We start from the raw sequence: 46,102 nt of genomic DNA on the forward strand, positions 1-46,102 counted from the left end.
TCGCTTTAGCATTTACTATGATGTGGCTACCAATGTGGGCTGATTGATATATGTACTACAAAGATCAACAGCCCCTAATAGATTGAACCAAAATAGGAACTCCGCTATGGTTTGTTTATCAATAAAAACAAATTTAAAAACGAGTTAATCTACAGGCTCGTTAGGTGTTTCTCAAGTTTGGAGTTCAAATGGGATTTAAGTTTTGGATTGTTAGAGCATTAAAAGTATTTCTTGGAGTAGCAGCCTTACTTTTTATAGTTGAGTTGCTTAAACAGCATTCAGTTCAAGAAGCATTAATTTTTGCTTGTACTTGGTCTTCAATCACAACAACAGTGTTTATATGTTCAAGATTATATCAATCACGTAAAGGTGTAGAGTGTGCTTTGTGTAATGATATTCCAGACAAAAGTGATAAAAACACCTAACAAAACGCCCTGAGGTGGGCGACTATTAAAATTTGTCTATTAATTGCAAATTTTAATAGTGGCGCTTTAAAGCCGCTAAATAAGTCGATTCATCGTAGGGTGTATTCGTTTTCCAACACCTAAATAAAATCTAACAAGGAACGTATATGAATTTATCTGAGAACAAAACTGTAATTGAGTTTGAAATATCAGAAACAGGCCACCAAATTGTTGAAGCTAAAATTAACGGTAAATTGTTACGTTTTATTTTAGATACTGGCGCTGGGACATCTGTTTTAGACAGGGCATGCCTAAGTGAGTTAGGCATTGAAGAAATACTCAATGTTGAGAATGCAGCAGGCTTGGGCACTTCGGATCACGCTATGGGGGATATAGAAGTTCATTCAATTGAGTTTGGAAATGCCTTGTTTGAAAGTCCTGACTTTGTGTCACTTAATCTTGACCATGTTCAGGTAGCGGGTGCTGAAAAGGGAGTACATGGCTTGTTAGGTTCTCCCTTTTTTACTCAATACCAAGCAGTTATCGATTTTTCAAAAAAGAGGTTAGAGCTTTTAATAAAAAATAATTAAGTATCTAACCTAAACTTTGTGCTTTAAATTTTAACTAACGCACCATGTTTATGGATTTTACCATGGCATGGTGCGACAGTTGTTATTGTTTACAATTTGTATTTCAATGCTAAATAAACTAGACACCCATTCTAAATTTTATGAAAAACACTAATAGATTGAACCAAAATAGGAACTCAGCTATGGTTTGTTTATCAATAAAAACAAATAGAAACGAGTTAATCTACAGGCTCGTAAGGTAATTAAATGAATACTGCCATCGATGAAGTCACAAATAATTACCAAGACTGGAGCTTAGACAAATTATCGTATGTTGATGGGTTACTTACACTGAACCTTAAAACTTATATAAAAGGCGATGACCCCGTAAGGTTTATGGTTGTGTTTACAAATACCGTTTTATTTGAAACTTATGATGAAAGTACCCATTTTCATGACTATCATCAAAACCGTGATTCGGGCGTAATCGGCGTGTATTCTGATTCAAGCTTATTGGAGTATGCGCAAACTAAAACGAATACTTTCAGTTTAAACAACAATAAGCTGTTTCATTATTCAGTAATGACTACAAATGAAATCATTCATGTTTTAACAAATATTGAGCCTCAGGTGATAAACGTAACCTAACAAAACGCGCTGGGGTGGGCGACTAGTAAAATTTGGCTATTAATTTGTTGGAAGCTGAAAATAGTAAGTAAGATTTTAAAAACTTTATAACAAGGAATGTATATGAATTTATCTGAGAACAAAACTGTAATTGAGTTTGAAATATCAGAAACAGGCCACCAAATTGTTGAAGCTAAAATTAACGGTAAATTGTTACGTTTTATTTTAGATACTGGCGCTGGGACATCTGTTTTAGACAGGGGATGCCTAAGTGAGTTAGGCATTGAAGAAAAACTCAATATTGAGAATGCGGCAGGCTTAGGCACTTCAGATCACGCTATGGGAGATATAGAAGTTGATTCAATTGAGTTTGGAAATGCCTTGTTTGAAAGTCCTGACTTTGTGTCACTTAATCTTGACCATGTTCAGGTAGCGGGTGGTGAAAAGGGAGTACATGGCTTGTTAGGCTCTCCCTTTTTTACTCAATACCAAGCAGTTATCGATTTTTCAAAAAACAGGCTAGAGCTTTTTAATAAAAAAATTAAATAACTACCTAAACTTTGTTCTTTAGTAGGTTTTAACTAGCACATCATGCCATGTTTATGGGTTTAACCATGGCATGGTGCGACAGCTGTTATTGTTTACAATTTGTATTTTAAAGCTACTTTTCTAGTTCTTTTTTAATAACTCTTTTCTTATAATTTCAGCTCCAGCGCTCAAGGCATTTAACTTGCCGTTAGCTATATGGTGAGGTAGTGGAGCCATGCCGCAGTTTGTACACGGGTAGAGTTTGTCGGCATCTACAAATTTCAGTGCTTTACGTAGCGTATTAGCTACTTCTTCTGGCGTTTCGATAGTGTGATTTGCTACATCAATTGCGCCTACCATTACTTTTTTACCGCGAATGAGTTCTAGTAAATCCATTGGTACATGGGAGTTATGGCACTCTAGTGAGATAATATCGATATTAGATTGCTGAAGCTTAGGGAATGCTTCTTCGTACTGTCGCCATTCAGATCCTAGTGTTTTTTTCCAATCTGTATTGGCTTTAATGCCGTAGCCATAGCAAATATGCACGGCGGTTTCGCATTTAAGCCCTTCAATTGCGCGCTCTAAACAGGCAATTCCCCAGTCGTTCACTTCATCAAAAAATACGTTAAACGCGGGCTCATCAAATTGGATGATATCAACGCCTGCGGCTTCTAATTCTTTTGCTTCTTGATTGAGAATTATGGCAAATTCCCACGCTAGTTTTTCGCGGCTTTTATAATGATCGTCGTAAAGCGTGTCTATCATTGTCATTGGGCCTGGCAATGCCCATTTAATAGGTTGTTTGGTTTGCTTGCGTAAAAATTTAGCGTCTTCAACAAACACAGACTTTTGACGGCTAACAGGGCCAACAACTGTAGGTACGCTTGCGTCGTATCGGTCACGAATTTTTACTGTTTTACGTTTTTCAAAGTCAACACCATTTAGGTGCTCTATAAATGTAGTTACAAAATGCTGCCTTGTTTGCTCACCATCGCTAACAATATCAATACCTGCTTGTTGTTGGTCGAATAATGACAAGCGTAGGGCGTCGTGTTTTCCTTGGGTTAATTCATCACCTTGTAATTTCCAAGGTGACCAAAGTGTTTCTGGCTCTGCAATCCATAAAGGCTTAGGTAAACTGCCAGCGGTAGATGTAGGTAGTAATTTTTTCATAATAAATAATGCCGTATATTTTAGTTAATTATTAAACGTAGCGTTAAGCGTGTTATTACTGGTTGTTACTATTAGTTGTTATGACAGATAGCGAGTAGAGAATTGCTCAAGAACTGTTTGGTACGGCTTGATAAAATGCTCTTGTGCAAACTTGCCTTGCTCATTTGCTAACTTGCCGCGCTCTTCTCGGTCATACACAATTTGCGTTAGTGAGTGATCCAAGTTTTTTAAGTTTGGTTTATATGATTTACCCGCTGTTGCGTTGGCATTATAAATCTCTGGTCTGTAGATTTTTTGAAACGTTTCCATCGTACTAATGGTGCTTATAAGCTCAAGATTGCTGTAATCATTAAGTAAATCACCAAAGAAAAACAATGCTAAAGGCGCTGCACTATTTGGCGGCATAAAGTAACGTACCTGCAAGCCCATTTTTTTGAAGTATTGCTCAGTCAAAGACGATTCATTTGGTTCGTATTCAACGCCAAGTACCGGGTGTTGGTTTTCGGTGCGGTTGTAGGTTTTGTTATCTGACACACTTAGGCATATAACCGGTGGCTTTTTAAAGTTTTGTTTGTATGTATCCGAATTTACAAATGACTGAAATAGTTTGCCATGTAAAACCCCAAAGTCATCTGGAATGCTAAATTGAGACTTGCCTTTATTGTGCTCTTGTAGGAGTACGCTAAAGTCGTAGTCGCGCACATACGATGAAAAGTTGTTTCCTACAATGCCTTCAATGCGTTTATTTGTTTTATGATCAACAATATTTGTTTTTAATATTTCGATAGAGGGGAAGCTTTCGCCGCCGTCTTCAATACCTATTTCAACAGAGATAATTTCAAGCTCAACAGCATAACGCTCACCTTTGGTGTTATCCCAGTGGGCTAGGGCGTTAAAACGGTTGTTAATCATGTTTAAGGCGTTACGCAAGTTTGCTTTGCGGTATTCACCTCTGGCTAAATTAGCAAAGTTGGTTGTGATACGTGTATTAGTTGATGGATGATAATTTTCGTCGAGTGAAACGCTCTTAATATTAAATGTAAAATCTTTTTTCATCGTGTTTATATCCAATTTTATAATTTAAACCTGATTGATGCTTTGCGCTTTATTAGCCTTGCAACTTACTTAGCTGGTTTAGGTATTCAGCGGCTTTAAGTTGTTAAATAGTGTTTAGCGCTAGGGATGAGTAATTTATACGTTGATTGGGATATGAAGAAAAACGGTTTAATTTCACATAAAACATGAGTCATATTCATTAATCATTATTGTTAAATTAGATTACGTAGCAATTGACGGAAAAAAGGCACAAATCGGTAAAAATAAAGGATGGATGCTTAGCCGTTTAGACTTCTATTGTTTTGGTGTGCACTTTATTCATGTTGAACATGAGGAATATTCAAAGGTTTTTTTTATAGCTATAACAGTACATTAGCCAAATTTTTAGTATGTTTCGTCGTTGTTTATACTAAAATTCATCACTGGATAAGTTTTAATTAGCTATAAAGGCAGATACTTCAGCTCATCTAACCTAAATGATAAACCGACTTTTTTGAGTACGTATATAAATGCTTGTAAATTAATAAAAGCGTTATTAGCCATATTAGTAGCAATGGCAGTGCGTTAACTAAGTTATACTCGTTTTTCATCACCTCACCTATTGAGTATTCGTGGATATCAAAGGCACTTGTATTGCATCAACTATTGATGAGCATGGCCCTGTTTATGTATATCAAACAAAAAAGAATCTAATTCTCAGCTTTGACGGAAAAATTTATCAAAGCTGTATTAAATTAAATAATATTAACGGGTTAAGCTTAGCTTATACGCAAGCTATGATGGCTGCGCTTTTTTTTATTCCGCACTTAAAAACCGCGATGATAATGGGACTTGGGGCGGGCTCTATAGCAAAAAGTCTTTATCATGCGTTTCCCGCACTGACTATACATACCGTTGAATACCGAAAAGCCGTTGCTGATATGGCTATAAAATATTTTGAACTGCCTGTTTCAGAACGTTTGTTTATTCACATTGATGATGCGGCAAACTACATGAAAAACACGCAGATAAAAACGGACGTTATTTTTTCTGATTTATATAGCTCAGAAGGGATGGAATCAGATCAGGTGCAATCATCCTACTTACGTGATTGTAAAAATGCGCTCACTTTTGATGGTGTTTTAGTACTTAATATTTGCCATACCAAAGTTGGGCAGAGGGAAGCGTTTGATCAACTACTTGAGAAAGAATTTGCAGGAAGGATTCTTAGTTTTATTATTGAAGGCGGTAATAAAATTGTGTTCGCTTTTAACAATAAAATGCCTGCACTTAGTGAAGATGAATTACTTGCTAAAGCTCACGCGTTACAAAAATTAATAAACGTACCAATGACGCGCTATGCCGGGCTTTTATTTAATTAAAATGGTTAGTTTGATTTACTGGTAAATGACGCGTTTGAATCCATCCATCTATCTGTTGTTCATTTAAACTTGGTTAAACTAATCATACTCTGAATAAAAATAATAAAGTACGTAACCGTACGGAAACACTCATACATGGATTACTGTAAAAATATAATCGCTAAATTTATAAGCGCGATGCAAAAGCGGCCTGGATTATTGGCTGTGCTGGCGTTTTTGTCGGGCGTTGCCAGCTTTGTACTTGTAGATAGAAAAGAGTCTTTTTCGCAAATTATTGCGATATTTTTACTTATTAGTTGGTTGTGGCTAATTATTGATAATTGGCTACGAGACAAAGTAGAAGAAAAATTTGGTGTGGCTGTATCTCCTAATGTAATGCGTTTTGCTCTACAAATGGTGCAACAAGAAAGTCTATTTTTTGCTTTGCCGTTTTTTTTAGCGGTTACGCAGTGGGACCATCCTCAAGCATTTTTTACCTCTCTCATTGTGTTATGTGCGGTTATATCGGTAATCGACCCTTTTTATTATAAGAAGCTTGCTAAAAACCGTACGTTATTTAGTGTGTTTCATAACTTTGCTTTATTCGTTGTTTTACTTGTTACCTTACCTATTTTGTTAAACCTTACAACGAGCCAAAGTTTAGCTGCGGCTCTTGTAACGGCTGTAGTGGTTACTCTTCCGAGTTTAAACAATTTAATGCCTAATGCGCGCTGGTGGCGTTTTCCTATTCTTGTATTGATTTTATGTGCTTTGAGCACTGCTGTGTGGCAATTAAGGAGCTATGTGCCTCCTGCTGCGCTGCGATTAACCGATATTACGTTAGCTCATGAAGTTGATTTACAGCATAAAAAGCCAGTTGGGAGTATTAAACAGTTAGACTCTTATACACTGCATCATCAAGGTTTATACAGTTGGACCGCTGTTAAAGCACCAAGAGGCTTAAATGAAAAAATATTTCATGTGTGGCTTCATAATAAAAAGGAAGTTGATCGGATCACGTTAAATATAAACGGCGGGAGAGAGCTAGGTTACAGAGCATGGACCCACAAGGTAAATTTTCCTAGCGACTCTGTTGGTAAGTGGCAGGTAAAAGTAGTCACCGAATCAGGTCAGTTAATAGGTTTAACGAAATTTACTGTTACACCTTAATTAACTAAGCCGGCTGTATTTTAAACACATAGCTGATATAGTTTTTCTATTCCAAACTAATGGACATAGTTAATGAGTATTGCATTTGAGATTTTTATTTGGCTAATAGTTGATACTGGCTTGAGCTTTTTATTTTACTCGACCGGTTGGCTACTATTAAAAGTGGTTACGTTTGGGCTGTATAAAAGCGAGTTTAAAGACTTTGCATCTTATAAAGCGAGTAAAGCTAGAAGAGTCGACTTGACCTTCTTAGTAGGTTTTGGTTTTTATGTTGCACTCATTGCCGTTATGGCTTATTTAAGTCATTAAATTTGCTAATAAATTAGGTTAAGAATAAGCAGGCTATTGAGTTGTTGCTGCTTATGTTTGTCCCGTTACCGCACTTTTTTACACTTTCTACTTATAGCTTTCCTGTTTTTGCAATAGGGAACACCTCACCGTGAGTACTATAACTATCATTTTAGCTATTAAATTAAGTACCTGCTAGAGCATTGCTCGGTGCATATATAGCTTTGGCTTGTTGGTTAAAACTAGAGCTAATTGCAACTTGTAGTTTATGGGTAATACTTAGTAAATACTTCAAATCTAATAAATAAAACAATATATATGCATCTATTTATTGCGCTAACACGTTTTATAACAATACTATGCGCCACTTTTTACCATTTATGATGGTTTTGGACTTAATAAATGACTCACTATTTAAAATATGTATTTGTTATTACGACTCTAGCGGGGGTAAATACAGCTTACGCACAAGCAAAAACACAAGAACACTATCAAGAGCTTGAAGTGGGCGTAGGCGGAAATATTAAGCATACCCATACTGACGTAAATTATAAAAATAAAGAGTTTGATTTACATATTCACCCATTATGGGAGAGCCGATATGTTACCGAAGGTCGAGATAACCTTGCCGGTAATGGTATTGCATCAATTGCTACTGAGGTTAACTATAAAAACTTTGCGGTGATCCCTTGGGCGGCCAAAGGTATTAGTAGTGATTATTCAGAGCTTAATTTAAATGCTATTTATACCGCTCACTTATCTGAGCGGATAGAGATGTATGTAGGCTATAACTATATTAAAGCTCGCGAATATGGCATTGATGCTCACGATAATGAGCTAAGCCTCGACGTTGCGTATTTTTATTCGGACGATATTCAGTTATTAAGTAGTGTTTATCATTCATTTGATGCCAGCGGTACATTTTTGGAGATGGCAGTAAAAAAAGATTTTTATATTAACGATTTACTATCAGTAGATATTCAATCGGGCGTGGGGGTTAACGCGGGGTATGTTAGTGATGGGCACAACGGAGTAAACAACGTTAAGTTTACTGCAAACTTGTCGTATCAGCTTTTTAATCAGTTAGCCCTATACACATATACAAGCTATAGCATTGCAGTTAATAAAGATGAAAAACGCTTTGCAGGTGACGAGACACTTCGAAATATATTTTGGGGTGGTGTAGGGCTAAGTTATCAATACTAATCGTAACGGTTTAAATTAATTAGGTGCAGTAAATTTACTGCACCTAATACCAATTCGCAATAATACTTAATCATTTTGCGGGGCTAAACGTGTCGCTACCTGAGTTAAAAAAATTCTCATTTACGACTGCATGGATGCATAAGGTAGAGCAATGCAGGAGCAATTGCCGAGAACAACCAAATAGCGTTTTTTTGCCTAGCTATCAACACGTTTTTCTACCCTCAAAATAGATCATTTAATTAAGCGAATTGGTATGATACAAAACCCACAACTCTTAACTCTTAAAACTACTTATACTGCTTATTTTGATGTTCGTGGCTATCATTGCTGTTATTCGTTTTACTTTCTTTGTTATCAACTTTTTGAATGGGTTGATTACGAACACACATTAAGTCATCAGCCATATATTGGCAGCTTCCTATATATAAGTCGTTATGCCCACCCTGATACTGACACGATTGTGACTTTTGCTTTTCAAAGCATGCTTTCACTGCTATTTGATTAAGTGGCTGAGAATGTGCTGTCGCATAAACACTTAAAAGTAATAATGAAGGAGCAAGTAAAACAAACAGTGACTTATAGTTAATAGTCATAATTTTCTCAATGCTTTGGTGGTGGTTTATTGCCTGGCGGCGGGCCACCAGCTGCTCTTACTGACTCACCATGAAGGCAGCCAATAAACAAATTTTCGCTCGGGCTGGCAGCATGATAATGATAGCCTCTGGTTTCATCTGTTATACCACGGCATTCGTCGAGTGACTCTTCATTGCCTTGTGCATCTTTCATTGCGTAAATACCGTAACCGTCAACGGCATAACCTATTAAAGGGGCGTGTCCGTCAGTACTTGGAGCTGAATTGGTACATCCGGTTGTTGAATGATAGTGATAACCTTGGTGCAGGTTAATATGCCCACCGCAGTCGTCAAATGCTGCAATTGTATAACTGCCCAAAATAGCATTTATAGGTGCAGGGCCTGAAAGTTCAGTACCATCAAGCGCTAAGCCCACGGTATGTAAACGGCTGGATTTTTTACTCACTATTGGTGTAGTCGGAATTAAATACGTAAGCGAAAAATTATCTTCTAAATAGGATAGCTCGCATTCAATACAATTTTGTTTGTATTGTTCTTCTACATCTGGGCGTGCAGCACCTGAGCAAGATTCTTTTGTTGCTGTATAACGAACTTTATTTGTTTTTGCGTCATACAATACCCATCTTTCATCGCCGTAGTATTCATCTAACTTAAGAATAAAGTCGCCAGTTAAGTCGACTAGCTCTCCTTTACCTTGTTTATCAAACCAAGTACCTGATACATCAGCTCCGTCTGTTGTGCTGCGAGGGCAAAATGGGCCAGGGTCTCTGCCTGCTGGTGCACCTGATGTAGTAAACTCATAACAGGTTGTTTTAGTACCTTGCTGGGTTTCACAATCAACAATTTTAGGCTCTGTAATAAAAGCCTCTTGTTTGAACATAGATAGCTTTATTGATTGATTTGCTTTTTGCGCCTCACTAAGTGATCTACTGACTTGCTCGGTATTTTTGTTAGTAGATGAGTCGTTGCAACCACTTAGAGTTAAAGCTGTTGCGGTAACAATGATTGCACATGCGCTAAAATTTTTTAAGCCCATTACTTGTATCCTTTTCGGTATAGGTTTTGGCGTACTTATACTGTGGCATATTACTGGTCAAATGTGTAAAAAGTATGCAAGCGAGTGAATTTAACACACGATAAAATATGTTTAACGGCGCGGTTGTTGCTAAATTTCAGTTTTAAATTTAATTATTATGCTTTGAATCAATAAACAATGCGTATGTGTAATACACAATAACTAAAAAATGTTAGTGTTTAGCTATCGTTTAAAAAAGTTGAGAATTACATATGAAGTTTTTAGTATTTTTAGGCACAGTACGCGATAGCACTCCACCAAAACCAGCTCGCTTAGGCTTAAGGGTTTCTAGGGCTTGTATAGAATGCTTAACAGATCATTTTGGTGATCATGAGTTTGAGCTAATTGATGCGTTGGATTTTCCTAGCAAAAACGTATTTAAACCGCACTTTGCATATGCTAAAAGTAATGCACCTACAGAGCTCACTCTATTAGCTGATAAAATTAAAGCCGCAGATGGATATATAATGATTAGTCCTGAGTACAATCACAGCATGAGTCCAGCCCTCGCTGACTTACTTAATCATTTTGGTAGTTCACTATTTTCGTATAAACCAAGTGCAATAGTTACTTACTCAGCAGGACAGTGGGGTGGTGTAAGAGCGGCCATTAGTATGCGCACGTTTTTATCTGAACTTGGCTGTTTGCCGGTATCGGCTATGATCCACGTACCAAAAGCGCAAGATGTGTTTAGTGAGGATGGCAAACCTGTTGCAGGAGAGAGTCAATCATCGTGGTTTAATTATTTCTCACGCACGTTTGGCCAACTAATATGGTGGGCGCAGGCTGCTAAAGAGCATACCGAGGTGGTTGACCCACAAAGTTTGCTAAAAAGCTTTAAAACAGATCCTTCTCAGCGCAATGCGCCTTAATATCCGCTAATTAATTGTTTGGATTGATTATAGAAACACAGCTGCATATAGTGGTATCATTAACGCTACATATTTTTAATAATGCATAATACCAATTCGCAATAATAGTTAATCAATTTAAGGGATTAAATCGCTAACTGCATTAAAAGTTTCTGATATAGAACAACTCAATAACGAAATTTTTGCTGTGTTCTCCACACGATTTTATTGTCTCAAAATAGATCACTGAATTATGCGAATTGGTGTAAGAAACAAGGAAATTGTGTCTTGAAATATCTAGCCTTACTAAGTGTGCTAACGCTTAGTGCATGTAGTTCTGTTCCCCACAAAATTGAAATGAGCCAAAGTACGGCTGCAAATATGAACCTTATCGCTTTAACTGAGCAAAGTGCACCTAAGGGTGTTGCTGGCACTTACCAGTTTCATATTAAAGCGGCGGGAGCTCAGGGTAGTTGGTTGTATTTAAATACAGAAACTGATTATCGCGACAGGCGTTCTATTACGATATCAATACAGCCTAATGTGGTAGCCGAGCTTCAAAGTAAATACGGACAACCAGCAGACACCTTTTTTATTAATAAAACAATAGAAGTAACAGGCGAAGCTAAACGAGTAACTATCGATTTTATGAGCCGTGGTAGAGTCACAAATAAATATTATTATCAAACGCACATAGATGTGTCATCACTTAAGCAACTTCGTGTTATAGAAAGTTAGCAAAAAGCAATGCACTGTATTTATATACAGTGCATTGTGAAAGCTTACTTTGAGCTTTAACGTTTACACTTAAATTTACTGTTCTGGCGCTACTTTAGCGCTGTTTTATTCCACGATTTCAAAACTCTTATTTAACCTATTGTAATCTCATTACATAAAACTAATAATTAGGGCGTGTTGATCTTTGGTGGGTGAATTTGCAGCAGTATGTTTGGTTTTTAGGCAAGGCGGAGCCTATGTAGTGTGGTTATTCCCCATGAATAGGCGATAACGCAGCATAAATACCAAACATGCGCTGCCCTTTGGGTTCTTTCTAGGGACGATTAACTCTTTGTTGCTCGGTTTTTACTTAGCCCACTAGGTTACAAACCTCGCGCCGCGATTTAATCTTCCTTGGATTGAACAAATTTCAATCCACAAAGATCAACACGCCCTAGTTAGTTTTATAAATTTGAGTACCTGTATTGAAAGCCAAAGAAATCCGCAATTTTTATATCAACGAAGAGCAATCTGTTTATTTGCTTTCGCACCGTGATGCTAAAAAACACCGACAGTGGCTTAATATTTGTATTAAGCAGCTAACACTGCTGGGCTACAAAAACGTTGAAATGATTGGCTCGGGTGCTTTTGGTTTTGTGTTTGCAGGTGATGACGATAACGGCTTACCTTGGGTATTTAAGTTTTCGCGTATTACACTTGCCCAAAGTGTACGTGACCGCCTAGAAGACGAAGCGTATATGCTTTCGCAAATTAATAACCCCTTAGTGCCTACCTTTTATGCATTTGAGCGAATTAAAAAACAAGGGATTTTAATGATGGCTCGCGCCATTGGAGAGGACCTTGAAAAAGTATCGCTTAAAACAGGGCGCTTTAGTGCCGCGCAAATAATGGCGCTAGCTGTTAGGTTACGTAATGTATTAATTGATTTACGCAGCCACAAAAATGGCGTTAGCCCACAACCTATAGTGCATGGCGATATAAAACCTTCAAACCTTGTTTGGGATGCAAACACTGATGCGCTGTCGTTAGTGGATTGGGGCAGCTCTGTGTATGCACAGCTCGATAGTGATGGTAACCCTGTTGCGAGTAACTTTATGGATTTAATGTCGGGTGATTTAAGCACAACTAATGCGCGTATGGGCGATGTGTACTTTATTGGTGAAGCACAAATGTCGGGAGAGCAATCATCCCCACGATTTGATGAACAAGGTGTAGCCGCTACGTTGTATGCGCTAGCGTCGGCGCAGTCGTGCCGCTTTGGTGCGCAAGCCATCCCTGCAAGCAGCTTAGGGCTCCCCAAAGAGCTGGCTAAGGTGATTGATGGCATGCTGTCAAAAAGTAAGGCCATACGTGATGGTGCTGGTGATTACTTTATGCGTAACATTACAACTATGGCCAAAATGTATTTACCTGAGCTTGATAAAAAACAAAGAAAAGCAGATATCCCTTTTTGGTATGGCAATGACGAGCAGCCCGACACGGTGGTATATAGTTCACGAAAACAGTTTTTACGACAAGCCGATCATAACCAGCAATTACTAGATATAAACGACGCGCAACTTGACCGCTATTATAAAGAGTTTTTGTTTGATACAGGCGATACCGAAAAAGCATTTTTAGCATCAATAAGCCGATTAGCTAAGTACCCTGTAGTAGGTGGGCTTAGTTTTCATTGGAAGGATGAGTCGATGTTTGTTGAATCGTCTTTAATTATGCATGACGAATCATTGGGTGATGCCTTTAGTGATGCTATAAATAACACGGTAATGCTAGCCCAAGCGATTAATCAAAAAGGGTTATTTAAGTGTTGTTTGTTTGATGCCCGTAAAACCATTCAACTAGAGCGAGATGGCACCGGTGCATTTAAGTTTGATAGCCTACCAGAGCTTGAATACGAAGTTGTAAGCATGAAAGCAAACGACATAACCCGCCCGCATTCATACTTTGAAGACGGTAAAGACCCTGATGAGCAACTACAGCTACCTAAAAAAGTTATTAAGTGCGTATTTGAGCTTAACCAAATTCATCATACTGGGTGTATTATTTTTGAAGCACTGCCTGACAGAATGAAGATTCACCATTACTACCGCTTACTCGATTCGAGTAAAGAGGTTGAGTTTAAACGCCTTCTTAATAAACTAATGCAATACGCGGTAAATATTACGGACGTTGGTGTTGCGGGCTTTATGAAGTTGCCATATAAAAACACTCGTGAGTTTAGTTTATGTGAGCAGCAACAAGAGCATTACTTTCCTAAAAATCCCAAGCTTGTATCTTTATAGAAAGAACCCTTCACTAAAGAGTGTTAAATAAGAAGACAAAGATAAAAAGAGCACAAATTGGTTTAACTTGTACTCTTTGCCACTTAATTATTTAGGTAAGTATTACTAATTATTAAACACCTTACTAAAGGGCGACGTTGGTGATAGCTCAAATTGATGAGTTAGCTTTTGCGTTTTATTAGTCGCTGTAATTTGATAATGCTGCTTGTGCTCATTGTTACTAAATAGCTTAACGTTAAAGTTAACTTTGGTTAGTTTACTTGGCAAAGAGTAGCGCCCAGTAATGGTTACTTGATCTATATTGTCGCTTTTATGTTTATGTGACGCTTCTGGGTTTAGCAAAAGTCCGTCAATAGTAAATTTATACTGATGATCCGCTAAATAAACGTTCTTTTTAACTCGCTTAGTTATTAGTTTTTTATGAGCGTTAAACTCAATTATTGACACTTTGCCATCCTTGTTTTCATCAATCCCTTTAAAAGCCGACATAGGGATTGAAAGTACAATAAACACGTTATTATCAACAAAATTCAGCGTACCGTGCTCTGCAACCATTAAATGCGCGTTTGCTAAGGTTGGTGTGCTCAATAAACCTAACGTAACCATACTTAATAGACATTTTTTTATGTAAGGCATAGCTTACTCCTAACTAAACTTCGCCTTTAACACAGCGTTGAAAAAACGGGTAAGTGTCTGTTGCGTAGTAGTGATATATCCCATCAGGAAACTCAGGTGTTACGCCAACGCGGCCATTACATTCATCTAAATCACCAGAGCCTGCTACGTATTCCCAATCTTGTGCAAATGTACCTAATGGGTATATATCGGTAGAAGGGCGGTTTGCGCTTACAGATGTTATGTGTTGGTAGCTACCGGTCATTACGGTTAGCGCTGAAGTTGCATCATTTGAGTCTGAATAGCCGTAACGTGCATAAATAGGAAAGCCGTCTGCTGCCCAGCCTATTAGAGTCATAGTGGAGCTATTACCACCTCGCATTGCTACAAAGCCTTCAGGCATACCATGATAGTGATATGTGCCATCGGGTTGTACGTGTGCATTGTTGTCGTCTGTTCCAAAACTAAACGTGTCTTGGCTTAAAGCTTCTATATTCCAATTACCGCTGTTGTCGCCTAAATCACAATCGGTGCCTGAATCATCGCAACTTCCGCCTGTGCCGGCGTCTATTTTAATGCCGTTAAGTACAACACCTATCATTCCGCGAGGGCCACCAAGCATGGTTGCTTGTGTTGTTTCTACAGGCTCAAGTGTGTAGCTTTCATTTACTGATTGTTCAGAAATAGTATTTGGGTTATCGGCATTAGGGAATGTACCTACTTCGTGATCAGGTATGCCATTAGCGACTAAGTCGCGTGTAGTTCCTGTGCATGACCAATCTGCGGCGCTGGTGGCTTGTACTGATTCTGACTCGTTATATTCACTGTAGCTATATTCACAAAGCACGCCTTGGGTTGAGCTACTCGTACCTGTACCGTTATCTGAGGTGGTTGGTAATGAATCTGTAGTTGTTGAGGTATCAACTATGCCTTCTCCACCTCCGCAAGCAACTAACGATGAAACAACTAGAGCCAAGGTGCTTAGCTTTATAGCATTTACCCTATTTGAGTTTTTAATATTAAGTGCGTGTAGTTTCATTGCTGCTTACCTGATCAATTAAGTTACTTAAACAGTAATCAGCAATTGTGCAAATAGTGTGTAAACAATGATGACAAATTAGCAATGATGTAAATAGGCGAAGTATTAAAGCTAAGTTGAGATTTAACTTTATTGGATTGTGTTTTATTTTAAAATTTCAAAAAGTTAAACTAATGCAAAAATAGCTAATATAAAAGGTTACCTTAATGGCTAAAACAAAACCTGTAGTGACGTTACAAAGTCACGGTATTTACTCTAAGTGGGACAGCGAAAGTAAAGCATTGCCACAAATAGAGCAATTTACAACAAATGTAATAGCTGAGGTAGATGTTGAGTTTGGCTTAATCGTAAATATTAAAAAGGGTAAAGGCGAAAAGCTTCACTATTGTATATACCATCCAGATATTCCAGACAGTGACGGTGATGTAATGGCCCCCTTTGAAGGTGATGTATACGTTAAAAACAGTGATTGGAACTTTTATTTAGGCGACACGCTTTGGTTGCCAATAGAGAATAAATTGGGTGATTGGCGTATGACGATTGAGCTAAATGGGAAAATTATTGCTGATAAAACTTTTAAGGTGGCATTAGAGGTAGAGCGTACTGAAACAGATTTTTGGAAAAACCGAGGGTATTGATTTCTATTTGTTAGCTATATGGTGTGGATGTAATAAAAAATTAATAAAAGAGAGTTGTAGAGCCATTTAAAATAGCTCTACAAAATTAAATTAGCGTGTTTAGTTACCCCAAGGGTTACTAGAATTAGAGCGTTGTTTACGATCGCGAGCACGTTGCTTTGATGCTTTTTTTTCCATAATACGTTTTGCATCACTAAAACTTAACTCACATGGCTCACCAGGTTTATGATCAGCTGGGATCACACGATCACGTGGCGGTAATTCGTATTGCACATCATCAGGTCTAGGTAAGTTTTTTAGGCGATAAAGGTAAAAGTTATCTACTTTTTCTTGTGCCCATTGTGTTTTACGTAAAAATTTAACCGCTGACTTTATATCAGGATTGTTTTTAAAGCAGTTAAGTTGTAAATAAGCGTGTAGGAGCTCCCACCCGTATTGTTCAACCAGCTCTTCAACCACTTGTTCTAATTTAACGCCTTGCAGTGGATTATTACTGAAAAGTTCTTGGTTGCTCATAGGTGTTGCCTCGTTATTAAAATACAAATTGCATTATAAATTTAATAACGAGGCTTTAACAGAGTAAATAGCTTAACTTTGACAATTAACTACAACACGACCGCGAATTTTGCCTTGCATTAGTCGCTCTGCGTTATCAATTACGTGTTCTAGTGATATTTCTGTCGAAATTTTATCTAGGTAATCAGCGCTAACTAATTTTGCTAAACGATCCCACGCTTCAATTCTGTCGGCTTTAGGGCGCATTACGCTATCAATGCCTATTAGTGATACACCACGTAATATAAATGGGGCAACTGAGGCAGGTAAATCCATGCCTTGGGCAAGTCCGCAGGCGGTTACTACACCCCCATACTTTAGTGATGCACAAATATTGGCAAGTGTATGGCTACCTACTGAATCTATTGCCGCTGCAAAACGCTCTTTTTGTAAAGGCTTACCAGGATTTGAAAGCTCGTTTCTGTCAATTACCTGTTTAGCACCTAACTCTTTTAAATATTTACTTTGATCTAATCGACCCGTAGCTGCTGTTACGTTGTAGCCAAGCTGGTTTAATAAATAAATAGCAAAGCTGCCTACGCCACCATTGGCACCTGTTACCAGTATTTCGCCAGATTCAGGGGTTATACCTTGTTTTTCAAGAGCTATAACACTTAGCATAGCTGTATAACCAGCGGTACCTATTTGCATCGCTTGTTTTGGTGAAATACCAGTAGGTAAGGGGATTAGCCAATCGCTATTAAGTGCCGCTTTTTGAGCAAGCCCGCCCCAATGTTTTTCGCCTACACCAAAGCCGTTTAATATTACGTTATCGCCATTTTTAAATTTATCGCTGGTGGAATTTGTAACCGTACCCACTAAATCGATACCTGGCACCATAGGAAAACTGCGTACAACGGGGCCTTTACCAGTAATTGCTAAACCATCTTTATAGTTAAGTGTACTGTATAGCACGTCGATTGAGACGTTTTCGTTTGGTAAATCACTATTTTCGATAGTCGATAACGAGGCGCTGTAGTTATTATCTTCTTTATTAATAACAATGGCTTTAATTGGGTTACTCATAGGATATCCTTTTAGACCGATCGTCTTTTAATTGGTAAATAAAAACGCATTAGGTTAGTAATGCGCGTAAAAACATTTCTGTATACAAAGTAAGTGGGGTATTTGATTTTGTGAGCTTGGCGCGCATAACCGCACCTTCCCAGCCAATCCAAAAGTACTCACTCATCAATTTTGTATTTACATGGCTTGCAATAGTGCCTTGTTGCTTAGCTTGGTTTAAGCAAACCTCTACATGGTTTTGCCAAGCGGTGTAGCTTTGCATTAATCTGGTTTTAAACTCATCACTTAAATGATTAAGCTCTTGATTTAAGTTACCTACTAAACAGCCACGTTTGTAATCGTATTTTTTCATCCCTTTAATTGCGCTTTGGGTAAAATTAACGATTCGCTCAAGTGGGGGAACATCTTCTTGCTGTAGGTAGTGGGTAAGCTTTGCAATAAAGTAACTGTCGTATGCATCAACTAGGGCAATGCCGTAGGCTTCTTTACTTTTAAAGTAATGATAAAAAGAGCCTTTAGGTACAGCCGCTTTTTTTAAAATAGTATCGAGCCCCGTGGCGCTAAAGCCAAACTCAGTTAATGTTTCTAGGCCCGTGCGAATAAGTAACGCTTTGGTATCGGCGTTCTCTCTGGCTATTTTAGGTGGGCGACCACGGCGTATTGGTGTTGATGTATTTTTGTTCATGTACGTATATTAGACCGATCGACTTTAAATAATCAAGTATAATATTAAATTGTTTAAAAAGAATGCAAATCGGGTGAATAAAAATAACTGAAATAAAAGTGTAACGATTACATTTTTGTTTGGAACTTAGTCAATATTAGTCGGTCACAAATAAAGCACATAAGTGCTTTTTAGCGATTATTGAGTCGCATTTTATTTAGCATAAAACCGGTCAAATTAAATGTTGTATGACCACTTACTTTTTTAAATGTTAATTCATTTTCGCATCAGCAGCTTAGTTAAAGTCAAACAATTTAATTGCTTTTACGATTTGAATTTTACATTTTTATTAACTATTCATTAAATGTAGATTTCACTAATGCTACACAATATACAAATAAAAAGGTGAGGATATTACCGATGAAGAGACAGAAAAGAGATCGTTTAGAAAGAGCTCATTCTCAAGGTTTTAAAGCAGGTTTAGCAGGTCGCTCAAAAGAGCTATGCCCTTATCAACAAGTAGATCCCAAATCAGAGTGGTTAGGAGGTTGGCGTGAAGCGATTGAAAACCGCAACATGTACAAAACATAAAATCAATAATCGAATTTAAGCAAAAAGGCCTCCACGTTGGAGGCCTTTTTGTACGCATTTAAAAATTAAAACGCGCTAGTGTCTTGGAACAAGCCCACTTTTAAATCTTTTGCTTCGTAAATTACTCGGCCATCTACTTCTACAGTGCCATCTGCAACGCCCATGAACAATTTACGTTTAATTACGCGTTTCATTACAAGGCGGTAAGTTACTTTTTTATTAGTTGGTAAAATTTGGCCAGTAAATTTAACTTCACCCACACCTAGCGCACGGCCAAGACCAGGGCCACCAGACCAACCTAAGTAAAAACCAACTAGTTGCCACATAGCATCTAAGCCTAAACAACCTGGCATTACTGGGTCGCCTTTAAAATGACAATCGAAAAACCAAAGGCTAGGGTCAATATCAAGCTCAGCAACAATTTCGCCTTTCCCATGAATACCGCCATCAGCAGTAATAGAGGTAATGCGATCCATCATTAACATGTTGTCACTTGGTAAACGGCAGTTACCTTCACCAAACATTTCACCTTGACCACACAGGATCAACTCTTCTTTTGTATAGCTATTTTTAGGTTCCATAACACTTATCTTCGCTTAGAAATTGCCAAGTACTTTAGCGTACACTTGTACGCTAAACAACTCGGAGCAGTTAAAAAATCAAAATATTGCATATTAAATCATCAATCAATCAACGCGATTGGTTTTTGCACTATAAAACCGCGCAATTACAATCAGAAATCATTATAATTAACGCTGTCTTATAACCAGTCTAAAGGAAGTTTATGATCCTTTTTGTTAACTCACTAACTGTGATTGATTTTTCTTACTTATGTAACAAACGCGGCGCCGTTGGCGAGAGCTGGATTGTTGATTTAACTTTGCACGGTAAACTTAACGAAGAGTCTATGGTTTTAGACTTTGGTTTAGTTAAAAAGCAAATTAAAGGCATTATAGATGAGTGTATTGATCACCGTTTAGCAATTCCTACAGGGCTTAATGGCACTGTATCTGAATTTGACGAGCATAAAACACTCGACTGTACATTTGGTGAAAATAATCACTTAGCTATGAGCGCTCCTCATCAAGCTTATTGCATGATTAACGCAGACGAAGTAACGGTTGAATCGGTTACCGAATTTTTAATTGCGACTATTTTACCGAAGCTACCAGATAACATTGAAAAAATTGAGCTGTCTCTTAAGCCTGAACACAGCCAAAGTTTTTACTATCATTACAGCCATGGCCTTAAAAAGCATGACGGTAATTGCCAGCGTATTATTCATGGGCATCGTTCTCAAATTGGTATTAGCCTAGATGGTATCTCTATGCCGCGCTTGCAAAAAGAATGGTCTCAAAAGTGGGAAGATATTTACTTAGCCACCAGTGAAGATCAAATTAATGCAGCTGATTTAAAACACATACCAGCCAAAGCGGGTGACGTATGTTTTGCTTATACATCGGCACAAGGCTATTTTGAAATGGCTATTAGCGAGTCTCGTTGCGACATTTTGCCAGTAGATACTACTGTAGAATGTATTGCTGAACATGTAGCTGGCCAAATTAAAGCCCAATACCCAGAAAAAGCAGTGAAAGTAACGGCTTATGAAGGTGTTGGAAAAGGATCGATTAGTTATGTTTAAAACACTTTTAGCAACAGCGCTTGTTGCCTCTGCTAGCTTTAGTGCTATGGCGCTTGAGTTAAAAGGACATTTAACACAAGGCGGTTTAGTTACTGGAAAGCTAGAAAACGCTAAATCAGTAAGCTTAGATGGCAAAAGCTTAAAACTTTCACCAAAGGGTGACTTTGTATTTGGTTTTGGTCGTGACGCTGAAACTACTCATACTTTAAAATGGGTAGATAACAATGGTAAATCGCATTCACAGCCAATAGCTATCACTAAGCGCGAATATAAAATTGATAAAATTACCGGCGTAGCTAAAAAATATGTCTCTCCGCCAAAAGAAGTTAGTGCGCGTATAAGCCGCGAAGCAGTTGCTGTGCGAAAAGCCAGAGAAGTAGACTCTGATTTATTGTACTTTTTAGACCCGGTTTTAAAGCCTGCAGAAGGGCGCATATCGGGTGTTTACGGTAGTCAGCGCTATTTTAATGGCGAGCCACGTCGTCCGCACTTTGGCTTAGACATTGCCAATAAAACAGGCTCTCCTGTTTACGCGCCTATTAGTGGTACCGTGGTATTTGCTGAACCTGATTTATACTACTCAGGCGGTACATTAATTATTGATCATGGCCATGGTATTACCTCAACTTACATTCACTTAAGTAAGCTTGATGTAAAAGTGGGTGATAAAATTGAGCAAGGTAACAAAGTGGCTGAAATTGGTGCAACAGGGCGTGTAACGGGTCCTCACCTAGATTGGCGTTTTAACTGGAAAGGCGAACGCCTTGATCCTGCATTACTAATGCAAGATACATTAGCAAACAAAAAGTAGAGATTATGACTGACGTAAATCGCGATGCAATAATTGCTCAGCGTATTGAAGACTCAACCACATCGGTAACTAAAACCGTGTTTCCAGGGCGTACTAATCATCACAATACTTTATTTGGTGGTGATGCACTGGCGTGGATGGATGAAGTGGCATTTATAGCAGCGACTCGTTTTTGCCGTAAGCCTTTGGTAACTATATCTTCTGATAGAGTTGACTTTAAAGAAGCCATACCAGCAGGTACTTTTGCAGAGTTAATAGCTAAAGTAGTGCATGTAGGTAACACCAGCTTAAAAGTTGACGTAGATATATTATTAGAAACCATGCACAAAGACGATAAGCATTCAGCCATTAGTGGCAGCTTTACGTTTGTTGCAGTTGATGATAACCACAGACCGACTCCGGTAGTATGCGATAAAATGATTTATGGTTTTGATTAACTTAAAGCTTTGAATATGCGCTAAAGTAAATTTATATAAGCACCTTAATTGGTGCTTATATAAACCCATTTAAAGAACACATCATACAAAATGTCCATTAAATAAAACCTCAACAACAGAGTTAGTATTAACTAAAAGAAAGTAATCAAACTGAGGGGAATTGGTAGGGGGTGAGAGTTGTTGGATTTGGATACTAAAAAGGTATGCTTTTAACATACCTTTTTGGTTATATTTAGATTTTAATTACATTTATTAAACTTACATAAATACTTTTTAAAGTACCATTGCTGCAATCCAGCCAAATATAAGCAGTGGAATGTTAAAGTGAATAAACGTTGGAATAACAGAGTCTCTAATGTGGTCGTGCTGGCCGTCGGCATTTAAACCCGATGTTGGGCCAAGCGTTGAATCTGAAGCAGGAGAGCCTGCATCACCTAAAGCGCCCGCAGTACCAACAAGTGCAGCGGTAGCCATAACAGAAAACCCAAGGTCTAAACATAAAGGAACAAACAAAGTTGCAATAATAGGCACTGTTGAAAACGAACTGCCAATTCCCATTGTAATTAATAACCCGACTAACAAAATAACACCGGCGGCAAGGGGTTTATTACCATCAAAAAGGGCGGCTGCGCTGTGTACTAAGCTTGCTACATCTCCAGTGGCTTGCATAACCGATGCAAAACCTTGTGCCGATATCATAATAAAGCCAATCATGGCCATCATCGCAACGCCTTTGCTAAATACGTCGCCGTTTTCTTCCCACTTAACTACACCAAAAACACTAAATATCATTACACCTACTAAGCCACCTAAAATCATTGAGCCACTTAGGTTTTGTGCAACAAGTGAGGCAAGTACTGCAAAAAGTCCTACAATCATTACTTTTTTAGGGTTTTCTACCTCAGCCGATTTACTCACAGTTGTTAATGGGAGCTCGGTGTATTCGCGGCGTTTTTTGTAGGTAATAAATACCGCGATAAGTAATCCAATAAACATACCTAATGCAGGAATTATCATCGCCATAGGAACTTGGGTATTTACAATGTCTAGGCCGTTATCAACTAGGTTTTTGTGCAAAATAGAATATAAGTAAATACCCCCAAAACCATAAGGAAGCACCATGTAAGACGTTGCTAATCCAAATGTTAAAATACACGCTATAGCACGCCTGTCTAATCTTAGCTGATTAAAAACAACGAGTAACGGCGGGATTAAAATAGGAATAAACGCTATGTGTACAGGGACTAAGTTTTGCGAAGAAATTGCACAACCCAAAATAATTAATAAAATGAAGTAACTTAAAAATGTTTCATTACCGCTGCCTTTTGCATTTACTTTAGCAAGTAGCTTATCAGCGAGAATGCGTGTTAAACCCGACTTAGAAATAGCAACGGCAAACGCGCCGAGCATAGCATAACTTAGTGCAATTTCAGCTCCAGCTGAAAGGCCAGAATTAAACGCATCAACACTTTCTTTTATGCCCAAGCCTGCAGTAAGACCTGCAACTAACGCGCTTATGATCATGGCAACAATGACGTTAACGCGAGCCAGAGATAGCCCGAGCATTAAAATAACGCCTATAACAACAGCATTCATAGTATTCTCTATTTGGAAATTTTAATTAATTTTATCAGATCTTTAGCCTGAGTTTTACGCTCTTTCGTAAAAGGTTTTTTACCATAGCGTACTTGGTTAAATAACTGCCTAAAAGTGTTTATAGATTGTGCAGAACGAGGAAGTTGATCAGCAAAAAAGTCTAACTGCTGACTCGGTGTTAAATTATCGGGTATATTTATTTTTTGTTTTTTAGCCCATGCTTTTACTTCATAAAACTCTTTAACCATAGGCGCTAATTTAGCTGGGCGTTTTGGTAAGTTTAAATAAATAAAATAACCTATAAAACAAAAACCAGCTGTTAGTAAAACCATTAATGGTACAAGCCAAATATTTTTACTACCAAAAATTGATTTTAAAAAATCATTTTGTTTTTCTTCGTCAAAACCAAGTACCCAGCTAGACCATTGATAATCGAGGTTTTCAAGTTCCAACCTTAACCAATTAATAGCGGGGAAACTACTTAAACTCACTAAACCAAAATCAAGGTTACTTTTAAATTCGTCATTCAGCTCTTCGTTTTGCGAAAGTGAGCCATTTAAACGCTCTGGTGCAACAACGGCGGTTGCATCAAAAATAACCCAACCTTCGTTTTGTAAATATACTTCTACCCAAGCATGTGCGTCGTACTGGCGAACAGTGAGCGTATTATTATCTTGATTTAATTCACCACCTAAATAGCCACTTACTAGTCGAGCGGGTATACCTGCGGTTCTAAACATGTACGCAGCGGCACTGGCATAGTGGCCACAAAAGCCACGTTGGTTATCAAATAAAAATTGATCTATGGTGTTATCACCGCTCATAGGAGTGGGTGTTAACGTGTAAGTAAATCCCGTACCTGCAAAGTATTGTAATAAGCGGTTATAAAAATCGCGGTCAGAGTGTGTATTTTGCTTTAAGTTTTTAGCAAGTAATGATGTTTTTACATTCTTTTTATAAGCGAGGTATTTGTAGCGTTTTTCTTCAAATTCGCCAAGCGGTAAAGTTGTGAAGTTAAAGCTATTTACATCGTATTGTAAGCTTTTAGCTTGGCGACTTTTTTTACGCAATAAACCTAGCGAATTACCTTCAACATTTGGTGAGTTACTACTGGAATACGCTAAACCATAGAGCCATTTTTGTGTAGCAGGCTCTGTAATAACTGAGTAGCTTGCAATAAGTTGCTCATCATTTTCGCTCTGCGTATTTGTTTTTACATTATTATATTTTAAAAAGTCAGACGTAAGCCACGCATTACCATTAAATTCATCATGAACTATTGCTCGCCAATAATAAGGCGCTACAGGTTTTTCTTCGTTAAATTTAGCTCTAAATACAAGCTCGTCAGAGTTTGACAGCTTTGCAATACCGAATGGATCGACCTGTTCAGAAAGCCCTGTTTTAGCAAGCTTAGGCCCAGGAAGCTGCCAAAAGGCGGGCATTTTTGGTAAAAAAAGCAGTAAAAATATAGCTAAAGGAAGCGCTAAAAGTAGCAATTTACCACTTTGCTTAGAGGCTATTTTTAAATTATGTTTGGACTCGAGTAGGCCAAGTACTGCAAAGTTTAATATGTATAAACTACTAACAGTTAAAGTCGTTAAAATGCTTTGGTTAAATAAATACACAGATGAGAGTGAAAAAAACGTAAGCGTTGTAATTACATGATAGTGTTTTTTGGTTTTAGCCTGTAGCAGCTTAAATAAACTAGCAAGTAGCAGCATGGCCACAAATAAAATAACCGTATCCGACATGCCTACTGTGTAGAGCATTAAACCTAGTGACACACCTGCGAGTATATTTGCCAGCCAAGCATTTGGCTTTGGTTTATTACTTAGCGTTATGTAAAAGTTCCATGCACAAATAAGTGTAAGTACACCAACAAAAACAAGCGGTAAATGTGATACAAAAAATACAATCAAACATGCATATATAAAAGACAGCGAATAATTTATTACTTTTTCGTTTTTAAGTATGTCCATTACACATCACCATTAAATGAGCATAATAATTCTAAGCATTGCTGCTTATGATGCTGTCCGGTATTTGTATTTATTGTTTTATTCGGTAGCTTTAACATAAAAGGGGTGTTTTTCTCGGTTGCTTCACACACTAAAAAGCATAACTGGCTTAAGCGCTGTTCTGTATCTCCATTCATTAACGTAAAATCGAAGAGCGCATTTGCTATTTTAAAGTCTACAAACTCTTTTACTAACAACTGGTGAGTTTTTGCGTAATGCTTCCACGACACTCTTTGCAAGCCCATCTCAGGTAAGTGTGGGATAAGAGACTCAAACTCTTCGCTACCAGATTGTGTAGAAATACCTTTATCGGCTTGCTCATCAAGCATAGAAACATGCGCATCACTGTGTACTTGTTCAAGCGACGGGTATACAAATATATCTTCTTGTAATTGAATGTAGCTCCAAACAGTTATCAAACCAAAGGGATAGTTACTCGTTATTTTAATACGTTGCACTGAGTACTTACCGCGTGAGCTGTAGGGTAAGTTGAGTGTAAGTACCTGAGGTTTACTATCAACTTGGCCGGTATGTTTGTGAGTTTGCTCACTATCTTGATATGTTAAATTAATAGATTGGGTAACAGAAGGGCTTTGTAATTCAAATATAATACTCGGTTTTTGAGGAGCGTAGCTGTTAAATGCATCTTTAAATTTAACTGTTAAGCCTTTAGCGTTACTGTAGCCCATTAATACAGCAATAATCATTACCACAAACATAAGATAAGACATTATTAAAATTAAATTATTTTGATAATTAATGCCCATTACAAAGTTTAAAATAGCAACAATTACAAAGTACCAACCGAGGGATGATGGCAATACATAAATTGTTCTGTGTTCAAGTGTAATTGAGTTTTTTAAATGTTTATTTTTTAATAACTTATTAAATACACTTTGCTTAAATGACTTAAATAAAGAAGGGCGCTTAGCTGTTTTTTTTGGCATAAAAATTTATACCGGAACTAAAACGTTTTTTAAAATATCATTTACTTGCGCTTCACCTGACTCGTTATGCAAACCTAATCGATGCTGACACACACTTGCAAATACAGCTTGAACATCTTCTGGCATTACAAAATCACGACCATCAATAAAGGCCCACGACCTAGCCGCTTTAGCCAGAGCCATACTAGCACGAGGTGATAACGATGATGCAAAAGCGTTGCTTGTGCGTGTGTAATTAACAAGCTCTATAATGTAGTCAATAACCGGGCTACTTAAAGTAATTTGGCTTATCTGGGTTTGAATTGCAGCTAACTCTTGTTGGTTAATACGCTTAGGTAATTGGCTGTAATCTCGTTTTTGCATATTCAAAATTAAGCGTTTTTCGGCTTCTTTAGGTGGAAAACCTAAGCTAATACGCATTAAAAAACGGTCTAATTGCGACTCAGGTAACGGATAGGTACCTGATTGGTAAAGCGGGTTTTGTGTTGCAATCACAAAAAATGGATTTGGCAGCGTATATTTTTTTCCATCAACTGTTACTTGTTGCTCTTCCATTGCTTCAAGCAACGCACTTTGTGTTTTGGGCCCTGCGCGGTTTATTTCATCAGCTAAAACAACTTGGCTAAAAATAGGGCCTTTATGAAACGTAAAACTGTGCTCGGTAGAATTAAACACGTTAGTACCTAGAATATCAGCAGGCAGAAGATCACTGGTAAATTGTATACGCTGATACGATAAACCTAACACAGCTGACAATGCATGAGAAAGAGTGGTTTTTCCCATGCCAGGCAAATCTTCAATGAGTAAATGCCCTTCGCTAAATAAGCATGTAAGTGCCAGTTTTATTTGTTGTTGTTTACCAAATATAACACTCGAAAGATCTTCTATAATCGCAGTAACAGTACTATGCATGCTAACCTTTCTATCATTCTATTATTTCAAGACGCTTCATTACAGTGTCTACTTTTTTTGTATTGAAAGGTTTTGCAATAAAACCTTTAGCGCCCATTTCCCACGTGTTTTGTACGTTTTCGAGACTATTGTGGCCCGAACACATAACAACATGAGTGTGCGGGTAAGCACTATTAATGTATTCCAATATCTCTGCACCGTTAGAGTCTGGTAAATCTACATCTACAAATATAACGCCTGGCGGTTTATTGTCCATAATAGGTTTGGCAGAGCTAAAATCAGCACTTTCTAATATATCTTCAAACCCTAAGTCCGTTAAAATTTGGTTTAGATAATCACGAATTTCCTTAACGTCATCAATAATGAGGATGGGCTCTAGCGGGCGAACAAATTCCATATGTAGGTTACTTCTATTTTGAATACATCTAAGTGCTTTAATACTAAGCTAACCCCATCATAAGCTCAAGAACGTTACTTAAAAAACACTAATAAATAAACTGTTTATTGGTTGCCCAACAGCCTATTTTTAAAGGATTACCTGCTTTTATGTCTTCTACTAACTTATATTTTTATTAATTGTATTGAACAATAATGACGTATTCATAAGAAATCCCTTAATCCAATACAACATTCCATCAAAATTTGATGTAACAAATTTGCTACTTAACTTATTGATTCAAAAATATTTACATACAAATTCGATTTTTTGTAAACGTTTTGTAATAAAAAATCGTTGACCTTCTAAATCCATTCTGTGATTATGCTCATTAGATGAGCTTATGCTCACAAGTGCAATTTCATTAACCATTTAATGTTTTGCTCAGCCAGCCTCATCTATACACACTGAATTAATACCAATTTCATTAAATGAAAATGCAATTTAATAAAGTTGGCATCACACACCACACTAAATAAAGAGCTTATTATGTTGAATAATAAAAAGACTAAATTTGCAATTTCTCTCATAGCGGCAGCTATGGCTACATCGGCTCCAGCACAGGCTGATATTTCTGAATATTTAGATCGCGTTGACGTAGACTTTTTACTAATGCAGAACTTTCAGTCAATTCAGGCTAAAGACGGCGCATTTCGTCCAGAAGATGAAGAACAAGAATCAGGATTTGGGCGTATTAGAGCAAATCTAATGCTTAAATTTCATATTAACGAGTTCATTACTGCCGATATAGATATTGCAGAAGAGCCTAATGACTTTGGTGGCGAAGATCGTGACTTTTCATTTCACAACGATTTTGCAGGTGTTGAATTTGACTTACTAGGCCTTTATGGCACACCAAAAGAAAACGCAAATTTAACACTGCGTTTAGGTAACATTGGTGGGTCGCCTTTTCAATTTAAAGGCTTTCAAGACGGCGCAGATAACCAAAGTAATGCACTTATTGGTAATGGTATTACCGATTACGCAACCGCAGAAAACGGTGCACAGCTAAGTTACAGCGAAACTTTCGATAGTGGTGTAGTACGTGCTTATAATGTTACAGGTCACATTACGACCTCAAGTTTCGGTGAAGCATTTCAAGAAGACAGAGGTTACAACTACCGACTTCAAGGTACTCTAGAATTTGAAGGTGGCTTTAAAGCAGGTTTAAACTTATTAAAAGCCAATCAAGGCGACCAGTTACGTTTTGAAAATGGCGTAGCAAGTCTTGATGGTGTAACCACAACAAACTATCGCTTTGGCGATGGTGAAAACTATAATTTCTCAGCGTCACCTTCGAACGAGCGTGACACTCACGTTGGTGCAATGCCAGGGCTTGAGCAATCAATCATCCAGCTTAACTTAGCTTATCAACCATCTGACGAAACTAGCTTAATTTTTATGGTTGGTAAATCATCTGATGACTACACATTCGCAGATGCCGCTGGTAATGCAGTTGCCGGTATTACCTACTTTGGTACAAACGGTATAGCAGATGAAAATGGCACTACTTTTGATTCAAACAGTGTAATAGAAGGCGACTCATCGGTTGAGTACTTCGTGTTTGAAGCACAACAATATATTATTCCTAAAAAGCTATATGTAGCGGCTCGTTATGCAGAAGCCGAAAACACTTCCGACTTAATTGAACAAACAGACAACACAGTAGAGCGTATTCAAGTAGCCGCAGGTTACTGGTTTAACGATAAAACGCTTTTAAAAGTTGAGTATGTTAACCAAGAAGAAGGGGTTAATTCGGGCGGCCAAATCGGTAAAGGATTTGACGGCTTCACTTCTGAAATATCTGTTAAATTTTAAATCATTATCCAACTAGTCTAACTATTTATACAAAGGACCTAAAAAGGCACTTTGCGGGCAGTTTTATGCGTTAAAACTGCCATAAATAGAATTGGTAATAGATTGAAATTTAATAGCACTTGTTAAAACATAACGTGTATGGGGAATACCCGATGAAAAATCAATTAATTATGCTCGCGTGTGGCTTTATAAGCATGGGCGCTGCGGCAAAAGAAACAATTACAATAGCGACTGTTAACAATGGTGACATGATCACCATGAAAGAATTAAGCAGTGACTTTACCAGCCAAAACCCTGATATAGATCTAAAATGGGTCACTCTAGAGGAAAACATCCTTCGCCAACGTGTCACTACCGATGTTGCAACAAAGGGCGGCCAATACGATGTTATGACCATAGGTACTTATGAAGTACCAATTTGGGGCAAGCAAAATTGGCTAAAAGAGCTGGATAATTTAGGTGAAAACTACGATTTAGACGATTTAATTCCGGCAATTCGAAGCGGTTTAACGATTAACGACAAGCTTTATGCTGCGCCATTTTATGGCGAAAGCTCAATGGTTATGTACCGCACTGACTTAATGGAAAAAGCAGGGCTGACAATGCCTAAGGCCCCAACATGGGACTTTATACGTAAAGCTGCTAAAGCGATGACAGATAAAAAAGAAGGTGTTTATGGCCTTTGTCTACGTGGTAAAGCAGGTTGGGGCGAAAACGTTGCGCTTATTACATCCATGGCAAATTCGTTTGGTGCGCGTTGGTTTGATGAAAATTGGAAACCTCAGTTTAATACCCCAGAGTGGGAAAATACCCTTCAGTATTATGTAGATGTAATGAAAGAATCTGGTCCTGCTGGTTCATCTGCAAACGGTTTTAATGAAAATCTTGCACTATTTCAAACCGGAAAATGTGGTATTTGGATTGATGCAACCGTTGCAGGCGCATTTGTTACTAACAAAAAAGACTCAGAAGTTGCCGATAAAGTAGGGTTTGCACTTGCACCAGATAACGGTCTGGGTAAACGCGGTAACTGGTTATGGTCTTGGACTTTAGCCGTACCGGCAAGCAGCAAAAAACCAGATGCCGCAATGAAATTTATTAGCTGGGCAACATCTAAAGAATACACTCAACTTGTAGCCGACAAAAAAGGTTGGGCAAAAGTACCGCCAGGTACACGTAAATCACTTTACAGTAATCAAAAGTACATGGACGCAGCACCGTTTGCACAAATTACCTTAGATTCTATTCAATCTGCAGATCCTAAAAATCCAACCGTTAAACCAGTGCCTTATGTAGGTATTCAGTTTGTTGCTATTCCTGAGTTTCAAGGAATTGGTACAGCTGTTGGGCAACAATTCTCAGCAGCATTAACTGGCCAAATGACCGTTAAGCAAGCGCTCAGTACGTCTCAGCACCTCGTTGAGCGAACAATGCGTAAAGCTCGCTATCCTAAATAGCATGTAATGGGCGGGTAAGTACTCAAACTTACCCAATATTTTATGTCAATTCTATTTACTTGTTAGTTATAAACACTATCAAGGGTTTCTGATTTTCACTTGATAGTTAACAAGTAAATAGAATTGGCTTTTTTAAGGTCACCTTTATGGCAACAACTAACTCGCGCACGCTTGCTCGGTTTATGCTTCTTCCTAGTGTAATTTTATTACTTGCTTGGATGATAGTTCCGCTGTGTATGACACTGTATTTTTCATTTATTGATTACAACTTACTCGTTCCAGGGGATAAAGAGTTTGTAGGCTTTTTAAACTATGAATTTTTCCTAACTGATCCGGCTTTTTTTGAATCATTTTTTAACACGCTTTACCTAGTAACTGGGGTTTTACTTATCACTATATGTGGTGGTATTGGCTTAGCTATTTTATTAGACCAAGCAATATGGGGACGAAATTACGTTCGCATTATGGTACTAGCCCCATTTTTTGTAATGCCAACTGTGTCGGCATTGGTATGGAAAAACATGCTAATGAACCCAGTTAATGGCTTATTTGCACATTTCGCGATTTGGCTTGGCTTTGAACCTATCGACTTTTTTGCTCAAATGCCGTTATTTTCAATCATCATAATTGTGTCTTGGCAGTGGTTACCGTTTGCAGCGTTAATACTACTAACTGCTATACAATCATTAGACCGTGAACAATTAGAAGCGGCTGATTTAGACGGAGCTGGGCCATTTAGTAAGTTTTTTTACATCGTTTTGCCGCACTTATCGCGCGCTGTAACCGCTGTTATTTTAATCGAAACTATATTTTTACTGTCAATCTTTGCTGAAATATTAGTTACAACCAGCGGTGGTCCTGGTTATTCGTCGACCAATATAACGTACTTAATCTACACGCAATCACTACTTCAATTTGATGTAGGCGGTGGTTCGGCAGGGGGCATAGTTGCAGTTATTATTGCAAATATTGTCGCTATATTTTTAATGCGCTTAATTGGCAAAAACTTGGAGGGTTAATTATGACTATAAAAAATAGCCGTCGTTCCAAACTAATTTATACCATTGCTGCATGGACAATAAGCGGCATGATTTTCTTTCCAATTTTATGGACGTTAATCACCAGCTTTAAAACGGAAGCTGAAGCAATTTCAGCAAGTCCAAGCTTATATGCGTTTGATTGGACGCTCGAAAATTACCGAGATGTACTGTCGCGTTCGCCATACTTTAACCATTTTTGGAACTCTGTAGTTATATCGCTAGGTTCAAGTTTGCTGGGTTTATTAATTGCTGTACCTGCAGCTTGGTCTATGGCTTTTGTACAAACTAAAAAAACTAAGCATTTATTAATGTGGATGCTTTCTACCAAAATGTTACCGCCAGTAGGCGTACTTATTCCGATTTATTTATTGTTTCGAGACTTTGCGCTACTCGATACAAAATTAGGTTTAGTAATTGTAATGACACTCATTAACTTACCAATAATGGTATGGATGCTGTACACCTACTTTAGAGAAATACCAAACGAAATACTTGAAGCTTCACGTATGGATGGCGCAACAATTGGTGAAGAAATATTTCATGTTTTATTACCAATTGCCTTACCGGGTATAGCCTCAACGCTATTGTTAAATGTAATTTTGTCATGGAACGAAGCATTTTGGACACTTATTTTAACCGCTGCAAATGCTGCACCTTTAACGGCATTTATTGCCAGTTACTCAAGCCCTGAGGGGTTATTTTACGCTAAGTTATCGGCAGCATCTGCCATGGCCATTGTGCCAATTTTAATACTTGGTTGGTTTAGTCAAAAACAATTAGTGCGTGGATTAAGTTTCGGCGCAGTAAAATAGGAGAATACACATGGGCAGCATCACACTAAAACAAGTCACTAAAAACTTTGATGAAGTTAACGTTATTAAACCACTCGACTTAGAAATTAAAGACGGTGAGTTCATCGTATTTGTTGGGCCATCAGGCTGTGGTAAATCTACATTACTTCGTATGATCGCAGGTCTTGAAGATACCACCAGTGGTAATATAGAAATTGACGGCATTGACGCAACAAAAACACCGCCTGCAAAAAGAGGCTTAGCAATGGTGTTTCAATCCTACGCGTTATATCCGCATATGACCGTGCGTAACAATATTGCTTTTCCTTTAAAAAGAGCCAAAGTTAGCCCTACAGAAATCGAAAGTAAAATTGCTAACGCCGCTAAAATTCTTAATTTGACGGATTATTTAGACCGAAAGCCTGGTCAATTATCGGGCGGTCAGCGCCAGCGTGTAGCGATAGGGCGTGCAATTGTACGTCAGCCTTCGGCATTTTTATTTGACGAACCGCTTTCAAATCTTGATGCGTCACTACGTGTAAATATGCGTTTAGAAATATCTGAATTACATAAAAGTTTAGCTACAACAATGATTTATGTTACGCACGATCAGGTTGAAGCTATGACAATGGCAGATAGAATCGCGGTATTTAATGCCGGTATTATTGAACAAGTAGGCACACCTTTAGAGCTTTATAAAAACCCAGTAAACAAATTTGTAGCTGGTTTTATTGGCTCTCCAAAAATGAACTTTATAGATGCTCCACAAAATGAAGATGCGAATGTTAGTTGTATTGGTATACGACCAGAGCATATAACACTCTCTACTGAGCAAGGAACATGGGCTGGTACTGTAGGTGTAATTGAACATTTAGGATCGGAGAGCTTTTTACATATAAATATTGAAGGCAAAGGGACCGTAACAGTAAAAGCAGATGGTGATTGTCCGTTAAAATATGGCGACAGTATTTACCTAAGCGCACCGGCTGATAAAGTATTAAAGTTTGATAATAACGGTTTAACAATTCGCTAGAGCCAATCTTTAATTACCTTAAATAGCACCTTTATAAGGGTGCTATTAACTAAATTCTAATTACATAATCCTATGAAACCTAGGTATTTTTTATTAAGGAATGGTATATTTACAACTATAAATAACAAAAACGTTATTAATAAATAGATACTCCAAAATTAATAAAATAATTTATATAGCAGCACATATTATTAAAATTATGTAATGAAAATAAGGACTTAGTTTTCCTTCTATTTTAAGAGGTTTACGTGGTAAAGCTATCAAATACAGAAATTAGAAAGCTAGATGATGCAGCCAGAGCAGGGTGGTTATATTATGTTGGCGGTAATACACAAGATGAAATTGCTAAAAAGCTAAATATATCTCGTCAATCTGCACAAAGAATGGTCGCATTATCTGTGAGCCAAGGATTAATTAAAGTTAGACTTGACCACCCGATTGCTAAATGTATGGATTTGGCCGAAAAATTAAAAAGCCGTTTTGGGTTAGATTCGTGTGAAGTTGTACCGAGCGATCCCTCAGAACCTTCATCTACATTAGGTTTGGCTCAAGCTGGCGCGGCTGAAATAGAACGTCATTTAAAATCAGAACAACCCAAAGTACTTGCTATGGGAACCGGTCGAGTTTTACGTTCATGTGTGGATGAGCTAAGAACCGTTGATTGTCCGCAACATAAAATTGTAGCCATGCTAGGTAATATGGCTTTGGATGGATCGGCTTCACCTTATGATGTTGTAGTAAGAATGGCCGAACACACCAATGCAAAACATTACCCAATGCCATTGCCAGTTTTACCAAGAAGTATTGAAGAAAAAGAACAGTTACATGCACAACAAAATATTACCGGTAATTTAAAACTCGCTAAAGATGCCGATGTAACATTTGTGGGTATTGGTAGCTTAGGTGAAAAGTCGCCATTACATATAGATGGTTTTATTGATGCGCAAGAACTTAAAGAGTTACAAGATCTTGGTGCCGTTGGTGAAATGATTAGTTGGGTGTTTGATAAAAACGGTAAGCTTTTAGATTGCACAGTTAATCAGCGTGTAGCAAGTACGCCATTAAAAACAAATGCAAACAAACAGATTTATGCGATAGCTGCTGGTGAAGAAAAAGTGTTAGCCATTTTGGGCGCAGTAAGGTCAAACATGATCAGCGGATTAATTACTAACGAATATACAGCTGAGCGTTTATTAAGTATTGATTAAACAAATTGATAAATAAAGTATCTGTATTAGTAATTCCTGTTATTGTAATAAAACCACTTAATGTCCGATACCGTCTAGTATTGGACATAGCGAGGGCGCATTTAAGCGCTCTTTCTATATATACATTAACTACCTATAATTTATATTATGTTAAATAGCATAAATAAATACATAACTAAGTTACTCACCTTCATTAATTAACGTATAAACGCGATATTTTGACTATTTAATAAGCATTAACCTACTTATTTTAAAAATTAATGTTTTGCCTCTTTTCGCTATTTGTTACTTAGTCATATAAAAATACCGCTTGGTTATTAATATAATCAAGCGGTATTACAATGGTTGCCTATTCGCTACTTTACTCAATAAAACTTAACGTATTGAAATAAATAGCTTTTTAATAAGCCTAGTAATTAACTAGAATGTTTTATCATTCATAAATTCATTAATAAGCTCAGACACTTTATCTGGATGTTCATCAATAACCCAATGTGCGGCTTTATCTATCCAAACCAATGACGAATTTGGAATTGCTTCTTCTAACATTGGTGCATACTTTGGCTTTTGAAACTTGTCTTCTTTACCCCATATTATGAGTGTTTCATGAGGTAAGCTTTTAAGATCGCCTGTAATAGCTTCGGTATATTCTTTATTGAGTCTGCGCATGTTACTAAATAAAGCGGCTTTTCCTTTTTCATTACTCCATGGTGTTAAGTATATTTTCATCAACTCTTCAGTCATTACGTTCGAGTCGTAAACACCTTTGGGCATGAAATCTCTTAATGTATCAACAAATTCATCTACAGATGTTTTTTCTTCTACGCCTGGTTCTAGTAAAGGTTCAAATTCTGGTATTGGCCAAGAATCAAAACATACACTATCAAGTAAAACCAACCCGTTTACTTTATCTGGATGATTTACAGCCATTAATTGAGCAACACCACCACCAATATCATGTGCAGCAATATTAACTTTAGAAATACCGAGCTCTTCTATAAACTTACACATTATTCTACATTGCGCATTTATAGATACATCGGTGTTACTTGGCATATCTGATTCACCAAAGTTAAGTAAATCTGGTGCTATTACCCGATATTTTGATGCAAGTTTTGGCATCACATTTCGCCATAAAAATTTATTTGTCGGAATACCGTGTATCAATAATAAAGGTGTACCTTGTCCCATTTCTTGATAAGCAATTTGATGACCTTCTACTGTAACGTACTGTGTTTTGCTCATGCTTGTGCCTCGTTAATTTTAAAAATTATAATGTTTAGTAAACTATAAAATTGGAATATACCCTTATAAAGCAAATTCCATCCCAAGATGAGTATTTTTTAGTTATTAAAAAATCTTAATGTTTTAAAAGTTAAACCCTTGTGATACCTGAGCTTAAGGCTAAGTAAGTTTATTTGTTTTTTATTATTATAGAGTTTGATAATTGTGATTGTTAAACCACTTTATGAAGTGTGAAGCGTTTACTCTTATATATGCAACAATTACAAAAGCGAAGTTGCTAATAATTTGAAGAAATTATTCTTATTAAATAGTTTTTAGTAAGTAATAAACAGCGAACCGCCCTACTATTGGTATTAATCACTTTAAGAAAGATCTAATATTTTCAATTAATACACTTTGCTTAACTGGCTTTAATAACAAACCATTAAATCCTAGCTTTATATATTTATTATTACTATTTTCGTTTTCACTAAATGTATGCGCAATAATTTTCGTTGCTGATGCATCAGCGTGCTTTCTTATTTTTAGCATTGCGTCTGTGCCTGTAAACTGTGGCATGACTATGTCCATTAAAATAATATCGTAAATATTTTGTGAAACCATTAATAGAGCCTCTATTGCACTGGATGCAAAATCTATTAATATGTTTTCTTCTTTAAGCATTTTTCTTATTACAATTTCTATTAGTAAATCATCATCGACTAAAAGTAGTCGTGTAGTTTTATTTATAGGCTTTACTTTATTAAACCCGATAACTTTCGCTGTATTTCCAATAGTGTTATTCATTTTTCACCTTATTACTTTTCAGTAATATATTACTGCTAATTTTTAATACCAACCGCTATAACTTTTTGAAAAAATTAACGAGTAAAATAACTTTATAACGTTGTTAAAATTTCAAATAAAGAAATTAGATATAAAACTTACTAAGTTGTAGCGCTAATTCTTTATCGTTAAATAGACCTTTTATGTAAGGCGGTTGGTATAGCGGATTACCTTTTTAAAATACGTGCTATTTGGTTTATTAATATGCCTTGTTTTACAGGTTTTAATAGCATGTCATCAAAGCCCTGGTTTACATATTTAGATTCTGGATCGGGTGTCGATGTATGTGCAATTATTTTAGTTTTAGAATTATCACTGTGTTTTTTAATTTTTAACATAGCATCAGTTCCTGATAATTCTGGCATTACTATGTCCATTAAAATAATGTCGTAACTGTTTTGAGATACCATTAACATTGCTTCTATAGCACTGCGCGCGTAATCTATTTTAATGCTCTCATTTTTTAGCATTGCCCTAATAACAATTTCAACCAGTGGATCGTCATCAACCAGTAATAGCGTGTTTTGTTCTTCATTAGTTAATGGATTAATATTTACTAAATCGGTAGTTATTAATGGACTGTTTAATACTTCTTGTTCAACATCTTTGTTTTGTTTACTCGCTAGGTTTACCAACATAGAAAGTGATATCGTCGTTTTATTGGCACTACTGCTAATAATTATCGCTTTCCCACCAAGCATTTTAAATATCGAGATAAAAAACTTTAACTCTAATGATAAGTCTTTATCATCTATAAAGCGCGTTATATCATCACCCGAAATGCTTTTAAGTTCAGTTATAAAATGGTTAGTGTTGATTAAATTACTTAATGAAAAGTCGAGGTTTAAGTAATTACGCGTACTTTCTTTTTTAATCTGAGCGTCAATTGAAAGCGTTGTATTATTTGATGAATCCAAAACCTCAGTAACTAACTGAATAACCAGTTGAGAAATTAACTTTTCATCGCTTGCTACCGTTAACTCTGATGTAATATTATTTTTCAAAACTATTTTATTATTTTCAGCCTCTTTCGTTAAAATTGACATGTTATTATTGATCAGTTTCTTTAGGTTTACGTTTTTGGCTTGAAGCTTTAACTTACCTATCTCTGATTTATTTATATTTACTAGCTGTTGAATCACACTTTCAAGCTGGTCGCACACATCAGAAATATTCCCCACATTGTTTTTAAATTCGTTAAAGCTTATTGGATCTTTAGATATTTCAATTAATGACTTTAAAGATGATAAAGGTGTTTTTAACTGACGGCTAAGCCTTGAAACAAATTTTTCTTTTAATTGATTTGTTTGTTTAGATTTTTCGAGAACATCAGCGAGTAAACATTCTTTTTGATGTGCCTCTGTATCATCTCTAAAGTAGCAAACAAAACCATTAAAATCTGTATGTCTTTGTAATACAGTTATCCACTTCCCGTCTGTAAAACCTATATCTATTAATTGGTTACGATCATCATCAAGCTTATGATGCTCATGGTAATGATTTATAATATTATGCTGTTGCGCAATACTTATCAGCTGGCTATACGATAGCTGACTGTTTTGTTTATTCACCTGTGCAAATAAAAGATTAAATGCATTGTTAGTAATCACAGGAAATTCGTGGCTATTAAAAATAGCAAACCCATGTGGCAATGCATCAAGAGAACTTGAAAATAGCTCTTCCCTATTAAGTATTAACTGATTTTTTTGTTTTATTTCATTGTGTAAACGCCTAGGTAAACGTAAAAAATAGTACACGAATGCGAATACACAAAAGGCGATCAGTCCTAATCTAATTAGGCTATATTTAGTTATTTGTGGACGTACTATTTTATTCATTGGTTGCACATGTAAACGCCAAGTAGGTGGAAAACGACTGCTTAAAGCGCTAATACTATTTTTAATTATACTAGGGTTTACTTCTCCTTTTTTTTCCTAAAGTAAACTGTGGTGTTGCTATAAAAACGTTATAATTTTCAGTGTTTAATTTGCCAATAACGGCTTTTAAAAACTTACTTAAATCAAATGCTGTAAGTGTATAAATAGAGCCTTGTTTAATTTTTATTTCAGAAATTAAAAAGGCCGTATCTGCAACAGTAAATACTTCTACTGCTTGTTTATTCGCTCTATTATTGAATTTTTCTAACCAGTTTTTAAATCCATACGCGGCTAAATCAAAATTATTTTTTGACCAAAGTGCAAGTTGGTTATACTCAGAATCAAACACAACATACCCTTTATAAGTTAAGCTTTGTGAAACCTGACTCTGTACTAAATCATTAAGCTGCTCTTTTGTATAGCTATTTTGGCTTTGTAAAAAGCCTGCGATAACTAAATCTTTTTGCGATATATATAATCCTTGATTATCAAATCGCTCTAAAGCATTAAATAACGTTTTACGTAATTGCTGAGTTTGTTCATTGTAATTACTTTGCAGCTCCTTTTTTTCTATAGTATAAAGCAGTAATGCAGTGAATGAGCATAATACTAATGCAATTAAGAATGCGACGGGCGCTAAACTAAATACATGAATATACTTTTCCCCATAATTTTTTTTCACAGGATTAGTAATTTGATTACTTACTGAATCTGAATTTTTATTTAACTGTGTCTGCAATAATTGAGCAAATGAAATAAACTGATCTTTTTGTGAACCTATTAATGTTTTAGGTGCTAAATCAGCCATCAGCACTACGCCAATTAATTTATTAGTGACACTATAAATTGGATATTGTGCATAAAAACGAATTAATTTGTGCGTGTTGTTTGATACATCATCAAAAAAGGTATCTTCAAATAAATATAGTTTTTCTTGTGTGCAGCGTTTTTGATAGCTTAATAACTCATTTTCGACGCTTTCTATATCGTTGCAGGTTATTAACTGCTCTGAATAAACCTCTCTAAAATCGATAAATTTAACAATTGGAACATCATAAAACTGTTTTAATAGCGTTAGCGTTTCTTTAATTTCTGTTGATATTTCATCAGTTGGTGTATCTGCTAAATTAGCATGTGAGGTAAATATATTTGAGGCGTTCATTGACGTTCTCCTTCCCCTTTTGGGGGAGTATGTATCCACGTTGTACTGTTTTGACCGCTATGTACTGGCAGTAAAACTTTAAATGGTGGTGTTAAGCTACTAAGTGCAGGTTCGCCTGTGGTGATATTTATTACTTGTTCTGCATTAACTAAATTAAGTGATGTTTTGCAATATGTAATGCCTGGCTCAATCCCTATTAAGCTCAGTGTTTCACTAATGATAAGGTTATTTACTAGATCGATACCGACCAGCTCAAATGTGGTTTGTAAAATAGTGAAAACAAGTGTTTCTACAATATTTTCTTCTTCTTCTAAGCGTGTACCTTCTGGGCAGCATATTGTGCCAAGCTCTATGTCAACGTTTGTACCTATACCTACTAATGAAAGTGCATTAAGGGCTGTATTTAAAAGCGGTTCTACCTGTGGTAAATATAAATCAAGTATGTCGCCTTGCGATTCGTACCCTGTTTGGCATGTATCACACGATTGCGATAAACCTTGAATGCTTGTACCTAAAGGTGGGACCCCTAAAGCTGTTACTCCAACTAAACAACTGCTGTCGGCTGGTTGCTTATCTATTTCAAAGCTTTCACAAGGTGAACCTGTTACTACTTTTTGCGATACATAACGAGATAGAATTTGTTCACTATTAGCAGGGCATTGTTGTGGCGTGCTTCTTAATAACTGACCAATAACGGTGTTACCTAACTGCCCTATTGCGTAATTTGGACCTTGCTGCAGCGCATTTATATAACTTACATTACCGGTATTATTTAGTTTACTCACACCTTGGCTGTCTGTTGCTTCGTCGCTTAAGCCCTTTAAACACGGGTTACCTTGGCAATTTGGTGCATCGTAATAAACAGCTTCTCGCGAGGTAAACCTATCATCTCTTATGCCTATTAATGCCCTGTACGTGTTGTTTGCTCCCCTGTCTGTATAAAAAATGAGTGGTGCTTGATGCTCATCAAAACTTACTGCAATACCGAGTGGTCTATTGTTAGCATCAACTACAGTAATTTGATTATCGACCTTAGTTTGATGGCGCTTAATAAGGGCATCCCTTACTAAAATCACCCCACCAATTGAGCCAATAATTAAAATAGTTATAATTAAAATAAGCTCAATAGTAAGTATGTACCCTTGTTGATAATGCTTTTTCATATCAGGCTCCTATAACACTTCTACAAGCATTTTAAGTACGTTCATTACTTGTAATGCTGCGGGAAAAAACACCAATACCAAAAACATCGGAAAACAAATTAAGATAATGGGAAAGGTTGTGTGCATCGCTTTTTTGTTTACCTTTTTAGCGAGTAAAATGTTCTTTTTTAAAGCTAGGCCTTCAAGTTGAGCCTCTACTGCTTGGATAAGTGGCGTACCAAGTTTTGACCCTATTAACATTAAGTTTGCGAGTTTTTTAATTCCTAATACGCCGGTTCTTTCAAAAAGTGAATTAAATGCAAATTCACGATCTTTACCTGCGCTTAGTTCGAATAAAAATAACTTTAGCTCTTTGTATAATGGGTGTTTTTGACTTAATCCATGATCAACTGCTAGTGCAAATGAACGCTCTAGTGAAAATCCAGCGCGCATGTAAACCAGTAACACCCGTAAAAAAAACTCTAAGCTATTATTTATAACGGTTTTACGTTGGTTTTTACGTAATAAAAACCAGCATTCGGGTGCAAAAAAACACACAAAACACAGTAATAATTTAATCGATTGGCTCAGCTCATACCCTGTTAGTTCTATAACCGTAAATGCACTAAAAGTAGCAGCCACTTTAAAGCAGTACAGGCTTATTAATATTTTATTAATTTGTATTCCTGCTTGTCTTAATTGACGTTTAGAGATGATGATTAGCGGGTACCAATTAATGTTTTTAGTATCGGGTTTATCTAATTCGACTTTAAGAGATTGCCTATGAATATGGATAAACGAGCCCATACTTACTAAAAGTCCGATAAGTAAAAGTATATCAATCATAATGTTACCCTTAAGCTAAGGCGTAGCCATAAAAAACCAAATAGCTGACAAAGAAGCGCAACCGTTATAAATGCAATCCCATTAGGATCGTTTAATAAAGGTTCAAACCAGGTTGGATCGGTATAGCTAAATAAAGGAATTAGTGCGTAAGGTAAAAAACCACTAAATACAGCAGCGTACTTAGTACCCGAAAGCTTTGCTTTTAGCTGTTGGCGGTCGAGGGTCCGAAGCGACATCATGTTGCATACGCTTTTTAGCATGTCAGTTAAATCGCACTGGCTTTGTGTATGTGTGATGATGCTATGAGCAAATAATCTTACGGTCTCGCAGTTGTATCTTTCAATTAACGGAGCAAACGACGTTTCGGCATCACTACCCATGCTCATGCGTTGTAATAGCAAAGAGCTTTGTTTTTTTATGTATGGGTCAGCATGTTCATCAGCAAACTGCATTGATTGTTGTAGCGACAGCCCCGTACTTAAACACGATTGTACGGTTTCAATAAATTCTAAAAAATGATGCTCAAATTTTGCTAATTTATAATGAGCCAAGTCAATCACAGTTATAAAACACGTTACAAAAACCACGATTGAAATAATAAATGCGCTGGTTGATGCCTCAGGGTAATATAATTTAGCTAAAAACCATGAACTACTAGAGAGCGAGCACGCCATGCTTATAAACCAAGCGTTACTTATGTTTAAGCCTAGTACTCGTAGTGACAAAGTAAGGACGTCTTTTTCTTCTAAAATATCTACTTTTTTAGCGCTCTGGTTACTTTTATTTTTAGCATACAAAGAAACCAACACACTAGCTGCAAGTACAAAAGTAATAACCGCCGCTATAGCTAATAAATAATCAAGTTTAGTCATTGTTAGCCTCCGGGTTATTGTGCAGTAATGCTTTTAATTCTTTTGCATTTGCGCCTTGGCCTTTCATAAACTCAATAACACTTGAGTTATCTATTAGCTCACTTTGAACAGGCACTGCTTCGTTAATACTATAAAGCGGGCTAAAATGTGCGCCGCCATTAACACGCTTAATTTCACCAATACTTTTTAGAGTTCGGGTGCCATTAGTTGAGCGAGAAACATGCACTATAAGTTGAATACTAGACGCAATTAGCGAACTTGTATGTGTATCACTCAGTTGTGCATTGTGTAACTGCACTAAAGTAGATAAACGAATAACGGCATCATTTGCGCTGTTAGCATGTATGGTCGTCATCGAACCTTGGTGACCACAGTTCATTGCTTGGAGCATATCGATTACTTCGCCAGAGCGTACCTCACCTACAAGTATTCTATCTGCGCGCATTCTTAGGGCTGCTTTTACTAAATCTCTTAGGCTTACTGCACCTTTACCATCGCTGTTTGTGTCGTGGGCTTCTAATTGCACAACGTGGTTGTGATGCAAATTAAGCTCAGCACTTTCTTCAATGGTTACAACACGTTCATTTGGGTTAATTGAGTTAGCAAGTACGTTTAATAATGAGGTTTTACCTGCACCTGCATTGCCACACACTAAAATATTAACGCCTGTTTTAACTGCGCTTTTTAAAAATGATAAGATGTTTTTATCTAAAAAATGGTTATTAACTAAAAAGTCATCGTTTATTTTTTTATGGTTAAACTTACGAATCGATACAATCGCGGCGCTGGTACACGCTGGCGGTACAATAATATGAACTCGGCTACCATCTTTTAGTTTGCCATCAACAATCGGCATAAGCGCATTGACTTGTCGGCCACAACCATCAAGTAAGCGATCAACAAATCGGCGTAAATGGCGTTCGTCATCAAACTTACTGGCAGTGCAAAGTAGTTTGCCTTGTTTATCAATCCATATATCTTGCGTGTCGTTTATTAAAATATCACTTACCTGATCGTCCAGCATAAACTGTGCAATAGGACCTAGGCCTTGAATTTCATCAAATACAGCCTGCACAACCTGCTCTTGTTGATGTTGGTTAAATGAAGATTGATTAAATTGTGGAATTTCACTGCACAATGCAGAGATTTTTTCGAGAACATTACTTGATAAAAGCGCGGTTGGTTCTTGTTCGTACTCTTCGATAACGGCATCGTGCAATAGCTTTTTAAGCTCTTCAAAGGTACTTAAACTGGTTTGAACTTCTTCATGTTTGCTTGATAAATTAAACATAAAAACTCACTTAGCTACATATACAGCTTCATTTTTAACGCCTTTAACCACTTCGATTGTGCGACTGGTTTGTAAGCGTGAAAAGTTTTGCAAACGACCTTGTTCAATGTCATAAGCGCTATGCACAATAATTGAAACTTTGTCGGCGTTATCTATACCCGCCAACGAATAAACATCTTTTGGAAGTACCGCAAGGACTAACGAAACACCGCCTGTAGCAGAATTAGACTCTTTAGCTAAGTTATCCATTACGCCATTTTTTTCGGCCTGCGATTTAGGGCCTTTTGAAACACCAATGAGCTGTACATCACGGGCAACTGTTCTTACTAGACGATTAGTTTTAGCGACTATGTCGAGTCGGTCACCTTTGTGTATACGCGAAAGCGGAATATCTAAGGTGTTTAGTTTTAAAGTATATAAAACACGCCCTGCTGGTATGGCTTCTGATAAATTTTGGCTTTTCGCTCTAATAAAATCTGTGTCAAATAATGGTTGTTCAACCATTTTATTAGTTGCTAATTTTTGACCAATTAATGCACGTGGGTTTTGAACGCTCAGTGCAATATTTGAATAGTTACTTGGATCTATACTCTTTTGCTCTACATCGTGAACGGTTACTGTTTGACCGGCCGACATATTTTTGTTTACTACCCAAGCTGTTACGCTATTTTCATCGTTTACCTGTCTAATACCCAAAGCCGAAGCTAACATGCCAGAGGTGATGAGTAATGTGAGAGCCGCTGTGGTTGCGCCTTTGTTACTTTTACTTTTCATAATATTCCTCCAGAGTAACTTTCACTGCCACACTTTTGTGGCAGTGAGCCTTAAGCTTGGTATTCAAACTTAGTTACCTTGTGAACCGCCTGCCGTTGTACGTGTTGCAGCATCACCACTTGGTGTTGCACTAATAAGTGCCGCATTTTCACTAAAGTCTGATGCAACAAAAGTGAATGAACTACCATCGCCTGCGTACACATCAACTGAATCTACAAAGCCTGAGCCAGACACTTCAGCTGTGCCTTCGGCGTTAATCATCCCGTCAAATACATAGCTTTGGTCAAGTGAGCCAATTGCTTCAGCTACATCTTCAAGTTCGCTGGTTACCGAGTCACGTAATGTAGATAAACCAATTACAAGTGCCGCTACCATTGAAGTAGAAAGAATGATTAGCTCTGACGTTAGTACAAAACCTTTTTGCTTTTTGCTATTTAAGTTATGTTTAATAGTTTTCATAATCGTAGCCTTTAAATTAGAAGAGCTTATGCTCACTTTATATATTGCGAGGACCATGCCAACTAATTAACCCCTTTAAATACAGTCGGTTAGTGTGTTTTTATTATTTTCTCTTTAGCTATTTTTACTTTTGATTTGCAAAATGCAAATCAATATTAAAAAATAATTTTTAGATACTTAATACTAGGGTCTGTTGATCTTTGCGGATTAAAATTTGTTCAAACTAGGGGCTATTTAATCGCGGCGCGAGGTTTGTAACCTAGTGGGCTCGATAACTGCTCCTGCGTTATTCTACTGACTTACATCCATGTAAGAATAAGTAAAAACCGAGCAACAAAGAGTAAATAGCCCCTATAAAGAACCCTTTGGGCAGCGCCTGTTTGGCATTAATGCTACGTTATCGCCCATTTATGGGGAATAACCACACTACAT

Annotated in this window: 47 protein-coding genes; 22 read left to right on the forward strand and 25 right to left on the reverse strand. The window is 37.1% G+C overall.

What is annotated here, in order from left to right:
* Nucleotides 1–188: 188 nt before the first annotated feature.
* From I6E69_RS18530 to I6E69_RS18545, 4 genes are all read left to right on the forward strand, one after another.
* Entirely contained in the window at nucleotides 189–425 is a 237-nt protein-coding gene (locus I6E69_RS18530) for a hypothetical protein (protein ID WP_197121875.1), read from the forward strand.
* Nucleotides 426–571: 146 nt separating this feature from the next.
* A complete protein-coding gene (locus I6E69_RS18535; protein WP_197121877.1) occupies nucleotides 572–994 on the forward strand; it encodes a retropepsin-like aspartic protease in 423 nt (140 codons plus the stop codon).
* A gap of 246 nt (nucleotides 995–1,240) precedes the next feature.
* Nucleotides 1,241–1,621 carry a hypothetical protein gene (locus I6E69_RS18540; protein WP_182756918.1) on the forward strand — a complete coding sequence of 127 codons (381 nt, stop codon included), beginning with the start codon at nucleotides 1,241–1,243 and terminating at the stop codon, nucleotides 1,619–1,621.
* Between the two features lie 102 nt (nucleotides 1,622–1,723).
* On the forward strand, nucleotides 1,724–2,149 hold the full coding sequence (locus I6E69_RS18545; RefSeq protein WP_197121879.1) for a retropepsin-like aspartic protease: 426 nt from the start codon (nucleotides 1,724–1,726) through the stop codon (nucleotides 2,147–2,149).
* A 120-nt stretch (nucleotides 2,150–2,269) separates the two neighbouring features.
* On the opposite strand, the gene I6E69_RS18550 is transcribed toward I6E69_RS18545, so the two are convergent.
* Entirely contained in the window at nucleotides 2,270–3,304 is a 1,035-nt protein-coding gene (locus I6E69_RS18550; protein ID WP_197121881.1) for a methionine synthase, read from the reverse strand.
* A gap of 78 nt (nucleotides 3,305–3,382) precedes the next feature.
* Nucleotides 3,383–4,360, reverse strand: coding sequence for a DUF1852 domain-containing protein (locus I6E69_RS18555; RefSeq protein WP_007377131.1), 978 nt, complete (start codon nucleotides 4,358–4,360; stop codon nucleotides 3,383–3,385).
* A gap of 611 nt (nucleotides 4,361–4,971) precedes the next feature.
* Here I6E69_RS18555 and I6E69_RS18560 point away from each other — a divergent pair.
* From I6E69_RS18560 to I6E69_RS18575, 4 genes are all read left to right on the forward strand, one after another.
* Entirely contained in the window at nucleotides 4,972–5,721 is a 750-nt protein-coding gene (locus I6E69_RS18560; RefSeq protein ID WP_197121882.1) for a spermidine synthase, read from the forward strand.
* A 135-nt stretch (nucleotides 5,722–5,856) separates the two neighbouring features.
* The gene (locus tag I6E69_RS18565; RefSeq protein ID WP_197121884.1) at nucleotides 5,857–6,870 is read left to right on the forward strand and encodes a DUF5924 family protein; all 1,014 of its coding nucleotides are present in this window, start codon (nucleotides 5,857–5,859) and stop codon (nucleotides 6,868–6,870) included.
* A 72-nt stretch (nucleotides 6,871–6,942) separates the two neighbouring features.
* Nucleotides 6,943–7,179, forward strand: coding sequence for a hypothetical protein (locus I6E69_RS18570; protein ID WP_039487811.1), 237 nt, complete (start codon nucleotides 6,943–6,945; stop codon nucleotides 7,177–7,179).
* 381 nt (nucleotides 7,180–7,560) lie between these two features.
* A complete protein-coding gene (locus I6E69_RS18575; RefSeq protein ID WP_197121886.1) occupies nucleotides 7,561–8,364 on the forward strand; it encodes a hypothetical protein in 804 nt (267 codons plus the stop codon).
* 287 nt (nucleotides 8,365–8,651) lie between these two features.
* Here I6E69_RS18575 and I6E69_RS18580 read toward each other — a convergent pair whose 3' ends face one another.
* Both I6E69_RS18580 and I6E69_RS18585 read right to left on the reverse strand, forming a co-directional pair.
* A complete protein-coding gene (locus I6E69_RS18580) occupies nucleotides 8,652–8,957 on the reverse strand; it encodes a hypothetical protein (protein WP_197121888.1) in 306 nt (101 codons plus the stop codon).
* 7 nt (nucleotides 8,958–8,964) lie between these two features.
* The gene (locus tag I6E69_RS18585) at nucleotides 8,965–9,993 is read right to left on the reverse strand and encodes a YHYH protein (RefSeq protein WP_197121889.1); all 1,029 of its coding nucleotides are present in this window, start codon (nucleotides 9,991–9,993) and stop codon (nucleotides 8,965–8,967) included.
* A 251-nt stretch (nucleotides 9,994–10,244) separates the two neighbouring features.
* On the opposite strand from I6E69_RS18585, the gene I6E69_RS18590 reads away from it, so the two are divergent.
* From I6E69_RS18590 to I6E69_RS18600, 3 genes are all read left to right on the forward strand, one after another.
* Nucleotides 10,245–10,904, forward strand: a complete 660-nt coding sequence (locus I6E69_RS18590; RefSeq protein ID WP_197121891.1) for an NADPH-dependent FMN reductase — start codon at nucleotides 10,245–10,247, stop codon at nucleotides 10,902–10,904.
* Nucleotides 10,905–11,171: 267 nt separating this feature from the next.
* Nucleotides 11,172–11,621: a hypothetical protein gene (locus tag I6E69_RS18595; RefSeq protein WP_197121893.1), complete on the forward strand. Its 450-nt coding sequence runs from the start codon at nucleotides 11,172–11,174 to the stop codon at nucleotides 11,619–11,621.
* A gap of 464 nt (nucleotides 11,622–12,085) precedes the next feature.
* Nucleotides 12,086–13,903: a serine/threonine protein kinase gene (locus I6E69_RS18600; protein ID WP_154903144.1), complete on the forward strand. Its 1,818-nt coding sequence runs from the start codon at nucleotides 12,086–12,088 to the stop codon at nucleotides 13,901–13,903.
* Between the two features lie 105 nt (nucleotides 13,904–14,008).
* Here the strand turns inward: I6E69_RS18600 and I6E69_RS18605 are convergent, their stop codons facing one another.
* Both I6E69_RS18605 and I6E69_RS18610 read right to left on the reverse strand, forming a co-directional pair.
* On the reverse strand, nucleotides 14,009–14,539 hold the full coding sequence (locus I6E69_RS18605; protein ID WP_197121895.1) for a hypothetical protein: 531 nt from the start codon (nucleotides 14,537–14,539) through the stop codon (nucleotides 14,009–14,011).
* 13 nt (nucleotides 14,540–14,552) lie between these two features.
* Nucleotides 14,553–15,557 carry a YHYH protein gene (locus tag I6E69_RS18610; protein WP_197121897.1) on the reverse strand — a complete coding sequence of 335 codons (1,005 nt, stop codon included), beginning with the start codon at nucleotides 15,555–15,557 and terminating at the stop codon, nucleotides 14,553–14,555.
* 206 nt (nucleotides 15,558–15,763) lie between these two features.
* Here I6E69_RS18610 and I6E69_RS18615 point away from each other — a divergent pair, with 206 nt between their 5' ends.
* Nucleotides 15,764–16,195 carry a DUF3859 domain-containing protein gene (locus I6E69_RS18615; protein ID WP_197121899.1) on the forward strand — a complete coding sequence of 144 codons (432 nt, stop codon included), beginning with the start codon at nucleotides 15,764–15,766 and terminating at the stop codon, nucleotides 16,193–16,195.
* A gap of 99 nt (nucleotides 16,196–16,294) precedes the next feature.
* On the opposite strand, the gene I6E69_RS18620 is transcribed toward I6E69_RS18615, so the two are convergent.
* The 3 genes from I6E69_RS18620 to I6E69_RS18630 all read right to left on the reverse strand — a co-directional run bounded on the left by I6E69_RS18620 (nucleotide 16,295) and on the right by I6E69_RS18630 (nucleotide 18,461).
* Nucleotides 16,295–16,711 carry a VF530 family DNA-binding protein gene (locus I6E69_RS18620; protein WP_002960902.1) on the reverse strand — a complete coding sequence of 139 codons (417 nt, stop codon included), beginning with the start codon at nucleotides 16,709–16,711 and terminating at the stop codon, nucleotides 16,295–16,297.
* Between the two features lie 72 nt (nucleotides 16,712–16,783).
* On the reverse strand, nucleotides 16,784–17,776 hold the full coding sequence (locus I6E69_RS18625) for an MDR family oxidoreductase (RefSeq protein ID WP_197121901.1): 993 nt from the start codon (nucleotides 17,774–17,776) through the stop codon (nucleotides 16,784–16,786).
* 49 nt (nucleotides 17,777–17,825) lie between these two features.
* Nucleotides 17,826–18,461, reverse strand: coding sequence for a TetR/AcrR family transcriptional regulator (locus I6E69_RS18630; RefSeq protein ID WP_007582758.1), 636 nt, complete (start codon nucleotides 18,459–18,461; stop codon nucleotides 17,826–17,828).
* Nucleotides 18,462–18,860: 399 nt separating this feature from the next.
* On the opposite strand from I6E69_RS18630, the gene rmf reads away from it, so the two are divergent.
* Nucleotides 18,861–19,031, forward strand: coding sequence for a ribosome modulation factor (gene rmf / locus I6E69_RS18635; RefSeq protein WP_002960897.1), 171 nt, complete (start codon nucleotides 18,861–18,863; stop codon nucleotides 19,029–19,031).
* A 65-nt stretch (nucleotides 19,032–19,096) separates the two neighbouring features.
* On the opposite strand, the gene fabA is transcribed toward rmf, so the two are convergent.
* On the reverse strand, nucleotides 19,097–19,612 hold the full coding sequence (gene fabA, locus I6E69_RS18640) for a bifunctional 3-hydroxydecanoyl-ACP dehydratase/trans-2-decenoyl-ACP isomerase (RefSeq protein ID WP_002960896.1): 516 nt from the start codon (nucleotides 19,610–19,612) through the stop codon (nucleotides 19,097–19,099).
* A gap of 203 nt (nucleotides 19,613–19,815) precedes the next feature.
* Here fabA and I6E69_RS18645 point away from each other — a divergent pair, with 203 nt between their 5' ends.
* The 3 genes from I6E69_RS18645 to I6E69_RS18655 are packed head-to-tail and all read left to right on the forward strand — an operon-like array spanning nucleotide 19,816 to nucleotide 21,921.
* Nucleotides 19,816–20,673 (forward strand): 6-carboxytetrahydropterin synthase, encoded by an 858-nt coding sequence (locus I6E69_RS18645; protein ID WP_002960893.1) that lies wholly within the window; start codon nucleotides 19,816–19,818, stop codon nucleotides 20,671–20,673.
* Nucleotides 20,666–21,484, forward strand: coding sequence for a M23 family metallopeptidase (locus tag I6E69_RS18650; RefSeq protein ID WP_182693902.1), 819 nt, complete (start codon nucleotides 20,666–20,668; stop codon nucleotides 21,482–21,484). The genes I6E69_RS18645 and I6E69_RS18650 overlap by 8 nt, the downstream gene beginning before the upstream one ends.
* A 5-nt stretch (nucleotides 21,485–21,489) precedes the next feature.
* The gene (locus I6E69_RS18655) at nucleotides 21,490–21,921 is read left to right on the forward strand and encodes an acyl-CoA thioesterase (RefSeq protein WP_002960891.1); all 432 of its coding nucleotides are present in this window, start codon (nucleotides 21,490–21,492) and stop codon (nucleotides 21,919–21,921) included.
* A gap of 273 nt (nucleotides 21,922–22,194) precedes the next feature.
* Here the strand turns inward: I6E69_RS18655 and I6E69_RS18660 are convergent, their stop codons facing one another.
* From I6E69_RS18660 to I6E69_RS18680, 5 genes are read right to left on the reverse strand one after another with little or no spacing between them, the layout of a single operon-like run.
* The gene (locus I6E69_RS18660; RefSeq protein WP_039487838.1) at nucleotides 22,195–23,517 is read right to left on the reverse strand and encodes a Na+/H+ antiporter family protein; all 1,323 of its coding nucleotides are present in this window, start codon (nucleotides 23,515–23,517) and stop codon (nucleotides 22,195–22,197) included.
* Between the two features lie 8 nt (nucleotides 23,518–23,525).
* A complete protein-coding gene (locus I6E69_RS18665) occupies nucleotides 23,526–25,496 on the reverse strand; it encodes a DUF3488 and transglutaminase-like domain-containing protein (RefSeq protein WP_197121903.1) in 1,971 nt (656 codons plus the stop codon).
* Complete coding sequence (locus I6E69_RS18670; RefSeq protein ID WP_197121905.1) at nucleotides 25,496–26,482, reverse strand: DUF58 domain-containing protein; 987 nt, start codon at nucleotides 26,480–26,482, stop codon at nucleotides 25,496–25,498. The genes I6E69_RS18665 and I6E69_RS18670 overlap by 1 nt, the downstream gene beginning before the upstream one ends.
* A gap of 6 nt (nucleotides 26,483–26,488) precedes the next feature.
* Nucleotides 26,489–27,394 (reverse strand): MoxR family ATPase, encoded by a 906-nt coding sequence (locus tag I6E69_RS18675; RefSeq protein ID WP_002960884.1) that lies wholly within the window; start codon nucleotides 27,392–27,394, stop codon nucleotides 26,489–26,491.
* Between the two features lie 13 nt (nucleotides 27,395–27,407).
* Nucleotides 27,408–27,791, reverse strand: a complete 384-nt coding sequence (locus tag I6E69_RS18680) for a response regulator (RefSeq protein WP_002960883.1) — start codon at nucleotides 27,789–27,791, stop codon at nucleotides 27,408–27,410.
* 528 nt (nucleotides 27,792–28,319) lie between these two features.
* On the opposite strand from I6E69_RS18680, the gene I6E69_RS18685 reads away from it, so the two are divergent.
* From I6E69_RS18685 to I6E69_RS18710, 6 genes are all read left to right on the forward strand, one after another.
* A complete protein-coding gene (locus tag I6E69_RS18685) occupies nucleotides 28,320–29,648 on the forward strand; it encodes a hypothetical protein (protein ID WP_002960881.1) in 1,329 nt (442 codons plus the stop codon).
* A 152-nt stretch (nucleotides 29,649–29,800) separates the two neighbouring features.
* On the forward strand, nucleotides 29,801–31,105 hold the full coding sequence (locus I6E69_RS18690; protein WP_002960880.1) for a sugar ABC transporter substrate-binding protein: 1,305 nt from the start codon (nucleotides 29,801–29,803) through the stop codon (nucleotides 31,103–31,105).
* A gap of 146 nt (nucleotides 31,106–31,251) precedes the next feature.
* Nucleotides 31,252–32,124, forward strand: coding sequence for a carbohydrate ABC transporter permease (locus I6E69_RS18695; protein ID WP_002960879.1), 873 nt, complete (start codon nucleotides 31,252–31,254; stop codon nucleotides 32,122–32,124).
* 2 nt (nucleotides 32,125–32,126) lie between these two features.
* Nucleotides 32,127–32,957 carry a carbohydrate ABC transporter permease gene (locus I6E69_RS18700; protein WP_039487848.1) on the forward strand — a complete coding sequence of 277 codons (831 nt, stop codon included), beginning with the start codon at nucleotides 32,127–32,129 and terminating at the stop codon, nucleotides 32,955–32,957.
* A 10-nt stretch (nucleotides 32,958–32,967) separates the two neighbouring features.
* A complete protein-coding gene (locus tag I6E69_RS18705; protein WP_096793089.1) occupies nucleotides 32,968–33,969 on the forward strand; it encodes an ABC transporter ATP-binding protein in 1,002 nt (333 codons plus the stop codon).
* Between the two features lie 248 nt (nucleotides 33,970–34,217).
* Nucleotides 34,218–35,177 carry a sugar-binding transcriptional regulator gene (locus I6E69_RS18710; RefSeq protein WP_002960874.1) on the forward strand — a complete coding sequence of 320 codons (960 nt, stop codon included), beginning with the start codon at nucleotides 34,218–34,220 and terminating at the stop codon, nucleotides 35,175–35,177.
* A gap of 420 nt (nucleotides 35,178–35,597) precedes the next feature.
* Here the strand turns inward: I6E69_RS18710 and I6E69_RS18715 are convergent, their stop codons facing one another.
* The 10 genes from I6E69_RS18715 to I6E69_RS18755 all read right to left on the reverse strand — a co-directional run bounded on the left by I6E69_RS18715 (nucleotide 35,598) and on the right by I6E69_RS18755 (nucleotide 45,670).
* Entirely contained in the window at nucleotides 35,598–36,422 is an 825-nt protein-coding gene (locus I6E69_RS18715) for an alpha/beta fold hydrolase (protein WP_149602630.1), read from the reverse strand.
* A 357-nt stretch (nucleotides 36,423–36,779) separates the two neighbouring features.
* Complete coding sequence (locus tag I6E69_RS18720; RefSeq protein WP_197121907.1) at nucleotides 36,780–37,208, reverse strand: response regulator; 429 nt, start codon at nucleotides 37,206–37,208, stop codon at nucleotides 36,780–36,782.
* 206 nt (nucleotides 37,209–37,414) lie between these two features.
* Nucleotides 37,415–39,085 (reverse strand): response regulator, encoded by a 1,671-nt coding sequence (locus I6E69_RS20725; RefSeq protein ID WP_231619823.1) that lies wholly within the window; start codon nucleotides 39,083–39,085, stop codon nucleotides 37,415–37,417.
* A gap of 70 nt (nucleotides 39,086–39,155) precedes the next feature.
* On the reverse strand, nucleotides 39,156–40,286 hold the full coding sequence (locus I6E69_RS20730) for a hypothetical protein (RefSeq protein WP_231619824.1): 1,131 nt from the start codon (nucleotides 40,284–40,286) through the stop codon (nucleotides 39,156–39,158).
* Nucleotides 40,283–41,449 carry a hypothetical protein gene (locus I6E69_RS18730; protein WP_197121909.1) on the reverse strand — a complete coding sequence of 389 codons (1,167 nt, stop codon included), beginning with the start codon at nucleotides 41,447–41,449 and terminating at the stop codon, nucleotides 40,283–40,285. The genes I6E69_RS20730 and I6E69_RS18730 overlap by 4 nt, the downstream gene beginning before the upstream one ends.
* A gap of 9 nt (nucleotides 41,450–41,458) precedes the next feature.
* Nucleotides 41,459–42,274 (reverse strand): type II secretion system F family protein, encoded by an 816-nt coding sequence (locus tag I6E69_RS18735; RefSeq protein ID WP_149602627.1) that lies wholly within the window; start codon nucleotides 42,272–42,274, stop codon nucleotides 41,459–41,461.
* Nucleotides 42,271–43,146 (reverse strand): type II secretion system F family protein, encoded by an 876-nt coding sequence (locus I6E69_RS18740; protein WP_002960861.1) that lies wholly within the window; start codon nucleotides 43,144–43,146, stop codon nucleotides 42,271–42,273. Before I6E69_RS18740 ends, I6E69_RS18735 begins: the two co-directional genes overlap by 4 nt.
* Nucleotides 43,139–44,437, reverse strand: a complete 1,299-nt coding sequence (locus I6E69_RS18745; protein ID WP_197121911.1) for a CpaF family protein — start codon at nucleotides 44,435–44,437, stop codon at nucleotides 43,139–43,141. Before I6E69_RS18745 ends, I6E69_RS18740 begins: the two co-directional genes overlap by 8 nt.
* Nucleotides 44,438–44,443: 6 nt before the next feature.
* On the reverse strand, nucleotides 44,444–45,211 hold the full coding sequence (locus I6E69_RS18750) for a hypothetical protein (protein WP_002960857.1): 768 nt from the start codon (nucleotides 45,209–45,211) through the stop codon (nucleotides 44,444–44,446).
* Between the two features lie 69 nt (nucleotides 45,212–45,280).
* Complete coding sequence (locus tag I6E69_RS18755) at nucleotides 45,281–45,670, reverse strand: hypothetical protein (protein WP_039487863.1); 390 nt, start codon at nucleotides 45,668–45,670, stop codon at nucleotides 45,281–45,283.
* Between the last annotated feature and the right edge of the window lie 432 nt (nucleotides 45,671–46,102).

It is taken from the genome of Pseudoalteromonas sp. NZS100 (genome assembly GCF_015864815.1).
GTDB lineage: Bacteria > Pseudomonadota > Gammaproteobacteria > Enterobacterales > Alteromonadaceae > Pseudoalteromonas > Pseudoalteromonas distincta.

What these genes read in the sequence shown, in the direction of transcription:
- I6E69_RS18530 (WP_197121875.1), top strand. Translation starts at nt 189, where the DNA reads ATGGGATTTAAGTTTTGGATTGTTAGAGCATTAAAAGTATTTCTTGGA.
- I6E69_RS18535 (WP_197121877.1), top strand. Translation starts at nt 572, where the DNA reads ATGAATTTATCTGAGAACAAAACTGTAATTGAGTTTGAAATATCAGAA.
- I6E69_RS18540 (WP_182756918.1), top strand. Translation starts at nt 1,241, where the DNA reads ATGAATACTGCCATCGATGAAGTCACAAATAATTACCAAGACTGGAGC.
- I6E69_RS18545 (WP_197121879.1), top strand. Translation starts at nt 1,724, where the DNA reads ATGAATTTATCTGAGAACAAAACTGTAATTGAGTTTGAAATATCAGAA.
- I6E69_RS18550 (WP_197121881.1), bottom strand. Translation starts at nt 3,304, where the DNA reads ATGAAAAAATTACTACCTACATCTACCGCTGGCAGTTTACCTAAGCCT.
- I6E69_RS18555 (WP_007377131.1), bottom strand. Translation starts at nt 4,360, where the DNA reads ATGAAAAAAGATTTTACATTTAATATTAAGAGCGTTTCACTCGACGAA.
- I6E69_RS18565 (WP_197121884.1), top strand. Translation starts at nt 5,857, where the DNA reads ATGGATTACTGTAAAAATATAATCGCTAAATTTATAAGCGCGATGCAA.
- I6E69_RS18570 (WP_039487811.1), top strand. Translation starts at nt 6,943, where the DNA reads ATGAGTATTGCATTTGAGATTTTTATTTGGCTAATAGTTGATACTGGC.
- I6E69_RS18575 (WP_197121886.1), top strand. Translation starts at nt 7,561, where the DNA reads ATGACTCACTATTTAAAATATGTATTTGTTATTACGACTCTAGCGGGG.
- I6E69_RS18580 (WP_197121888.1), bottom strand. Translation starts at nt 8,957, where the DNA reads ATGACTATTAACTATAAGTCACTGTTTGTTTTACTTGCTCCTTCATTA.
- I6E69_RS18585 (WP_197121889.1), bottom strand. Translation starts at nt 9,993, where the DNA reads ATGGGCTTAAAAAATTTTAGCGCATGTGCAATCATTGTTACCGCAACA.
- I6E69_RS18590 (WP_197121891.1), top strand. Translation starts at nt 10,245, where the DNA reads ATGAAGTTTTTAGTATTTTTAGGCACAGTACGCGATAGCACTCCACCA.
- I6E69_RS18605 (WP_197121895.1), bottom strand. Translation starts at nt 14,539, where the DNA reads ATGCCTTACATAAAAAAATGTCTATTAAGTATGGTTACGTTAGGTTTA.
- I6E69_RS18610 (WP_197121897.1), bottom strand. Translation starts at nt 15,557, where the DNA reads ATGAAACTACACGCACTTAATATTAAAAACTCAAATAGGGTAAATGCT.
- I6E69_RS18615 (WP_197121899.1), top strand. Translation starts at nt 15,764, where the DNA reads ATGGCTAAAACAAAACCTGTAGTGACGTTACAAAGTCACGGTATTTAC.
- I6E69_RS18620 (WP_002960902.1), bottom strand. Translation starts at nt 16,711, where the DNA reads ATGAGCAACCAAGAACTTTTCAGTAATAATCCACTGCAAGGCGTTAAA.
- I6E69_RS18625 (WP_197121901.1), bottom strand. Translation starts at nt 17,776, where the DNA reads ATGAGTAACCCAATTAAAGCCATTGTTATTAATAAAGAAGATAATAAC.
- I6E69_RS18630 (WP_007582758.1), bottom strand. Translation starts at nt 18,461, where the DNA reads ATGAACAAAAATACATCAACACCAATACGCCGTGGTCGCCCACCTAAA.
- rmf (WP_002960897.1), top strand. Translation starts at nt 18,861, where the DNA reads ATGAAGAGACAGAAAAGAGATCGTTTAGAAAGAGCTCATTCTCAAGGT.
- fabA (WP_002960896.1), bottom strand. Translation starts at nt 19,612, where the DNA reads ATGGAACCTAAAAATAGCTATACAAAAGAAGAGTTGATCCTGTGTGGT.
- I6E69_RS18645 (WP_002960893.1), top strand. Translation starts at nt 19,816, where the DNA reads ATGATCCTTTTTGTTAACTCACTAACTGTGATTGATTTTTCTTACTTA.
- I6E69_RS18650 (WP_182693902.1), top strand. Translation starts at nt 20,666, where the DNA reads ATGTTTAAAACACTTTTAGCAACAGCGCTTGTTGCCTCTGCTAGCTTT.
- I6E69_RS18655 (WP_002960891.1), top strand. Translation starts at nt 21,490, where the DNA reads ATGACTGACGTAAATCGCGATGCAATAATTGCTCAGCGTATTGAAGAC.
- I6E69_RS18660 (WP_039487838.1), bottom strand. Translation starts at nt 23,517, where the DNA reads ATGAATGCTGTTGTTATAGGCGTTATTTTAATGCTCGGGCTATCTCTG.
- I6E69_RS18665 (WP_197121903.1), bottom strand. Translation starts at nt 25,496, where the DNA reads ATGGACATACTTAAAAACGAAAAAGTAATAAATTATTCGCTGTCTTTT.
- I6E69_RS18670 (WP_197121905.1), bottom strand. Translation starts at nt 26,482, where the DNA reads ATGCCAAAAAAAACAGCTAAGCGCCCTTCTTTATTTAAGTCATTTAAG.
- I6E69_RS18675 (WP_002960884.1), bottom strand. Translation starts at nt 27,394, where the DNA reads ATGCATAGTACTGTTACTGCGATTATAGAAGATCTTTCGAGTGTTATA.
- I6E69_RS18680 (WP_002960883.1), bottom strand. Translation starts at nt 27,791, where the DNA reads ATGGAATTTGTTCGCCCGCTAGAGCCCATCCTCATTATTGATGACGTT.
- I6E69_RS18685 (WP_002960881.1), top strand. Translation starts at nt 28,320, where the DNA reads ATGTTGAATAATAAAAAGACTAAATTTGCAATTTCTCTCATAGCGGCA.
- I6E69_RS18690 (WP_002960880.1), top strand. Translation starts at nt 29,801, where the DNA reads ATGAAAAATCAATTAATTATGCTCGCGTGTGGCTTTATAAGCATGGGC.
- I6E69_RS18695 (WP_002960879.1), top strand. Translation starts at nt 31,252, where the DNA reads ATGGCAACAACTAACTCGCGCACGCTTGCTCGGTTTATGCTTCTTCCT.
- I6E69_RS18700 (WP_039487848.1), top strand. Translation starts at nt 32,127, where the DNA reads ATGACTATAAAAAATAGCCGTCGTTCCAAACTAATTTATACCATTGCT.
- I6E69_RS18705 (WP_096793089.1), top strand. Translation starts at nt 32,968, where the DNA reads ATGGGCAGCATCACACTAAAACAAGTCACTAAAAACTTTGATGAAGTT.
- I6E69_RS18715 (WP_149602630.1), bottom strand. Translation starts at nt 36,422, where the DNA reads ATGAGCAAAACACAGTACGTTACAGTAGAAGGTCATCAAATTGCTTAT.
- I6E69_RS18720 (WP_197121907.1), bottom strand. Translation starts at nt 37,208, where the DNA reads ATGAATAACACTATTGGAAATACAGCGAAAGTTATCGGGTTTAATAAA.
- I6E69_RS20725 (WP_231619823.1), bottom strand. Translation starts at nt 39,085, where the DNA reads ATGAATAAAATAGTACGTCCACAAATAACTAAATATAGCCTAATTAGA.
- I6E69_RS20730 (WP_231619824.1), bottom strand. Translation starts at nt 40,286, where the DNA reads ATGAACGCCTCAAATATATTTACCTCACATGCTAATTTAGCAGATACA.
- I6E69_RS18730 (WP_197121909.1), bottom strand. Translation starts at nt 41,449, where the DNA reads ATGAAAAAGCATTATCAACAAGGGTACATACTTACTATTGAGCTTATT.
- I6E69_RS18735 (WP_149602627.1), bottom strand. Translation starts at nt 42,274, where the DNA reads ATGATTGATATACTTTTACTTATCGGACTTTTAGTAAGTATGGGCTCG.
- I6E69_RS18740 (WP_002960861.1), bottom strand. Translation starts at nt 43,146, where the DNA reads ATGACTAAACTTGATTATTTATTAGCTATAGCGGCGGTTATTACTTTT.
- I6E69_RS18745 (WP_197121911.1), bottom strand. Translation starts at nt 44,437, where the DNA reads ATGTTTAATTTATCAAGCAAACATGAAGAAGTTCAAACCAGTTTAAGT.
- I6E69_RS18750 (WP_002960857.1), bottom strand. Translation starts at nt 45,211, where the DNA reads ATGAAAAGTAAAAGTAACAAAGGCGCAACCACAGCGGCTCTCACATTA.
- I6E69_RS18755 (WP_039487863.1), bottom strand. Translation starts at nt 45,670, where the DNA reads ATGAAAACTATTAAACATAACTTAAATAGCAAAAAGCAAAAAGGTTTT.